This is a genomic window from Undibacterium sp. FW305-107 (assembly GCF_058788535.1).
Genome location: NZ_JBYTAV010000008.1, coordinates 169161 through 226831, shown reverse-complemented (window position 1 = coordinate 226831; position 57671 = coordinate 169161). Strand labels below are relative to the sequence as shown.

43 protein-coding genes and 1 tRNA gene (1 of these 44 only partly in view) are annotated in these 57671 nt (G+C 50.0%); 15 read left to right on the top strand and 29 right to left on the bottom strand.

Annotated features, from left to right (window positions below):
* The first annotated feature begins 357 nt into the window (after positions 1–357).
* On the top strand, positions 358–816 hold the full coding sequence (locus tag AC3WQT_RS18960) for an integrase core domain-containing protein (protein WP_492706026.1): 459 nt from the start codon (positions 358–360) through the stop codon (positions 814–816).
* A gap of 291 nt (positions 817–1107) precedes the next feature.
* Here the strand turns inward: AC3WQT_RS18960 and AC3WQT_RS18955 are convergent, their stop codons facing one another.
* From AC3WQT_RS18955 to AC3WQT_RS18875, 17 genes are all read right to left on the bottom strand, one after another.
* Positions 1108–1908 carry a hypothetical protein gene (locus tag AC3WQT_RS18955; protein ID WP_492706024.1) on the bottom strand — a complete coding sequence of 267 codons (801 nt, stop codon included), beginning with the start codon at positions 1906–1908 and terminating at the stop codon, positions 1108–1110.
* Positions 1905–10289 (bottom strand): RHS repeat-associated core domain-containing protein, encoded by an 8385-nt coding sequence (locus AC3WQT_RS18950; RefSeq protein WP_492706023.1) that lies wholly within the window; start codon positions 10287–10289, stop codon positions 1905–1907. The genes AC3WQT_RS18955 and AC3WQT_RS18950 overlap by 4 nt, the downstream gene beginning before the upstream one ends.
* Positions 10290–10370: 81 nt before the next feature.
* Positions 10371–11261: a choice-of-anchor A family protein gene (locus AC3WQT_RS18945; RefSeq protein WP_492706021.1), complete on the bottom strand. Its 891-nt coding sequence runs from the start codon at positions 11259–11261 to the stop codon at positions 10371–10373.
* 35 nt (positions 11262–11296) lie between these two features.
* The gene (locus AC3WQT_RS18940; RefSeq protein ID WP_492706019.1) at positions 11297–15232 is read right to left on the bottom strand and encodes a beta strand repeat-containing protein; all 3936 of its coding nucleotides are present in this window, start codon (positions 15230–15232) and stop codon (positions 11297–11299) included.
* A 50-nt stretch (positions 15233–15282) separates the two neighbouring features.
* Complete coding sequence (locus AC3WQT_RS18935) at positions 15283–17871, bottom strand: carboxypeptidase regulatory-like domain-containing protein (protein ID WP_492706018.1); 2589 nt, start codon at positions 17869–17871, stop codon at positions 15283–15285.
* A 406-nt stretch (positions 17872–18277) separates the two neighbouring features.
* Positions 18278–18772 carry a type II secretion system protein gene (locus AC3WQT_RS18930; protein ID WP_492706016.1) on the bottom strand — a complete coding sequence of 165 codons (495 nt, stop codon included), beginning with the start codon at positions 18770–18772 and terminating at the stop codon, positions 18278–18280.
* 8 nt (positions 18773–18780) lie between these two features.
* Positions 18781–19185: a type II secretion system protein gene (locus AC3WQT_RS18925; RefSeq protein ID WP_492706014.1), complete on the bottom strand. Its 405-nt coding sequence runs from the start codon at positions 19183–19185 to the stop codon at positions 18781–18783.
* A 4-nt stretch (positions 19186–19189) separates the two neighbouring features.
* The gene (locus AC3WQT_RS18920) at positions 19190–19669 is read right to left on the bottom strand and encodes a type II secretion system protein (RefSeq protein ID WP_492706012.1); all 480 of its coding nucleotides are present in this window, start codon (positions 19667–19669) and stop codon (positions 19190–19192) included.
* 41 nt (positions 19670–19710) lie between these two features.
* On the bottom strand, positions 19711–22086 hold the full coding sequence (locus AC3WQT_RS18915; protein WP_492706010.1) for a secretin GspD/PilQ domain-containing protein: 2376 nt from the start codon (positions 22084–22086) through the stop codon (positions 19711–19713).
* A gap of 14 nt (positions 22087–22100) precedes the next feature.
* Positions 22101–22646, bottom strand: a complete 546-nt coding sequence (locus AC3WQT_RS18910) for a hypothetical protein (protein WP_492706008.1) — start codon at positions 22644–22646, stop codon at positions 22101–22103.
* The gene (locus tag AC3WQT_RS18905) at positions 22643–23257 is read right to left on the bottom strand and encodes a hypothetical protein (RefSeq protein WP_492706006.1); all 615 of its coding nucleotides are present in this window, start codon (positions 23255–23257) and stop codon (positions 22643–22645) included. The genes AC3WQT_RS18910 and AC3WQT_RS18905 overlap by 4 nt, the downstream gene beginning before the upstream one ends.
* A complete protein-coding gene (locus AC3WQT_RS18900; protein WP_492706004.1) occupies positions 23254–23808 on the bottom strand; it encodes a PilN domain-containing protein in 555 nt (184 codons plus the stop codon). Before AC3WQT_RS18900 ends, AC3WQT_RS18905 begins: the two co-directional genes overlap by 4 nt.
* Entirely contained in the window at positions 23805–24629 is an 825-nt protein-coding gene (locus AC3WQT_RS18895) for a hypothetical protein (protein WP_492706002.1), read from the bottom strand. Before AC3WQT_RS18895 ends, AC3WQT_RS18900 begins: the two co-directional genes overlap by 4 nt.
* Positions 24622–26325 (bottom strand): GspE/PulE family protein, encoded by a 1704-nt coding sequence (locus AC3WQT_RS18890; protein ID WP_492706001.1) that lies wholly within the window; start codon positions 26323–26325, stop codon positions 24622–24624. The genes AC3WQT_RS18895 and AC3WQT_RS18890 overlap by 8 nt, the downstream gene beginning before the upstream one ends.
* Positions 26322–27524: a type II secretion system F family protein gene (locus AC3WQT_RS18885; protein ID WP_492705999.1), complete on the bottom strand. Its 1203-nt coding sequence runs from the start codon at positions 27522–27524 to the stop codon at positions 26322–26324. The genes AC3WQT_RS18890 and AC3WQT_RS18885 overlap by 4 nt, the downstream gene beginning before the upstream one ends.
* Positions 27525–27563: 39 nt before the next feature.
* The gene (gspG, locus tag AC3WQT_RS18880; protein WP_492705997.1) at positions 27564–27971 is read right to left on the bottom strand and encodes a type II secretion system major pseudopilin GspG; all 408 of its coding nucleotides are present in this window, start codon (positions 27969–27971) and stop codon (positions 27564–27566) included.
* A gap of 307 nt (positions 27972–28278) precedes the next feature.
* Positions 28279–28368, bottom strand: a tRNA-Ser gene (locus tag AC3WQT_RS18875).
* A 317-nt stretch (positions 28369–28685) separates the two neighbouring features.
* On the opposite strand from AC3WQT_RS18875, the gene AC3WQT_RS18870 reads away from it, so the two are divergent.
* Positions 28686–30455: a GGDEF domain-containing protein gene (locus AC3WQT_RS18870; RefSeq protein ID WP_492706277.1), complete on the top strand. Its 1770-nt coding sequence runs from the start codon at positions 28686–28688 to the stop codon at positions 30453–30455.
* Between the two features lie 72 nt (positions 30456–30527).
* Here the strand turns inward: AC3WQT_RS18870 and serS are convergent, their stop codons facing one another.
* The 5 genes from serS to AC3WQT_RS18845 all read right to left on the bottom strand — a co-directional run bounded on the left by serS (position 30528) and on the right by AC3WQT_RS18845 (position 37849).
* Positions 30528–31823, bottom strand: coding sequence for a serine--tRNA ligase (gene serS / locus AC3WQT_RS18865; protein WP_492705995.1), 1296 nt, complete (start codon positions 31821–31823; stop codon positions 30528–30530).
* Between the two features lie 93 nt (positions 31824–31916).
* Positions 31917–33365, bottom strand: a complete 1449-nt coding sequence (locus AC3WQT_RS18860; protein ID WP_492705994.1) for a DUF4139 domain-containing protein — start codon at positions 33363–33365, stop codon at positions 31917–31919.
* 113 nt (positions 33366–33478) lie between these two features.
* Entirely contained in the window at positions 33479–34786 is a 1308-nt protein-coding gene (locus AC3WQT_RS18855; RefSeq protein WP_492705993.1) for a replication-associated recombination protein A, read from the bottom strand.
* Between the two features lie 9 nt (positions 34787–34795).
* Positions 34796–35431: an outer membrane lipoprotein chaperone LolA gene (lolA, locus tag AC3WQT_RS18850; protein ID WP_492706276.1), complete on the bottom strand. Its 636-nt coding sequence runs from the start codon at positions 35429–35431 to the stop codon at positions 34796–34798.
* An 81-nt stretch (positions 35432–35512) separates the two neighbouring features.
* Positions 35513–37849 carry a DNA translocase FtsK gene (locus AC3WQT_RS18845; RefSeq protein WP_492705991.1) on the bottom strand — a complete coding sequence of 779 codons (2337 nt, stop codon included), beginning with the start codon at positions 37847–37849 and terminating at the stop codon, positions 35513–35515.
* 271 nt (positions 37850–38120) lie between these two features.
* On the opposite strand from AC3WQT_RS18845, the gene trxB reads away from it, so the two are divergent.
* Positions 38121–39065: a thioredoxin-disulfide reductase gene (gene trxB / locus AC3WQT_RS18840; RefSeq protein ID WP_492705989.1), complete on the top strand. Its 945-nt coding sequence runs from the start codon at positions 38121–38123 to the stop codon at positions 39063–39065.
* Between the two features lie 13 nt (positions 39066–39078).
* Complete coding sequence (locus tag AC3WQT_RS18835; RefSeq protein ID WP_492705987.1) at positions 39079–39723, top strand: Smr/MutS family protein; 645 nt, start codon at positions 39079–39081, stop codon at positions 39721–39723.
* 133 nt (positions 39724–39856) lie between these two features.
* Here AC3WQT_RS18835 and AC3WQT_RS18830 read toward each other — a convergent pair whose 3' ends face one another.
* Entirely contained in the window at positions 39857–40195 is a 339-nt protein-coding gene (locus AC3WQT_RS18830) for a P-II family nitrogen regulator (protein WP_492705985.1), read from the bottom strand.
* A gap of 73 nt (positions 40196–40268) precedes the next feature.
* The gene (locus AC3WQT_RS18825) at positions 40269–41882 is read right to left on the bottom strand and encodes an NAD+ synthase (RefSeq protein WP_492705983.1); all 1614 of its coding nucleotides are present in this window, start codon (positions 41880–41882) and stop codon (positions 40269–40271) included.
* 26 nt (positions 41883–41908) lie between these two features.
* Here AC3WQT_RS18825 and AC3WQT_RS18820 point away from each other — a divergent pair, with 26 nt between their 5' ends.
* Both AC3WQT_RS18820 and AC3WQT_RS18815 read left to right on the top strand, forming a co-directional pair.
* Complete coding sequence (locus AC3WQT_RS18820; protein WP_492705981.1) at positions 41909–43090, top strand: GNAT family N-acetyltransferase; 1182 nt, start codon at positions 41909–41911, stop codon at positions 43088–43090.
* Positions 43091–43121: 31 nt separating this feature from the next.
* The gene (locus tag AC3WQT_RS18815; protein ID WP_492705979.1) at positions 43122–44159 is read left to right on the top strand and encodes a serine/threonine protein kinase; all 1038 of its coding nucleotides are present in this window, start codon (positions 43122–43124) and stop codon (positions 44157–44159) included.
* Positions 44160–44249: 90 nt separating this feature from the next.
* On the opposite strand, the gene ppa is transcribed toward AC3WQT_RS18815, so the two are convergent.
* From ppa to hemC, 5 genes are all read right to left on the bottom strand, one after another.
* Entirely contained in the window at positions 44250–44786 is a 537-nt protein-coding gene (gene ppa, locus AC3WQT_RS18810; RefSeq protein ID WP_492705978.1) for an inorganic diphosphatase, read from the bottom strand.
* A 134-nt stretch (positions 44787–44920) separates the two neighbouring features.
* On the bottom strand, positions 44921–46117 hold the full coding sequence (locus tag AC3WQT_RS18805) for a heme biosynthesis protein HemY (protein ID WP_492705976.1): 1197 nt from the start codon (positions 46115–46117) through the stop codon (positions 44921–44923).
* Between the two features lie 3 nt (positions 46118–46120).
* Complete coding sequence (locus tag AC3WQT_RS18800) at positions 46121–47281, bottom strand: uroporphyrinogen-III C-methyltransferase (protein ID WP_492705974.1); 1161 nt, start codon at positions 47279–47281, stop codon at positions 46121–46123.
* Positions 47278–48063, bottom strand: coding sequence for a uroporphyrinogen-III synthase (locus AC3WQT_RS18795; protein ID WP_492705972.1), 786 nt, complete (start codon positions 48061–48063; stop codon positions 47278–47280). Before AC3WQT_RS18795 ends, AC3WQT_RS18800 begins: the two co-directional genes overlap by 4 nt.
* Positions 48064–48075: 12 nt before the next feature.
* Positions 48076–49023, bottom strand: coding sequence for a hydroxymethylbilane synthase (gene hemC / locus AC3WQT_RS18790; protein WP_492705970.1), 948 nt, complete (start codon positions 49021–49023; stop codon positions 48076–48078).
* Between the two features lie 300 nt (positions 49024–49323).
* Between hemC and trpS the strand changes: the two genes are divergently transcribed.
* The 9 genes from trpS to AC3WQT_RS18745 form a co-directional block, all read left to right on the top strand.
* Complete coding sequence (gene trpS, locus AC3WQT_RS18785; RefSeq protein ID WP_492705968.1) at positions 49324–50343, top strand: tryptophan--tRNA ligase; 1020 nt, start codon at positions 49324–49326, stop codon at positions 50341–50343.
* 54 nt (positions 50344–50397) lie between these two features.
* Entirely contained in the window at positions 50398–51624 is a 1227-nt protein-coding gene (locus AC3WQT_RS18780) for a winged helix-turn-helix domain-containing protein (protein ID WP_492705966.1), read from the top strand.
* A gap of 48 nt (positions 51625–51672) precedes the next feature.
* Positions 51673–52509, top strand: a complete 837-nt coding sequence (locus AC3WQT_RS18775) for a dienelactone hydrolase family protein (RefSeq protein ID WP_492705964.1) — start codon at positions 51673–51675, stop codon at positions 52507–52509.
* Between the two features lie 128 nt (positions 52510–52637).
* A complete protein-coding gene (locus tag AC3WQT_RS18770; protein ID WP_492705962.1) occupies positions 52638–53093 on the top strand; it encodes a universal stress protein in 456 nt (151 codons plus the stop codon).
* Positions 53094–53213: 120 nt separating this feature from the next.
* Positions 53214–53855: a response regulator gene (locus AC3WQT_RS18765; RefSeq protein WP_492705960.1), complete on the top strand. Its 642-nt coding sequence runs from the start codon at positions 53214–53216 to the stop codon at positions 53853–53855.
* Between the two features lie 216 nt (positions 53856–54071).
* Complete coding sequence (locus tag AC3WQT_RS18760) at positions 54072–54455, top strand: response regulator (protein ID WP_492705958.1); 384 nt, start codon at positions 54072–54074, stop codon at positions 54453–54455.
* Positions 54456–54494: 39 nt separating this feature from the next.
* Positions 54495–55382 (top strand): helix-turn-helix domain-containing protein, encoded by an 888-nt coding sequence (locus AC3WQT_RS18755; RefSeq protein ID WP_492705956.1) that lies wholly within the window; start codon positions 54495–54497, stop codon positions 55380–55382.
* A gap of 101 nt (positions 55383–55483) precedes the next feature.
* Entirely contained in the window at positions 55484–56323 is an 840-nt protein-coding gene (locus AC3WQT_RS18750; protein ID WP_492705954.1) for a universal stress protein, read from the top strand.
* Positions 56324–56462: 139 nt separating this feature from the next.
* Positions 56463–57671 carry the 5' portion of an MASE3 domain-containing protein gene (locus tag AC3WQT_RS18745; RefSeq protein ID WP_492705952.1) on the top strand. The gene runs 720 nt beyond the window's last position, so the window shows 1209 of its 1929 coding nt (coding positions 1–1209); its start codon is at positions 56463–56465; its stop codon lies beyond the right edge, outside the window.

The following is a 57671-nucleotide window of genomic DNA, read 5'->3' as shown; positions in this document are numbered from 1 at the left end:
ACAAGTTGAGGTAATTAATTTTCGCAGCACAAATACATGTACTGCTCCCCTGCCCGGCGACCAGAGGCCAGACTCATGCATAAGAACTCGTACAAGTTCACATCATGCAAACGCTGATCTATTGCGCATCAGGGACATGCAACTGACAAACACTGTTTCAGATGGGGATTATAGGGAGAGGTGATAAAGAGTATTTCTAACAAGTGTCGTGCAATTGTATGCAATTTGTACACATGTAGAACGATTGGATTTTTTTGATATGCGAATATTGCGATTTGAGTCTATAAAGAAAAATCACGCAGAATTTCGCATGCGCTGAAGCCTGGAAACTTCCGAAATGACTGCGTTGGGACGCGCTTGAATTTGCTACTGACTCGACTTGAAGCAGCGACTTCGGAAGCGATACTTGAGCAGCTTGCGGCAGCGGTCAGGTTGTTCGGCAAGCCTAAAATGGTTCGTACAGACAATGCTTCTGTGTTTCGCAGTGCAGAGTTCAAAAGAGGAATGAACAAGCTTGGCATCCGCCATGAATTCAGCCAACCTGGCAAGCCTTGGCAGAATGGGCGAATCGAACGTTTCTTTTTAACGCTCAAGCAGAAGTTGAATTTGATTGTGCCTAAGGATGGCTCTGCACTGGATAGCCTGCTGGCGGAATTTGCGACCCGGTACAACGCGATAAGACCGCATCAGCATTTGCATGGCATGACGCCTACTGAAGCATGGCGGGGGATTGATCCATACAAAATTGCACCGACATCGGTGCAACACATTGAGGCTTGGAATGGTTTGTTGCGTGGGTATTATTTGCGGCATTAGCGGCAAATATCTCCGAATCAAAATGAGCATCGAGAGCGGGCAGCAATGCTGTTCGGGAGGGTGTTCGTCTTTAACAAACGATTTGCGCAAAGTTTAAGCAAACGAGCCAATGGATTTGACTTTATTGATTAAAAATTAAACAGCTCAGCGTTCAACTGAGCCAAAACATCTATCGATTTCTGCAAAAAATGCAGATCGGATTGAATGTTTCTGGTCAATCGAACGCCAAACAGGGCAAGGAATTTGGTTTAACTGAACACTGAACAGGGCAGCAGCAGCAACACTCAAAACTCAATCCGATAATGCAGATGTCTGAAGAAGTGATGCGCAAGATGTTTTTAAATCAGTTGAGCTATAAGGAGGCGCTTTGTTATTCTTTTTTAATTTCGAATGTGCAATATTCTGAAATAGCTCAGCAAATGAACGAAATCGCTTTACTCCAACAGCTCTCCAATCCAGATACCAAGCTTCCCATTCACCGTCCTTACTAATCTCGGCCGGATTTAATGCGATAAAACCATCGCCATCAATATATCCAACAGAAATCAAATTTGCAACTTGACTTCCGACATATCTTAAAGGATCGGCTTTCATATGACCATCTGCTCCCACCCCATAGACATAATATTCTTGATCATTACCAATTCTGTTTGCATCGCTCCAATATTCGATATCCCCTTTAAGATCTTCATGAAAAGTCATGATAGAAGTTAAGGGCATGAAATTCGAATTTGGTAACGGACCTTCAAAAGATAATTTATATATTCCTTCAGTGACCACCAAGAAGTGAAGATAAGATTTAGGAAGGGGTTTTCCTATTTTTGACTCAATCGATGAAGAAATTTTTCTAACTTCAGATTCTATAGATAGCCAATACTTTTCGTCTTTTATTTCAAATAAATTATTTCCCGTGCCATATTCATTTTTCTTTGAAACACAATTGAGAAAGTTAACCCATTCGTTAGGCTTAGACTGATAACCAGAATCAATTGTCGAAAAATAAGTCATTTTTATTTTCTCCTGTTTGCGAGAGCAAGCACTAGTGAACAACGCCAAAAGTATCAATGCCACTACTAAATATAATCTTATCATTTTCTACACCTGTATGTTGATCTTGGCAACCATGGCACAGGAATTACAAAAAATCCCCCCCCGTTAGATACTCCACAATTTGTCAGCATATGCTTGAACACCGCGCCAGCGCCCCGATTATGACCCACCAATGTTCGCCGTATTGTAAAATCTCCTTCTGGACCACCTTCAACTGTTTTGGAATAAGGATATTCATCGCAATCGTACCCAGATGTTTTTGTTGTGTTTTGGCATGGTTGACCGGGTCCTCGATATGCGTTCAACCAGTCTCGGTTGTGCCCATCCTTAGAATAGTGAAGATGCGTTTGAATTGGATGCAATGATAGATTTTCAATTACCAAGTCAGCATGTTCCGAATGATTAGCCCCAATAAAAAGTATTGGTGTCCCAAATGAATCACATCCATCCCCTCCTGAACTTGAGAGGCATTTCTCTGTTTGCTTGGCAAGGTGACTAGAATGGTTCACTGCGCCAAGGGGATTCGTTACAAGCTGTACATAAGTAGCTAAATTTTTAGCCGTGGTTAATGTAGCACTTGTATAAGCACGCACTAACGCTAACTGCACGCCTATGCTAGCCTGAGACTGCGCGATACTAAAATTGCCAAGAGGATCTACTCGGTTTACCGGGTCGTCATCAGCATAGACATACTTGTTTAATGTTTGTGGACGAGATATCGCACCACTGAAATCATCTTGTCCAACAAACCTGCCTACGCTCGCGTCATACCATCTAGCCCTGTTATATTGCATATTGATACTGTCATCAAAGTACTCTCCGGTATAACGGTAATTGCTCGCAGTCGTTCCCGTCTTATTGACCACTGACCCAAACGCATCATACTGATAAGCATCCGTCACAATCCCTGCGGAGTCAGTAAGTGCTTTGACACTACCCAGCGCGTCAGCATGATAGAAACTCTGCTGCCCTGCCCTATTCTGCGCGATTAACCCCAAACCCCATAAATAGTTTGTAGTTTGACTTCCCGCTCCCTGAGTTACTGACTCTTGTATCGTCTGCGCATATGGGAAGCTTTCGTCCACCAGATAGTTAGTAACTTTATCTGGACTGGTGTTTTGCCCGGGTTCAATCTTCTGTACACGACTACCGTAAGCATCATAACTATATCTGGCAATAGTGATGGCGCTTACCAGGCTTGCCCCCTGCTTGATTTCTACCAGACGATTACCCGCATTCCAGCCATAAATCGTAACTTGCCCACCCGTGGTCTTTGTACTCAGATTACCCTTGTCATCCCACGTGTAGCTGGTGACAATGCTAGTTGCCCCTGCCGTTTTTGTTTCCTGTGTCAGCCTGTCGTTGGCATCATAAGTGTAGGTCGTCGTCGTTGTACCGCTTGCCGTAGCCTCAGTCTTCTGACTGTGGTTACCTACTTTATCGTACTGATAGTCGGTGGTGCGAACAGTTGCGCTGCTTCTGTCCTTGACCAGTTCCTGCGTGAGTCGGTTCACGCCATCATACTGATAACTTGTCGTGCGGACAGGGTTAGCTGCAAGCAGATTTGCTTGCGTGCTTTGTGTATCGAACTCCTCAACTTTTGTCCGCTGACCGTTGACAGCCAATGTATAGCGACTGCCAGCAACAACACTGCTACCTTTAACATGCAACAATTGCAGCAAGCGTCCGTTTGGATCATAGCTGTAGTTGGCTGTCACACCATCCGGTGTTGTAGCCGCTGCCAGTCGTCCTGCATCATCCCAGGTATAGCTAGTGCTGCTGTTGGTGGCACTATTTGTTACATCGATGAGTCTTTGATTCTTGTCATAGCCATAGCTGATTGTGCCTGCTGCTGTACTACGTTGACTGATATTGCCGTTGGCGTCATACGCATAAGCCAAGTAGCTGCCATCCGGTTTGACCTGTTTCGTGACCCTGTCGCTAGCATCATAAGTAAAGATCGTCTGACCGTTCTGGCGACCATTACTGTTGTTGCCACCAGCAATGGTTGAGCTAGCGACTTGCCCGTTGGCTGTGTAAGTAATGCTGACACTGCTGCCATCAGGGTAACTGGTCAGCGTGATTTGCCCAAGTGCATCATAGACGTAGCTTGTTACCTTGCCAGCAAAGTCGGTCTTCTGGACTAGGTTGCCTGCTACATCATAGCTAAAGCTCTCTGACTGCCCGACAGGTAAAGTACGGCTGGTCAGGCGGTTGTTGGCGTCATAAGCCCAAGTTGTGACGTGTCCTTGTGCATCGGTCTGACTGGTCTTGTTACCATTACTATCATAACCATAAATGGTCTGCTGTTGCGTCGTTGCATTGGTCTGCGTGACCTGATTCAAGCGACCAACAGGGTCATAACCATAAGTTGTGGTATTACTAGCCGGGTCCGTCTCCGACTGTTTAGTGCCATTGATATTCCAGACGATGCTGCTGGTGCTGTTATCTGGATACGTCGTTTTGACCAGACGATTGAGTACATCATATTCAAACTGGGTAACTTTGTTGGTCGCATCAGTTACCTTGGTCCGATTACCAACACTGTCATATTCAAATTTGGTTTGCTTGCCTTTAGCATCGGTCTGACTAATCAAGCGACCAATAGCATCGTAGCCATGAGTGGTCGTGTTGTTTTTTGCGTCGCTAGTGCTGGCAATACGGCCAGCGTCATCATAGGTAGTAATGGTGCTGCTACCGTCCGGTGCTGTCGTCTTAGTCAGGCGATTAAGAGCATCGTACTCGTAACGTGTACTTCTGCCCTGGCGATCAGTCTCACTGTGTACGTTGCCACCGGCATCGTAAACAGTCGTCGTGGAATTGCCGTCAGGGTAGGTGGTGGTAGTCAAACGCCCCGTGTCGTCATAATTGAACGTGGTACGTCGTCCTTGCGGGTCTGTCGTTGCACTTACCTGCCCACCCGCTGTGTATTCCGTCTTACTGATGGCACCTAATGCGTCCGTTTCACTGATGACACGTCCTTCTGAATCCAGAGTTCTGGAGACGCTAACATTTTTTTGCGTCGGCACACCATTGACCATGACAGTAGCAATCCAGCTACGGCTTAATTCTTTACCGTTGCTATCGTAAGCGTAAGTCGTCACTTTACCTGCCGCATCCGTCTCGCTGATTTTATTGCCCTTGGCATCATTTTGAAAACGTGTCAGTTGGTCGCTGAGTGTAAATGATGTGATGTTACCTGCATCGTCATTACCAATGTGAGCATAGCGCCCTAAAGCTTCATCAACGCGGATGCCACGATTAAAATAGCTATAGTAAGTCTTAGTACCTTTGGCATCAAGACTCGACTTGAGCTGAGTTTTGGTTTCAGGATCATATTCCCAGCCTGTTGTGTTCCCCAGCGGATCAGTCTCACTCAACTGCTTGTAAGTCTGCGGATCATAAGTACTTTTCGTAGTATTTCCTAAGGGATCAGTCACCGTCGCTTGATTCCCATTAGCATCATAGGTATAAGTCGTTGTTTGGTTCAGAGCGTTGACTACCTTCGTCACATTTCCGTTATTGTCATACGTATAGGTAGTTTTATTGCCCCTGCGGTCAGTGACGGTCTGCTGATTGTTGTCGATGTCATGCTGCATCTGGACAGCTTTACCATTGGCGTCATAACTCGCAATCAGTCTGCCACTCTGGTCATACTCAAACCTCGCCGCCAGCTTGCCATTCGGATCGGTATAGCTAATAAGACTGTGGTTAGCGTCATACGTCATCTTCGACACCGCACCATTGCGGTCGGTGACGCTGATGAGGTCGCCGGTGGCGTTGTAGGCGTAGCGGATCTGTTTGCCTGCAGGATCAGTGACGGCAGTGATGCGGTGGCTGGCGTCTCTTGTAAAAGTGGCTGCCGTGCCATTTGAATGGGAGACACCACTGTCGCTGTAGGTCAGGACGTTGCCGTTCGGGTCTTTGATGCTGGTGATGCCTATACCATCGGTCAGATAGTAGACGTAGTTGTCTTCTGTCGTGAGTTTGTAGTATTTGGGATTCCAGGCGGTGGTCTGGCTTTCATCGACGGTTCTGAGGTCGATCAGCATGCCGCCCTGTGGCTGGATCTGCCTGAGTTCGTCTCCGAGTTCGAGTTTGGCAGTGGTGCCGGGCAAGGCGGTAAAGAGTATCTTCACTGGTGGCGCGGTGACGCCACACTCTTGTTCGTTGCGGGCTTCAAAGCGGGCGACATCGCCGGTTGGCAGGGTGACGTCAATCTTGCGCTTGCCTCTTGGACGCAGGCAGGTGGTGAACTGGCTGGGGATGGTGATGAGATCCCATTCGAGTCCGAGGATGATGTTTTTGCGGATCTGGACGTTCTGGTAATCCACACTCCAGCCTTGCCCGAAGTCGAGCGCCTGGCCCTTGCGACGAGTGTCGTAGGTGCGGGTGATCCTGATGGGGATGCCGGAGGCCTGGACGTTGAGGTCTTCAAAGCTGATGCTGAACTGGCCTATCTTGAGGTTACGGGTGACGTCCAGGGTGATCATGTGGCTGGCCTGGACACCATTGGTATTGACGGTGATAAGGCTGAGTTCGTAGATGCCGTTTTGCAGTTGCGTCGGGTCAAACTTGCCGAGGGTGCCGTTGCTGATGTTTTGGTAACCACGGGCGAGTTCTTGCCATTTGTCGGTGCCAGCCGCGCGCATGAGCAACTGGTAGTAGGCGAGGTTTTGTGCGGTGGCAGTGCCGATAATGGTGGTTGGTGCGGTGATTTCTACGTCATCTGTCGGGGTGCTGATCTGGGCCGTGGGTAAGCTGGTGTCTGCGGGGTTGGCGACACTATAGAGGCTGGTTTTTGTGACGGTGCTCAGGTCATCTTTGGCGGTAGCGACGACCTGGTGCGCGCCTGTGGCAGTGGCGGTGATGGTGACTATGCCTTGGGCATCAAGTGTTTGTGCGATGCCATCGACAGTAACGCTGGTGCTGATGTTGCCGGTACCGCCGTTGGTGAGGACAGTGACGGTGACTTTGTCGCCTATGTTGACCAGGGCGGGTGCCACGGCCATGCTGATACTGAGTGCCAGGGCATGGTCGCTCACGGTGAGCAAGTAGCGTTGTTCTGCATAGGCTTTGCCATTGTCTGCGCGCAGGGTGACGTTGAAGCTGCCCAGTACCGGGCTGGCCCAGCTGATGACGCCGGTGCTGCTGATGCTCATGCCACTGGGTGCGTCGGTGAGGCTGTAGCTGAGGCTGGCGCCTTTGGGGTCTTGGGCTGCGACGGGATAGCGGTAGGCCAGGCCAGCAACAGCGGCGGTGACAGGCGCGCTGGTGATGACGGGGACGCTGGCGATATCACCGGGGTCACCATCAAAGGCGGTGGTGGTGCCGAGGTTGGCGGCGATGATGGCGCTGAGGTTGTCGCAGGTGCTATTGCTTTGTGCACCAGCCAGACGGGCGAGGAAGAGACCACTGGCGACGTCGGCCTGGCCGCTGAAATAGGACCAGCGTACGCTGTCGGTATTGTCAGTGCCGCCACCAGGCATCATGCTGGCGAGGACGGTGTCGTAGGCTTTGGCGGCATTGACTGCGGGGGTGATGCTGCCCGCAGCCAGTGCTGGTTCTGCCATGGCGAGCCAGCCCATTCCTTGTGTAGCGAGGATGGCGGCGGTGGTGTTGCCGTTATTGCCGGACAGGCGGTAGGCACCGGCACCGGTCTGGATGTCTTCGATCTGCATGGCCTGCCCTGTCCAGCCGCTCATGGTTTGCGGACTTTGCGGGACGAGGACACGGTAACCGGCACCGACGGCATTTTGTACATCGATGGACTGGCTGTTGCTGAGGTTGAGCTTTAACAGAGCAGCAGCAAGGTTGCTGCTGGTGACTGCATAGACGCTTTGTTGTTGTGCCTGTGGCAGCGCGGCGGCTTTGGCAAGCACACGAATCGGTGAGGCAGCAGCGGTGGGGTTTTGTGACTGGCTGTAGTGCTTTTCTAAAACCATGTGGGCGTAAGCCACATTGCGCTGGTTGCTCTGGCGGGTGTAGGCAGCAGGACTCAGACCATCCGTTTGATTTGCTACCGCTGTCTGGAGGCGGTCAATATCAAGTGCGACACCGGGGAAGGAGACGCTGTTGACGAGGCCGAGGGCCATGTCGGGTATGGCTTGTGCCACTGCCCTGCCTAATGATGGCAGGCGTTGTTCAACCACGCCTGCGGCACGCTGGAAGATGGCGCTGTTGGCGTCTGCGGTGGCGAAATAAGCGAGTATGGTCTGGTGCAGTAAATCACCTGTGAGGTCGTCGCGGCTCACGCTACCGGGCTGGCTGGTCAGTTTAGCCTGGGTAGCGGTGAGTCTTTGCTGGACGGCGTTCAGTTGGGCGGGGTTGATGCCCTGGGTGTCGGCAACGATGGCGTGATAGTCACCGGCATGGACGCTGAAGTTGTTGTCGTTCCAGCCACCACTGGCGGGCTCGAAGCTGCCTATGGAAGCGTTGAGTTCGCTGCCGAGCGTGAAGCTGCCACCGCTGGCGACGAGCTGGCCATCCAGACGGAGTTCTGCCTTGACCTGTATCAGGTAGCCGGGGACGCTGAGCGGAAATTCGCTGGCAGTCACCGGGCTGTTGTCGGCATGGGCTTTGGGCAGGTAGGCGGCGAGTACGTCGGCATCGGACTGGGTGGCGGGACTAAAACTCAGGGTCAGGCGTTTGCCTGCCAGGGCGGCGTAGCTGCTGTTGATGCTGACAGTGGCTGTGCCCTGAGCTTGTGCTGCGCTGTTGGCAAATACTTGCAGGCGCACTGCTCCCTTCAAGTTAACAGGCATGGCCTGGAAGGCGGCGCTTTTAACGATGGTTTTATAGGGCAAGCTGCCCATGAGGATGGCGTAGTTCTCTGCGCTGATGACATTGCTGCCTAATACCGTGCCTATGGTGAGGTCAGTGCCTTGCTGATTCAGGACTTGGTTGAGCTGGTTCTGGTAGCTGGTGAAGCTGGTCTGGATATTGGCCTGGTTGAGACTTTGTCCGTAATCAGGGGTGCAGTTGGCACCTTGTTTGGCGATGTCAAATACACCGGCTTCATTGAGGCTGACGCTGCTGCGCAGGTTCAAGGCTGACTGGGATGTGAGTTGTTTGAAGCTGGGGTCGAGCGGCAGCCAGGTGCTGGCGGTGTTGTTGCGGGCACCACGGCTGGGGCTGGCATCGACATAGGCTTCTACCCAGACGTGTTCTACCTGGATGGCGGTAATCTGTGCGCCCTGGATGATGGCTTTGTTGGGTACGCCTGCCTGACTTAACAATGATTGCGCTGCGCTAACGTTGTCGACGTGCAGCCAATTCAATAAGCGTTGTGTCGGAACTTCGACTGTGCCGTAGACGTAACGGGATGGGATGCCTGCTGCACGGTTAAGCGCAATCAGTAAACTGGCGGTATCGATGTCGTTGCCGCTCTTGGCTTGCAAAGTCTGGGCTGCGCCTTGCAGGCTGCCATAACCGACTTTGTATTTGATGTTGTTGCGTACGTAGTTGTAGATGGCAACTGGGTTGTTCTGCAAAGAGGCGGCCAGGGACTGTATGTCTGAAGTCAGCTGGATTTCTTCAGCGGCTGCGAGGTCTGCAGCGACTGGTGTATCGGTCAGGATGGTGTCAGGCAAAGTCAGCCCGGACAGGCTACCTGCTGCCACGGCTGCACTTGGCGCTGGTGCAAATGCAGGCGGTGGTGACTGGCGATTTGTGCTTGTGACAGAAGCTAACTGATTCGATTGTGCTGATGCTGTAGTTGTTTTACGCGCCTGATCGCTATTGTTACCCCATGGCAGTTTGGTGCCGTTGAGTGCACTGCCCTGGCTGCCGTATTGCTTGATCGCTTGTTGCCATTGTTTGAGTGCGGCAACTACATCACCTTTGCCTGCTGCGGCACTGTCAAGTGGAGCGTAGGCATCTTGCAGCAGTTTGGCGCGGGCAGTAAATTCACTGACCATGCTTTGATGGCGCTGGAGGACGGTGCCGGTTAATTTGTTTTGGGTGAGGAAGCTTTCTGTTGCGGTAAAAGCTTTGCTCATGAATTGCTGTTGTTGCTGCAGTATCTGGTATTGACTGCGTATGCTGGTGATGACGCTCAGGGCTGAGGCGTTATTGGCAAGACTTTGCGGACTGGCTTGCGTACTGAGGTCGATCAGTTTATTCAATGCGCGGGCATAGTCGGCACTGGCAGTGCTGGCGGTATTGCTGGCCGCTGGTGCTGGGGCCAGCAGGGATACTTTAGTGTTCGCTGTTGTGGCCGTTGGCATGGTGACGGCCATACCTTTGCTTGTCGGCAGTTTGCGTGGTCCCAGCGGTAGCAGAACGCTGTTGTTACTGTCCGCAACACGGGGGGCAGCTGTCACTGTACCTTGCGCCATCGCCAAGGGGGACAGCAGGCTGCTGACGAAACTCGCCAGGACGATACTGGCTACGCTGCGTTGTAATGGAATGTTGCGGAACATAAGTTTTACTCTTGGTAATAAGTATTTCTGACGGCATCAAGCCGGGTTTATTCTTTCGATGCGGTTATTGCTACCGCATCTTTAATTGGTTGGGACAAACAGGGTCGTGCCTACTTCCATATTCGAATCCCAACTGGCGGCAATGACGATGCCTTCCAGATGCCCACCTGAATTCTTGACGCATGCATAAGGCGCAAGGACGCTGCCATATACGCCCACATTGGTGAAGTTCAACAGCTCGGTATCGTACATATTGACCAGCACTTTGCTATGGCGGTTGATGAAGGCAGACATGCTGATCCCAAATTTCACTGTACGCTGCGAATTACTTGCGACATTCAAGATCAGGTATGCATCCTGTTTAACATTTGCCAATGCAAAATCATGAGTACTAATGACGTGATCCGCAGTCAGGTTAAAGACTTCGATATCCCTGTTGCTACCGGTGAGTGTTACCTGGGCATACACTTGATTCACAGTTCCCGTTGCTGGTACCGCGCGTAATTGTTGCGACAGGACTGAAAGATAGGTGCGCTCTGCTTCAAAATCGATAGGCCCAACTTCCTGCTTGCGAAAATCCAGATAGCTTGCGACTTTAGGTGAAGAGCCTTTAGTACCTGAGTAGATCGCAAAACCATTATTGGCGCTTGACCCCAGACTACCGGCGTAGGCAACCAGGTTCCCACCAACGACAAGTGCCGGGCGGGCATCATTGGCATTCATCTTGTTACCTATGCTGCCGCCGGGCGTATTAAGGGCACCCCCCAAGGCAAGCCGCCCTTCAACGTCAGTAACATTGCTGACATTGCCAAAGATGAAGGCTGAATATTGTCCAGCTACTCCCAAATCAATTTGCTGCGCCTGACATACGGCGGCAGAGAATATCAATCCCAGTGCAAGACACAAGCGAGGTGCACTGTGCATCAGCAAACCAACACTGGTGTTGAGAGAATGTTTTAAGTTTAATTTCATGATCATTCAACTATTCTGTTTTTATAGCATCGCGCTTAACGCGCACCTTGCCGTTCAACCACCGCAATCAGGTTGGCCAGCGATTTGCTGACCGGGCCGACACCGGCTTCTATGTTCTTCAACTTCGCCTGTACCGTAATCAGCAAACGCAGGGCTTTGTCCATGCTGTTATTGCCCATTGCGGTATTGACCTGATTGAGCAAGTCTACGATGGCAGTACGTTGTGCAAGCTGTGCTGGCGTTGACAGGCTCAAACCTTGTATCAAAGTGATGGTTTGCGCATTGATCTGGCTGGCGCTTTGTACTTTGATGGCCTGGTCTTGCGACTTGTAAGGCGTAGCATTACCGCCACTGACCATGCTGACTGCCAGGTTGGCGTTGTAGGTACCAGCAGATACCGGAGCCTGCCAGCGTACCGACACCACGGTGTCGGCAGCAGAAGCAGCTGTCAGGTTCCAGGTGGCCGTCACGTCACCACTGCCATTGTTGCCTATGGTGGCTACTGGCGTAGTGGACTTGATCACCGATCCGGCAGGCAGACTTTGCACGATACGCACAGGCTGGCTGGCACCGGCATTGGTAATAGTGCTGGACAGGTTACTGATATCGCCCGGCAACAGCGCATTCAAATCTGCGGCTGCCGGGGTCAGGTAATCCAGACCTTGTTTGATCATGAGCGGCCAGCGGCTTTCGCTGCCTTGCGCCTTCAATGTGTCATTCCAGTCAAAACCGAATGCCAGGGTTTTGCCGTTGCCATAATTGGCGCTGACGATACCTGGGCTGGTGGCCGTGCCTTTCAGCGTTGCCTCGACAGTACCACCAGCAGTTGCCAGTTTGGTCTGGGTAGCGGGCCCGGCCAGGTCAGCACCACTAAATACGCCGCCAGACAGGCTCAGCTGTTGTAGGGCTGTTGCATAAGCACCGTTATTGGTGACGCCCGAACATTGCACCAACTGGGTATTGGTTGCCGTCACCAGACTATCAAGCATGAAACCCTGCCCGCGCTTGATGGCTGCCAGCAGTTCAGATGCTGCCGGTTCTGGCAAGGCACTGGCACCATTGCTGATCCAGTAAGTGCTGTAATTGCCACTACGCAGTTGTGTCAGGAAAGTTGCTGCATCAGTACTGATGGTGTGGCTGACACCCTGATTAGCCAGGACAGTGTCGAATACGCTTGCCCTGCCCGCATCACACTGTGCCAGGGTCGCGGCGTTTTCTGCCGGGAACTTGGTGGCAGCACATTTACCCAGCAATTCATCGGCAGCGCGTTTGCAGGCACTGTAGACGAGCACGTTTTGCCATGGCGTTGCTGCCTGCTTGATGGTCAGGCTGACGGCGGATGAAGTCAACGTAAAGCTGACCTGGCCCAGCGTCAGGGTATTGCTGCCGACTTTTGCGCTTAACACGGCATTGTATTGCGCGCCTGCTGTACCTGCACTGGTCCAGTCAGTATTACCCACAAACACGCCCGTCATTGGCAACGTGGTTTTGTAGGGGAAGCTGGCGATGACTTTTTGTGTGGCGTCAATGATGCTGACGGTCAGCGGCAAATCTGTCAAAGCGGCATTACCTTCATTAGTGACACTGAAAGGGAAACTGATGAGGTTGCCAACTGGCACTTGCGGTGCAGAGGCAGTGATGCTGCCTTTCAAGCCACTGCCTGTGCTGGCGGTGGAAGCTACGGTAAATACACCATTCGCTTGCGAGATGACGGTGCCACCAGTAAGGCTGACCACGACAGAAGTCGTGTATTGACCTGCCGGAGCGGCACTGAGACTAATACTGTAGTTATAGTCTTGCACGGCATTGATTGCCAGGCTCGCCAAGGTTTCAGTTTTAGTGAAACGCGTGCTGCCATCCGGGTTCTTGACTGTGACCACAACCTGCAGATTGTTGGCGGCCTGGTTGGCTGTGATGTTGGTCAGGCGGTCATGCAGTTTGACAATATCGGTCGGTGCATAGCTCGCTTTGTCAGTATCGATGATGGTATTAAGCTTGATTTCTGGTGCGGTCAGAGTGAAGCTAGCTTGTGCCAGGGTCACTGTGTTGGCACCAAAAGCTGCAGTCAAAGTCGCCACATAGCTTGCACCAGTGCTACCAGCGGCTGTCCATGACGTGCTACCACTGTATGTACCACCTATAACTATGGTGCTGGTATACGGGAACTGGGCGACGACTTTTTGACCAACAGGGTCAATAATGTTAACGCTCAGCGCCTGGTTTGTCAGCGCGCTGTTGCCCTGGTTGTTGGCGCTGAAGTTAAGTCCCAATGCACTGCCCACGGCTACCTGTGTAGGATTAACGGTAAGCGTACCAACCAGACCACTGCCATTACTGGAAGAAGCTGTCACCATGAAGACAGAACTGGCTTGCACCGTAGTAGTACCAGAAGTTGCCGTGACCTTGACTGCATATTGCCCCGGCGCTGCACCAGTCAATGGCAGACTATAGGTGTAGTTTTTAGCATTTGCCGCTGACAGTTGTGCCAGGGTTTCGGTTTTGCTGAAGCGCACTGAGCCATCCGGGTTGGTCACTGTAGTGACAACCTGGATATTATCGATCGCCGCATTGCTTTGCGTATTGCTTAGCTGCGGACTAATGCGCACCGTCTCGGAAGGAGTGTATTGTTGCTTGTCCGTCGACGTTGACAACTTAAGTCCAGTTCCGGCGGCTGCAGTAATAGTGAACGGAGTCGATGCACTGGCGATGACCTGGCCTGCAGTATTGATCATTTCTGCGACAACCTTGTAATTACCAGCAAAAGTGTTACCGGTTGCGAAATTCACTCCACTAAATACGCCAGTGCCACCAACTACAATGCTCTGTGGCGATGTGCTACCCAATTCGGCAACCAGAACGTTGTTGGCATCCTTGATCGAGACTTTAACCGTGCCCGTTCCAATCGCGCTACTTAGGTTCTTGACGGTGCTGGTGATCTGAACCATTTCATTGGCTGCATACGACGCCTTGTCTGTTGCTGGCACGATCTGGAAAATGGATGAATAAACGGTGACGTATTGCGGGTCCAGTTCTGTACGCACAAGGTTGCCACTGATGTCATCATACGTCAGGGCTGTTTTATAGCTGACCAGGCGCTTTTCATTTGGTACCGGATTCTTAAAGATGATATCAAAACCCAAATCATCGGTTGCGTCCGCACTAAAGGTGTCAAAACGCCATTCGATGATTTTCTGGTTACCCACATCGGTCACGCTGAATGGAGGCTTGGTAAAAGATGATGTATCAACGTCGATATCAACATTCAACAAGGTTTTCACCACGCGCACGTTGCGCAGTAAAGGATGCGTAGGTGCTACCACAAGCGTGATAGTCGCGGAATAATCGTTAAGGCCGTTGCCACTGCTATTCAAAGAGCCGACTAAGTCAGGGTATTCTGGTGCTACTACGGGACTGCGGTAGTCCATGAAACTAAAGGCGGTCATCGTCACCTTTGCATCTTCGGTTACAAAAGACAATGAGTTGGCACCAGGAATGGGATTTTGATCGAATATGCCAAGACCAGGCTTAACCCATGGCGTCAGCGCAGGAGCCGTGACATTAAATGGGACGGATACAGAAATTCCTGGAATTATACTGGTGTTGAAAAACAGATTCAGTCCAGCAAAAGGTGCCGTCCAATTAAAGCCGCTGCCATCGGAACGGACGAGAAACGTGTAAGTGCCTGCAACGGAAAGGTCAATGCTGGGTGAGGTAGCGAGACCATTGCCTGTATTCAGGAATACATGAGACCCCGTTAGAAAGTAGAGATTGTATACCCCATTGGAGCCAACCGTATCCCAGCCATTGCCGGTATACCCGCCATCTTTGTCAACAGCATAAATTGTGGCGCCAGTCAGATTGAGCGTAGCTGCGGATGCTGTGCCAAACGTACTCAGACACAACGCAAACACAACGGCCAATGAACCGATCCAGCCCATCACGCTACGCGCTTGCTTTGTTTTGATGAACATTGCACATGCCGCGAGTATTCCCATACAAACCCATTGGTAGTTTATTTTTTTCATTTTGATTCAACTCCTTTGAGCAGGATATCGGTGCGTATCCTCTTATTCCCATCTGGCGTTACGACTGATGGTGTAAGTTCCTGACTCATTTCAATGCGTATGCCAGGTGCGACGACAATAGTGCCGCCCATGACAGTGGCCGGTGTCGGGCCATTCGATGTCTGCACCAATATAGGATGAGATCCGCTTTGTGCAAATGTGTAAGATGTACCGGTCAGAACTAGCGATTTGCTGGCATCAGAAGGCAACAAATCTATTTTGCTGGTACCGCCGTAAATGATGTTGCCACCAGGAGTTTGCAACTGGAAGGCCACGTCCGTGCTGACTGGAACGTTGGAACGATTGAATACATCGATGCCAAATTGAATCGACTTGGTCTCGCCGACGTTAGCAAAACGTGGTTTCGGCGATACCGTTACGCTGCCGATCTCTGTTGTGGGATCAATCACGATACTTGCCTGTCTGTCGATATTTTCCAGGCCACCGGCTGTGCCTGTAGAAACAGTTCCCAAGATGGAATAGGCACCAGGCGCATTTGCATTAGTACTCCAGGGTATGGTCAAACTGGTGTCGCCGGGCGGAAAATCAAACTGGCGCACCAAACCACCTTGGGCATTGGTCCAGGTTGCATCCACGTTATCAACTATCTGACCTTGTGCATCAACAATAGCCGCCTTGAAGGTGCCCGAACGAGTTTCGGTACTGGTGTTGCGCACATTGATCTGAATCGCGACCGGTTTATAAGCACCGTAATGGGTCTGGCTGGTAATCAGGTCGCCAATGGAAAGCACGCTGGCTGTTTGCGGTGCCAAAGAGAAATTTTGCACGAGGTCAGATGGTGCGGAGACCTGCAAATTGATCGTTTGGGAGTTATATCCGACAGCACTAGTCCGCACCGAGAAACTGGTACCAGAGATATTATTAATGGAGTAGCTACCGTCCGCCGCCGTTGTTGCGGTATTGGACATACCGACGATCTGTACCGATGCCCCTGCGATTACAGCATTGGACGTATTGACGACTTTCCCTTTGATGCTAGTGCTGGTCTTGACTGGCATCAGGGTAACGGTTCCAGCATCAACGACACTACCAGCAGAAGCAGTAAAGATTTGCGTGACCGAAGTATAACCTGACAGTGAGAAAGTGGCAGTATAACTACCGGGATTCAAGGTTTGATCAAACTGCCCATTTGCGGTTGTCACAGCGTTGCTATTTGCCGCGCCACCAATCTGTATGGCTACACCCGCCAACGGCGTATTTTGTCCAGCGGATACGACCTTACCTGTAAACCGGATGGTGCCTGGAGTGGTTTCGTTATTGGCATATAACACTGGCGCAAACAATACAGTTTGCCCTGCCGCGACCGTACCGCTGGATGAGGCAGTTTTATAACCAGTCAGGCTGGCTGAAATCGCAAAGGCGCCGGGCGATGGCACGATGAATTCATAACGTCCATTAGCGTCGGAAGTCGCGTTCAGCGTTGCCGCCCCTGACAAGGATATGGCCACACCGGGCAATGCCGAGCCATTCGTCGCAGTCACTTGACCGCGAATAATACCGGTACCTGCAAGTTGGGCCAGCTTGACTATGCCTGCATCGCTTATCTGACCCGCGACAGCGCTATAACTGGCATTTTTGGAAGTATAGCCAACACGGGAGTACGTTACTGAGTAATTCCCTGACGCCAAGCCATTAAAGGCAAACCGCCCGGACACATCGGTTGTCGCTACTTGATTTGATGTACCGGACAAGGTTACAGCCGCACCAGGCAAAGGTACATTGGTGGCATTATCAACCAGTTGTCCTTGCAAAACGCCAGCGCTGCCCGGTGATCCAGCTTGTCCAGAGAGCACGCGCAATACCAGGGCCGTCAGGAAAGGATCGGCACTCCAGCTGCCATCTGCCCCCTGCTTCGATACCAGAAAATTACGCCCATTAGTGCGTACCGCAGCATCCGTTGTCACCGGCACAATACCGGCCATAACAAGCGCAGTGAGGTAGGTATTGCCTGACCAGCTGCCGTCGGCAGCTTGCTGTTGTTGCAACCAGGACGCCAGCGCCCTGACAATAGCGGTGTTACTACCATCCGACACAGTTTGCAATGCAAGCAAAATAATAGCGCTGCTGTATTTGCGATTCCAGTCATTTGGCCCAGATGCACCACCATCGGATGCGAGCTGGGTGACGAGATAGGCGCGTGCACGATTAGCGGCGTCATTCACCCCACCGTTAGTTTGCGCTAATGCCAATACTGCCCATGCTGTATCAACGACATTACTGGAGTAATACGATGCACCGCCAAAGCCGCCCTCCACGCCTTGACGTGTGAGCAGCAGATCCAGTAAATTCGCCGGATCCTGGCCATTGGCCCTCAATGAAATAATCTTGCGTGCGAGGTATTCGGTATTGTTTTCGGTGTCTGCGGCAATACTTGATACCAAGCTAGTCGGCAACGTCGCCAACAGTTTCAATGTTTGCGCGGCTTCTGAGCGCGCCTGCAAGGGAGTTGCAATGGATTGCGCCTCACCACTGAGTTTGCCGTCGGCTTGTACCTGCGCATTGAGCCATTGCAGGCCATTGGCCATTTGTGCTGTAGTTTGCGCATGAGCCCTATTTACCAATAAGGCCAACAAAAAAAGAACGCCAACCAACAAGTTTCGCGCAAAAGTACCAACATTTTGAAGCACAGCAGACCCCTGAAATAAACGCACTGAGCCGAACCTCAGTAGTAAATTTGAGAGATCGCAGATAGACGTTAAAAATTTGAACCCGGATAGTAACTATTGTTACAATTTGTGGCAAGTACTAAATTCCCCATAACTGGTATCACTACTAGTGATATCTGAAGAATACTCAGGAAGATGCACAAAAAATAATTTTTCTATAGCAATATTAATTAAAAGCAGCATTTTAAATTTCTGCTTTTTTTATAAAGTGGTATTACTGCTACTTAAACAACAATGGTGCCACACCACGCATTTTCAGTTACATTTAAAGTACTTTAAATACCCATTCCTGGTAGCTTTTTTTATTTTCGAAACCCCTCAATGAGGCCGGAAACTGGGCGATCTTGATCGGCGCACGTTCTGATTTACTGTGGATACCGATAATGCCTTTTCCATCAGGCGACAACAGCAAACCCCAATCCGCCTGCAAAGTGACTGGATCAAGATAAAGCTGGCGTACATGGTGGCGTGGCATGGGATAACGCGGGTCGCGCAGCAAGTCATTGAGTGATGCAGGAGCCCTCAGCCCGCCAGGTGGCGTGGCATTGGCGTAACTCAGCAAGGCTTGCTGGAATTGTTGTCCGATGAAAAGCAAGTCTTCTTCTGCTGCCCGCCTTTGCATCAGGCTATGAACTTGCATGGTGGCCAATGCGGCAATCGATAACAAGGCCAGGCTCAATAGCAGACCAAGATAAGCCATGCCGCCTTGATGGAATGCTGACTTGCTCCGCCGGAGCTTGACTTTGGTATTTTTCTGCATGCGCTCATTCAAAGGGAACGATAAGCCGTACCGTCAGCACGCTGGCCTTGCGCGCCACTTTGTATGTTGTAGACCTGCCCTTGAGCACCATCCACCGGCGCAATAATTTGCCAGCTCGTCGTGCTTTCTGTGATGGGGTCTATGGGTAAATCTTTCAGGTACTTACGCTCAACAAGTTCCTCCAGGTTTTCTGGATAGCGGCCAGTGTCTGCGTAAAATTTATCAATGCTTTCCCTCGTTGTGCGCAGATTTTCTACCAGCACGGCTTCTTTGCCTTTATCCAGACTCTGATAATAACGGGGCAATGTCAAAGTGCTTAGCAAGGCGACAATCGCGAGCACGACCAGCAGTTCTATCAATGTAAAACCACTGCTTCGCTTATATTGCACAGATAAATTCATTTGTGTTCGCATGTCTTCACCATTGCCTGTAGGCGATGCCGTTCAAGCCTTGTTGTGAGTTGGTTGAATAAACGTCATACACATCGTCACCCTCTTGTGGATCATTCGCCTCACTGGCATAACTGCGCTTGCCCCAACTGGCAGCGGCATCCAGATTAAGATTAGCTTGCAAAGGGTCGCGCGGCAAACGGCGCAGGAAATATATTTTCCTGTGACCGGGATCGCGCTGATCAACAACACCTTCTACCAGCATATCCAGATTTGCCGGGTAGCCAGTTGAATTGAAATTTTTGAGAATGCGCCCTTCATCACTCAGGCGTTTGTACTGGTCTATTGCTGTACGTATTTCACGCAGAGCCAGCTTCAATTCTTTCTCTTTGCCACGCTGTACAGCTATCTGCGCAACGGGCATGGCAATGCTTGCCAGCAGGCCTAAAATTGCCAGGGTAATCAGCAATTCTATTAAAGTGAAGCCATTTGCGGTTGCACGTTTCATGTCGTTTGTACTTATTTATGCTCTTTTTATGCCTTTAACTGTCAGGGCAGAATTTCAACATTAAAAGGCAGCAAGGCCTGGGCCTGCAAATTACGCCCCGCCACACCAACTGGCGTAACAGACAGTATTTTGAGTGGCGTTGATTCTGCCGCCGCCATGGCGCGGAAGTTGATGGTCATCAGACTACCCGGGCTGCTGGCACCGCCAGAAGTGCGTGTGTTACTGACAGTCACTTGCCCTTTGGGATCTATCGAAGCATTAAAATTGGTGGGTGCCCCGCCCTGTTTCAGGAAGATGCCTTCGTTCACATTCACCACTTGCAAGACATTGGGATCAAAACCCAGAATGAGCGGCACGCTGGTAACGAGCTGATCTGATTGCATGATCAACTGCAATGAAAATACATCGCCAATTTTTACGCTACGCGGCCCCTGCCATTCCATTTGCGGCATACCTACATTGGCAATGCCACCTGTGCCCGCTATACCACCATTGATGCCACCCACGCCACCATTGATACTACCAGCACCGTTTGCATTGTTATTGCCCCCACCAAGGCCATTAGCCGGATTGGCATCAGTTTTTACAGTGCTCTTTGCTGCGTCATATGAAGTGCTGCCAGGAACCGCGTTTGATGCGGGCGTAGTGTCGGACATTTCTGGCCTGATCCTGAAGCTGCTATCGGTACCTGACTGGAATTCGGCATTGCGCAATTCTGGTTGTTGAATGTTGCGTATCAGATGCGGTGTAATCGAGAGTACGATTTCAGTTTTCTGACTATCATCAAGCTGACTGCCAAACAAGCGGCCAACAACTGGCATTTCACCAAGGCCTGGCACTTTGGTGCCTGAATTGCGTTCTTCATCATTGATCAGGCCTGCCAATATTTGTGTCTCACCATTCTTCAGGCGCAGGACTGTGCTGGCTGTCCTGGTGCCTATTTGATAGGCGACCGAGCCAGATTGTGTCTTTAACTGATTAGTCAGGCTGCTCACTTCGAGCGCTATCTTGATGCCAACGTCATTATCGAGATAAATGGTTGGTTCGACTTCAAGCTTCAAGCCCACTTCAATGTAGTTGATATTTTCAGAAACAAAACCAGTGGACGTGGCAGTGGTGGTGATATTAGGTACACGCTCACCTATCAGTATTTTGGCTTTTTCACGGTTTTTGGCACGTATGCGCGGGTTGGCCAAAAGATTGGCATCACCCACTTCACGCCTGGCCTTGACGGACACTGGCCCAAGAGTAGCACTGATGGTGGACGGATTGAGATTGGTTTTCAAATCACGCAAGGTCAATGCACCGCCAGCTGCCGATGATATAGGCGCAAGGCTGAGTGAACTTGGCCATTGCATGCCCAGTTCCAGCAGGCGGGTGCGTTTTATTTCCAGTATTTCAACCTCAAGCATCACTTCTGGTTCAGGCAAGTCTTGCAGGGCGATGATTTTTTCCGCCAATTTGATGGCATCAGGGCTATCCCTGAGGATGAGCATATTGAGTTTTTCATCGACAACGATGTCACGTGTCTTGACCAGTGTTTTGAGTGAGTTCGATACGTTTTTGGCTTCTGCATTAGTCAGGTAGAAACTTTTGACGACCATCTCCTGATATTCTTTTTGTTTGGCTGCAGTATTGGGATAGATCAGGATAGTGTTTCCATCCAAAACCTGCTTCTCCAGTTGATTGGTCAGCAATGTGAAATGGATGGCTGATTCTATCGTGCTGTTCTTCAAGAACAATGAAGTACGCTGATCAGTTTTGACATCACGGTCAAATAAAAAGTTAATGCCCGACGTGCGGGAAATCACTTCAAAAACTTGCTTGACCGGCGCGTCACGGAATTCAATATTGATGGTTTTTCTGTAAGCTGCGTTTAACCTTGTTTCTTGCGGTGCCTGCACGACAGACTCGGCGACCATCCTGGCCAATTTATTGGCTGCTACACTACCAGGGTTTTCTGCCAGCACTTTTTTAGTCAGGGCTTGAGTACGGCTGTATTCTTTCTTATCAAACGAAGCCTGCGCCTCGGCGATCAATACCGCATGTTGATCAAGTTGCTCCAGCTTGAATAGCCCCGCCCTAGCCTGTTCATTTGCCGGATCGATATTCAAAATTCTTTGAAAATGAGTTCTTGCGGCAGCCAACTTTTCCAGCTTGACTGACTGGTCTGCCTGCTCTTGCAAACTATAGATGATTTGTTCACGCGTTTTCAGGTAAGCCTTGCGATATTCAAGCTGGCCCGGTGCCTCTGCCATGGCGAACTTGAATTTCTCCAGACCGTCTTCAAGCTTGTCCTGTGCGATGAGGTCTTTGCCGTCACGATAGGCCATCTGTGCAGCACAGCCAAACAGCGAGATGCACACAGCCACCAGGGTAAGCAGTCGACGACACGGCAAGTGTTGAAATGATTTCATAAGTACTCAATTAGTTAATCTGCACTACCGATTTGCAAAGTCTGTACCTGATTCAAGGGCAGGTAGGTGATGCTCATCATGGTGGGTTTGATGGCATCAACACGGTAGATATTTTCGATAATAGTTTTTTCCTGGACGATAAAAGTCCGGTCACCACTGGACAGGTAAACTTCCATCTGGCCATCATCTGTCTTTTTACCCAGATAGCGAAATGGTAAAGGCGGTGCAGTTGGAGGCGGTGGCGGCGGTGGTTTCGCTGCAGGTGGCGGTGGCGGCGTCCAGTTTTGCGTACCAAAGAAGCTTTCATTACCCTTGTAGTCACCAGCGATTAATTGCTTTCTGTCGACAATAGTAGCAATTTCCTGCACCTGATTCGCGCTTGGCATCTTTGCTTTGGCATCCACTACTTTTGTAGCAGTAGGGCTTGTCTGTACCACCTGCCCCCTCTTTGCAGGTGTTACGGCTTCAACAATGTCGCTGTCAGGTGTTTTGTCTGCATAAAAGGCTACCCATACAGCCACGAGCAAGCCGCCGCCCAGTAAAATTTTGCGCAGGTTCATTCAAAACCCCTGCCAGGCAATGTCGTGTTTGTACCAACATATAAGGTGAACACCATTTTCGATTCGATCACAGGGCCATTGATGGCTTCACGCTTGAATGAAGTTTCATCCAGCGATGCAAATGGGATGGTCAGCAAAACCTGCTCTGCAAATTTGCGGATTTGCAAATAACTCCCCTTCACGGGCAATTGCACTTTGTAGGTGAAAAATCTGCCTGCACTGTTTTCTGCCAGCTGATACTCACCAGCTTTCAGGCTGACGCCTGCTTCATTGGCTAAATACAGTATGGTTTTCACTTGCTGTTCTACGTGTTTCTTTTCACCCAGCAATTCATAAAATGCATTCAGACGCTGCAAATTATCGTCCAGTACTGGCGTTTGTTTGGCCATGCTCAATTGCTGGCGTTTTATCTGCAGATCAGCTTGCTGTTCTTCCATCCTGTAAATCTGCTTTTGCATATAGGGCACGCCGCGCCACCAAGCCGTGCCAACTGCAAGCAGCAAGCACAGCAACAGTAATTTGAACCAGCCAAATGTGTGCCCTGACAACGCAATGGCGAGCCGGATTTGCCTTGGCAAGTTTGAAGCATTTCTTGCTTGGGACGTTGTCATTGCCTGACTCCGTCGCGCCATTGCACGTCAAATTGAAACCTGTATGGCTTATTCGGGTCTTGCTCATTGATTTCGTGTTTTTCAAGAATCACGGTGGTAAACAATTTTTGCTGTTTCAAGGTTTCGATATAAGCAATCATGTCGTCGCTGTTCTTTGTCTCTGCCACTGCTTTAAGACTGGCCTTTTGACTGTTCGGCGTTACCTGCAATAGGGCTACTTTGTCAGAACTGGCTTTTTCCAGGGCATCAAGCAAGTCTGTCCATGGCAGATTGAGTTTGGCAATTGCCTGATTGACCGCAATCACTTGTTCTTGCGGTAGCTTGAGTGGCGGCGTCTTCAATTGCTTCTTTTCAATTTTCTCTATGTCAGCCTGCAAGCTCTGCATTTTTTCTGCAGCATGCATACGATCTTGAAACAATTGATTACCACGCCAGACCAAACCACCCAGCAAAACCAGAACGAGCACAGTCAGCAACAGTACCGGGAATGAGGTGTAATGCAAACGTTTCGCGATTGAATCCGGGGCGAACTCTATCCGTATCGATGTCATGAAACTGCTCCCGCTCTGTTCTTCGGCAAAACCCTGACATCAGCACTACTGTCTGCTAGATCTTTTTTTGCGAGCTGATACTGGTCAGTCTGGCGCAACACGCTATATTGCCAGGTAGTTGGAATACGACCTGCAAGCAACAATTGTGCAGGTGGATTCAATTGATGCAGCATTGCTTCTCTTTGCAATTGGGTACGCAACCATGCATCGTCGCTGGCATCATGCAACAATATGGTTTTGACCATGCGCAAAGATCCGTCCTGAAATGCGGCCAGCGTCATCGCATGCTTTTCAACAGATACAAACCAGGTGTCGGTTGAAAATCTTTGCTTGCATTGGTTCCACATCCATACAAAGCGAGGTTGCAAGCTCAATATCCGCTGAGCCGATTTTTCACTCGCACCACTGATTTTTGCCAAAAGCGTCTTGGGAATGGCACAGACCAATGACGGTTTATTGCTTTGCCAGTCAGCACTGATGAGCCAGTCATCGCTGGTCACATTAAACAAAGTTTCCAGCCGCATCCGGGCTGCAGCGTGCAAATCCTTTACAGACTGCGCATGTGCGGGTGGCGCCAGCACAAAAAATTTGACCAGCACGTTGTCAAGTATTATTTCCAGTAAACCTTTTCTGTCTAGGTAATTGGCGAATGCCGACTCCCATTGCAGGCCAAAATCACTGACATCCTGCTCTATATCCAGCGGAAACGAGAGTGCAGCTTCAAGTTCCGGCGAGCGACGCAATTTTGCAGCTTGTCGGCTGATATGAATCTGCCCGACTTTGATATCGACCAATAAGGAAGAACAAAAGAATTTAAGCATGGAGCGTAATCCTTTTAATTTCTTCCAGCGTCGTATCGCCGCGCTTGACCATTGCCAACGCTGCTTCACGCAAGGTAGTAGTACCGTTGCGACGCGCAGCGTCCTTGATTTGCCTGATAGGACGTTTTTCGATAATCATTTCACGAATTTCATCCGTTAAAGTGAGTATCTCGGCAATGGCACGCCTGCCTTTATAGCCGGTTCCACGGCAATCGCCACAGCCCCGCCCTTGCCGGAAGTGGAAATCATGAACGTCTTCCGCAGTCAGGTTGACCCGCTTCAACATATGCTCATCAACACTGATTTCAGTCGAACAGTGCGGGCAATTGATGCGTACCAGACGCTGCGCCCAGATGCCATTCAATGCAGAGACAAAAGCATAAGGATCGATACCCATATGAGCAAAGCGGCCAAATACATCGAATACATTATTGGCATGCACGGTGGTAAGCACCAGATGGCCCGTCAATGCTGACTGCACGGCTATTTCTGCTGTTTCCTGATCACGGATTTCACCCACCATAATCTTGTCGGGATCATGACGCAAGATGGAACGCAAACCCTTGGCAAAGGTAAGCCCTTTTTTCTCATTGACAGGGATTTGCAATATGCCGGGCAATTGATATTCAACCGGATCTTCAATGGTAATGATCTTTTCGCGTCCGCTATTGATTTCTGACAGAGCCGCATACAGCGTGGTTGTTTTGCCTGAACCAGTCGGTCCTGTTACCAGTAGCATGCCATACGGCTCTTCTGTCAACATGCGCAGGGTAACCAGCGACGCCTCATCAAAACCCAATGCCTCAAGACTGAGTGCACCATAAGCCTCCACCATTGCACGCTTGTCGAGGATACGGATAACCGCATCTTCACCATGTATGCTGGGCATGATGGAGAGTCGCAAATCGATTTCCCTGTCATTAACCTCAATGCAGAAACTGCCATCTTGCGGCACGCGACGCTCTGAAATATCAAGTTCAGCCAATACCTTAAGGCGGGAAATTACCTGTTCCGCATCGGCAATACCGGTTGTCGAAGTGATGTGATCGAGTACACCATCAATGCGATACTTGACGCTCAAACCCTGTGCCGTGCTTTCCAGATGGATATCTGAAGCGCCAGCCTTTAAAGCATCATACAAGGTGGTATTGACCAGCTTGACTGCGGGACTGGCTGCTTCTGAAACAGATTCAAATGACAGCCTGGTGGCAGCCTTGCTCTCGCGTTTACTCGCTGCATCAAGAGAACCTGTATTTGCCAGGCTATCAGTTGTTCGTGCTGACTCTTCATGACGTGACAAATATGCCTGTATGTCGGTATTCAATGCCAGCCGGAACTGTATGGGAGATTTGGCGATAGAGCCAAGCCAGATCTGGACGTCGGGATCGAAAGGATCAGATATGACTGCAAACAAACAGTTTTGCGCGTCACGCAGTATCAGGCTTTGTTTTTGCATGGCACGGTTCAGTGGCAGCAAATCAAAAGCCGGTACGTGCGCCTGCAATTCCATCGTTTCCATCACGGGCATGTCGCAATAGTGACCCAGCGTCTGCAGTAACTTCCTGGCTTCAACTTGCGTCAGGTTCTGCAGGGCAAGCCACATACTGACGTGATGTTGATTGGCATAGTCCCTGGCTTGTTGGAGCAATTCTGGTGTAACCAGTACGCTAGTCATATTATCGAAAGCACTATTCATGAAAGACCGTCCGCCAAATCAAATATAGGCATATACAAAAGCACCACGATAGTGCCAACAATCAGGCCAATGACTGCCATCAGAATTGGTTCAAAACTACGAATGAAACGGTCTATCCAGCGCGTGATTTCGCCTTCATAAAAATTTGCCGATTGCGTCAGCATCTTCCCTAATTCACCAGTGCGTTCGCCCACTCTTAACAGCCGCTGCGAAATTGGTGTAGTCAGTTCATAACGTTCAAAAGCTTCAGACAACATGACACCAGATTCAATCGAAGTGGTCGCCTGATGTAGAGCCATCTGCATATTTGCGCCGACCATACTGGCAGCTGTATTCAAGGCAGCAACGATGGGAATACCACCATCCAATAACATACCCAGGGTCATATACAGCCGGGATAAAGAATAAATACGAATAGATTCACTAAACCCCGGGAATTTGGCGACCAGACCCAAAGCACCGTTTTTTTGCCACACGCCTTTGATGAAGATACCTAGTGACAAAATGCCTGCCAGACAAACCAGAGTAAATACAGAACCGTGTTCTGTCACAAAAGCCCCCCAATTCAGCAACAGTTGGGACGACCATGGCAGTGAACGCCCGGTACCTCGATAGACTTCAGCAAAACGCGGCACGACATACACCAGCAAAAAGAAGGTAACGGCGCCACCAACCAAAAACAGGATGGCAGGATAAATGAGAGAACTGATAATTTTATTGCGGACAACATCAATGCGCTGCTGATACTCAACAAATCGCGCCAATGAGGGGGACAGGCTGCTGGTACTTTCTGACGCTTGCACAATACCGACAAATAAACTTGGGAAATATTCTTCTTGCTCAGCCAATACCCGGGAAAAGCGCTTCCCTTCCTGCAAACCAGTCAGGACGGTAGACAATACAGCACGAATTTCCTGACTTTGTTCTTTTTCGAGCAAGGCTTCCAGTGCTTCGACTATAGTCAGGCCCGCATTGAGCAAAGCCAGCAATTCCTGGCTAAACAGGAGCAGAGAAAATTTACCAGGACTTACCCCGGAGCGACCAGATTTCAATATTGAAAGGGAACCGGTTTGCTGCAATGACGAGATCACCCAGCCACGGCCCTTTATCACCAGACGTACGTCGGCTTCAGTGCGCGCCTCAACGATTTCCTCAACGATTTGCTGATCAGGTGTCAGTGCCCTTATTTTGAAGCGCATAGTTTAATTTAAAAAGTTTGCGCCAAAAGCACCTAGTTACTAATTACTAATATCGGCGTCATCACCTGTGCCGCCTGCCTGACCATCTTTGCCGTAAGAGACAATTTCAAAATCCTTGTCTTTTGCTGGCGACAGATAGCGATAAGGACGTCCCCAGGGGTCAAGTGGAATGGATTTTTTCAAATAAGGTCCATTCCATTTTGTATTTGCAGATGGATTTTCCAGCAAACCAGTCAACCCCTCTTCGCTCGTTGGAAAACGCCCCACATCGATACGATAAGTATCCAGTGCTTTTTCAAACGCAGTAATTTGAGCCTTTGCAACCGCCGCCTCAGACTTGCCAATTTGTGCGAAATACTTTGGCCCTACATACGAAGCCAGCAAACCTATGATGACCACCACAACCAGCAATTCCAGCAGAGTGAAACCGGCGTTTCTTCGCAGCACGTTCCTGCCCGGGTTTGCTTTTGCTTGCGTTTTTGTTTGCGCCTTTGCTTGATCTATTGCGTTCACTTGATACCTGATCGTCTAGCCTGAGAGATGTGCTTCTGCAAAAATTTTCACTGAACTCACACGACGATCAGCATCAGAGCAACAATTCGGGAAATAAAAGAATGTGCCTAAATTTTAGACAGTCGGGGAGCTTAGCATAAATTTAATCGAAAAGGAAGCCCGGATAGTTGGGCCCTACTGGCGCATAAAAATGCCAATCAGATACAAAAAAGCCCTTGGACTCCAAAGGCTTTTCATATTCTGGCGGAGAGGGGGGGATTCGAACCCCCGATAGTATTGCTACTACGCCTGATTTCGAGTCAGGTACATTCAACCACTCTGCCACCTCTCCGGCTTGGTTGTTCGTCATAAACGAAGCCTTCGATTATAGCAAAGAACTTGCTCAAATCAAAATTAGCAATGTGACATAGTCAGGTGAATTAAAAACCTGACTATACATCGCGACATGAAGATGTCATAAAGCAAGACTATATTCTGATGCAATGCGGCAAGCTGTAGCTTGTAACTGTGACTGCATTTGGCATTTCAATATTGGGATTAGCTTCAATGGAAAGTTGTATAGCGGGAGATACTGTGGATTATCTGTCTCAGCAAAACCTGGTATCAGAGCAAGACATCGGCCAGATCGGCGTACAGTCTGCCGCGCTGATGCTGACGCATTTGCAACGCATCATTGAGCAGCGCCTATTGACTGCACGCTTCCAGCCCATCGTGCAGATGCAGAATGGCGACATACTGGGTTATGAGGGCCTGATACGCGGCCCATCTGACAGCCCCTTGCACTCCCCTGTCAATTTGTTTAAAGCAGCATGGGACAATAATCTGACGGTGACGGTAGAACACCTGTGCCGCCGTATCGTGCTGGAACAATTCGCTGCACAGAAATTGCCTGGCAAGTTGTTTTTGAATGTCAGCCCCGAATGTCTGCTGCAGAGAGATGTGCGCTATGGTGAGACGCTGGATTATATCCATGAACTGGGCATCAACCCTGAGCGCGTCATCATAGAACTGACGGAGTATCAACCCACGCATGACTATGCCTTGCTGTGTGAGGCAGTCATCCATTATCGCGAGATGGGTTTTGAGATTGCGATTGATGATCTGGGTGAAGGTTTTTCCAGTTTGCGTTTGTGGTCAGAACTAAAGCCTGACTATGTCAAGATCGACATGCATTTTATCCAGGGCATAGATCATGATCCGGTCAAGGCGCAGTTTGTACGCTCGATACAAAGCATCGCCGAGAAATCTGGCACGCGCGTCGTTGCGGAGGGTATAGAAACCCAGGCCGAGTTACTGGCTGTGCGGGACCTTGGTGTGGCCTGTGGCCAGGGTTACCATATCGCCCGCCCCCACCCTACCCCTGCGCGTGCGGTATCAGCTGAAGTGGCGCGGATTTTAACCCCAAATCAGTATCAGGCAGCACGACGTACATCAGGCAGTTTTGAACAGGCTGTCACGGTAGAAAAGATTTTAAAGACGCCACCGACCATTTCTTCGCGTATGCTGAATAACCAGGTCGATGACATCTTCTTGCAACATCCAAAATTGCAAATCATCCCAGTGGTGGATGATGGCATGCCTGTAGGCCTGATCAACCGTTACCACATGATAGATCGCTTCGCCCGCCCTTATCAGCGCGAATTGTATGGCAAAAAACCTTGCACGGTCTTCATGGAAGCGCATCCTGTCATCGTCGATAAAAATACCAGCATGCAGGATGTCAGCCACATCATTGTGGAAGCCAATCCCGAGCAATTAATCAATGGCATTATCATCACCGATCAGGGGTATTACATCGGTCTGGGTAGCGGGCCGGATTTGATGCGCGAGATCACGCAAATGCAAATCAATGCGGCGCGTTATGCCAATCCACTGACACAATTGCCAGGCAATGTTCCTATCAATGAACATATTGATGTATTGCTGCAGAAAGAGCAGTCTTTTTGCGCCTGCTATTGCGACCTTGACCATTTCAAACCCTTTAACGATGTCTATGGCTACCGCCGTGGCGACGACATCATTCAAATGACCAGCGATGTATTGAAACAGCACTGCGATCCGCAACTGGATTTCATTGGCCACATCGGTGGCGATGATTTCATTATCCTGTTCCGCAGCGAGGATTGGGAAGTACGCTGTCAGGCCATACTTGCGAGTTTTTCTGCTGCCATTCATGACTTTTACAGTAATGAAGACCGTGAAAGAGGTGGTTACCTCAGTGAAGACAGGCAGGGTAAGAAAGTCTTTTACCCACTCGTGAGCTTGTCTCTTGGTGTGGTTAAGTCAAGGGCGAACCGCTATTACTCACATCATCAGATATCCATCGCTGCATCCGATGCGAAGAAGCAGGCCAAGAAAATTCATGGCAATAGTCTGTTTGTAGATCGACGTTCTGAAATGGATTTACTCGTAGGCTAAGCCGTAATCTGTCAACAAAAAACGCGCTTCACTTTATGTCGTGAAGCGCGTTTTTTATAGAGCCAGGCCTAATTAAGCTGTTGGCGCCAGTTTTTCCAGACCACCCATGTATGGGCGTAAAGCTGTAGGGATGACGACAGAGCCATCAGCCTGCTGATAATTTTCCAGCACGGCGACCAGAGTGCGGCCAACTGCCAATGCAGAGCCGTTCAGGGTATGTACCAGTTCTGGCTTGCCTTGCGCATTGCGGAAGCGGGCTTGCATACGGCGCGCCTGGAAGTCGAACATATTCGAGATTGAAGAAATCTCACGGTAAGTGTTTTGTGCTGGCAGCCACACTTCCAGATCGAAAGTCTTGCAGGCACCAAAGCCCATATCGCCAGTGCACAAACTCATGACGCGATAAGGCAACTCCAGCTTGGCCAGAACAGCTTCAGCATGACCTACCATTTCGTCCAGGGCTTCCATGGACTTTTCTGGATGAACGATTTGTACCATTTCGACTTTGTCGAATTGATGCTGACGTATCATGCCGCGCGTATCACGGCCCGCACTGCCCGCTTCAGAACGGAAGCATGGTGTGTGTGCCGTCATTTTGATAGGCAATGCATCGGCAGCCAGTATCTCGTCGCGCACGGTGTTGGTCAGTGTGACTTCTGAAGTCGGGATCAGATAAAACGTTTCGCCTGCGCCCTCTTGCCCACCTTTTTTCACTGCGAACAAGTCTTCTTCAAATTTGGGCAACTGACCTGTGCCACGCATGGAATCTGCATTGACCATGTATGGCGTATACATTTCGGTATAGCCATGTTCCAGTGTTTGCATGTCGAGCATTAACTGGGCCAGTGCACGATGCAGGCGAGCCATGCCACCCTTCATGACGGAGAAACGGGAGCCTGTCAGTTTGACTGCAGTTTCAAAATCCAGACCCAGGGCAGAACCAATGTCTACATGATCCTTGACTTCAAAATCAAAGGCACGTGGTGCGCCGACTTTGCGCACTTCCACATTACCGGTTTCGTCCTCACCGACAGCAACAGATTCATGTGGCAGGTTCGGAATGGTTTGCAGGAATGCACTCATCCGCACTTGCACATCGCTCAAATGCGCTTCGGATGCTCTCAACTCTTCTGGAATACTGGCCGCTTCAGTCATCAATGCGGAAGTATCTTCACCTTTGCTTCTGAGATTACCGATCTGTTTGGAGATGGTATTTTTCTTGCCTTGCAATTCTTCAGTGCGGGACTGGATTTGTTTGCGTTCGGCTTCGAGGGCATTAAAGGTTTCTACATCCAGCTGGAACTTGCGGGTAGCCAGGCGCGCTGCCACATTGGCAATATCTTTGCGCAAAAGTTGAATATCTATCATGATTTTAAGTGCAGTAAACTAAGCTAATTGACTATTGTATCAAGGGATGGGCATTTCCCCTATTTTCAGGTAGAAGGAAATGCCGTTTTTATATCAATACCTGACCAGGCTACGATAAGTCAGCTTGGTATTACCTTCGGCAGGTACGCTGATTTTCCACACTGCGGTATTGCTGGCGCCCTTGGTATAAGGATGACTGCTGTTCAAGACTTGCCAGTCACCTGGCATGGGTTCTTGCACGGTAACGACAACAGCTTCTTTCTTTGCATTCTTCAATACCAGCTCGTAGGCGCTCTCAAATACATAATTGTATTTGCCTGTTCCTGCGAGTTTTTTAAAGTCTGTCTGCTTTTTGTCTGCGGTCACATCAAAGGCTTCGCCCAGTTTAAGGCGGACTTTTTCATTCTTTGGTGTGTGATCCACGTTATCTTCACCGATGAATTGCGCATTGCCTGCACCATCTTTTTTGTAAACGCGCACGACACCTTTTGGTAAAGGCATGCCCAGATGCGAGGCTTCTTTATTATCGAATTCGACAAAGACGCCTATCTTCATTTTTTGACCAAGATCACCGTAACTGCTTTGGTAGTAATAATCACTGCCTGTCAGCAGCAACTCTTTACGGGCGGGAACTCCGGAAGCAGTCAACAAAGCTACTTGCTTGGTCTGATTTTCTGCAATGGTGGTTGGCCTGTCCAGTGTGTAGAGGTGATATTCAAACAGAGATTCTTCCGCCATGGCTTTTTTGGCCATCATGGCTTGCGGGGCATCCAGTCTTTTAACTGCACTACCGCTAACCTCTATCCTTTGCAGTACCTGATGCACATCACCTGCCACCAGTTGCAGCTTGGCATTGCGGTAGGTCGTGCCACTGGTATTGCCCAGCGTGACCCAGCCTGAAATATCAAGCTTGTCATCAGCAGCATTCAGTTCAACGACATAATCTGCCTTCCAGGACAAGCCACCAGTCAGATAACTGAGCTCCACATCCTGTTGTTGTGCGCCATTGTTATCGAGTGCCATCACCAGGGTAGGACGATCACGCAAATTTGCTGGTACATCGGGATAAACAATACGGCCTGGCATACCGGTTTCTATGCGATCACCTATCTTCAACACGACGCCATTGTTGGCAGACAAGACTTCTGCCGATTCTTTGGTCTCGATGCCAGTTGCCGGGTTCATGCGGACAATGCTGACTTGACGCCCTACATATTTTTCCAGCAGTTTTTGCGGCGTCAGCAAATCGAAATTAAAATTTTGTTCGACAACAGACAAGCTGCCTGGCGCTGACAAGCTGCGCAGCAAGGCAGTTTCAGCGCGCATCTTGGCACTGACATCGCGGAAAGCCAGTGCGCTTGCACCGCGTTTCAAAGGCAGCTTACGCTGATCCTTGATCAGGGCCAGATTTTCATTGTAGATAGTGACAGCAACTTCTTTCTGGTCGGCCAGGGTACTGCGTTGCTCTTCTGTCTGGGCATAGACAGAACCTGCCAGTGACAATAACAATAGGCCTGCACTTGCGGTAAATGTTTTATTCATGAAAGTCCTTGTTATGATTATTGGTTTGCAATGAGATATAAAAGAATGAAACTCAGACGATTGAAATCTAAACGAATGAAGCTTAAACAATTGAAATTCAGACGAAACTGAAATTACTTGGCCTGATCATCCAGGCTGCGCAAATATGCGAGTTTTTCTGCTATCTTGATTTCCAGCCCACGCGGCACAGGGTGATACCAGGATTCATTCTCCAAACCTTCAGGCAGATAGGTTTCACCTGCGGCGTAGGCATCTGGCTCATCATGGGCATAGCGATACAATTTACCATAGCCCAGTTCTTTCATGAGCTTGGTTGGTGCGTTGCGTAAATGCTCTGGTACGACACGGGACTTGTCTTTGGCGATCATGGCGCGCACGGCGTTATATGCTTTGTAGACTGCATTTGATTTGGCAGCACAAGCCAGATAGATTACTGCTTCTGCCAAGGCCAGTTCACCCTCAGGTGAACCCAGTCTTTCATAGGTTTCTGCCGCGTCGAGGCAAATGCGCAAGGCGCGCGGGTCAGCCAGGCCTATATCTTCTGAGGCCATGCGTAATATGCGCCTGGCCATGTAGCGCGGGTCGGCACCGCCGTCAAGCATGCGTACCAACCAGTACAAGGCCGCATCAGGGTTGGAGCCACGCACCGATTTATGCAAGGCAGAAATCTGGTCATAAAAAGCATCACCACCTTTATCAAAGCGGCGCAAGGCATCACCCAGGCATTCGCCCAGCAAACCCTGGTCTACAGTATCGAGATGCTTGGCCAGCGCTGCATGGGCAACGATGTCGAGATTATTCAGTAATTTACGGCCATCACCATCAGCGCTGGAAACCAGGCTGGCCATGGCTTCTGGCGTCAGCGTCAAGCCATCCAGCTCACGCTCACAGGCGCGCACTACCATGGCTTCGAGGTCTTCGTCTGTCAGTGATTTAAGTACATACACTGAGGCACGTGACAACAAGGCGCTATTGACTTCAAATGAAGGATTTTCCGTGGTCGCACCGATGAAAGTAAACAAGCCACTTTCCACATGCGGCAAAAAAGCATCTTGCTGGCTCTTGTTGAAGCGATGGACTTCATCGACAAACAGTATGGTCCTGCGATGGGAGGCTGCCTGCAATATCTGGGCACGTTCTACCGCTTCGCGTATGTCCTTGATGCCTGACAAGACTGCCGACAAGGCAATGAATTCACATAGAAAAGCATCTGCCATGAGACGCGCCAGCGTGGTCTTGCCTACGCCTGGCGGGCCCCACAAGATCATCGAATGTGGTTCACCTGATTGGAAAGCAACGCGCAAAGGCTTGCCTTCGCCCAGGATATGCTGCTGGCCAATGACATCATCCAGCGTAGCCGGGCGCATGCGCTCAGCCAGTGGGGCAGGCTTTTTGCGCGGGTTATTGTGCAACATATTCATTAAATGCTATTACTGGCGAAATACATCCGCACCGGCAGGCACGACAAACTTGAATTGCTCAGGCTTCAGCACAGGATTTTTTTCCAGATTCTTGAGGGTCAGGGTAGAAAACTGACCGAAATTGTCGTGCAGTTCCAAAGCAACAGGAACGCCATCTTTCATACCTATGCCTATGGTCTCAAACTGTGAATCCTTGGCTTTGGGCGTGGCTTCCAGCCACTCCAGGCCTTGCTTCGCACCGACCTCCTTGAAATTGAAATTCTTGTCCAGATCAGCCGCGCCAGCACTGCCAAACAAAATGGCTGCGGGACTGGAACCCAGGGAATTGCCTAGCGGTCGAATCGTGACCTGATTCAAGTCTTTATCGTAGATGTACAGCTTTTCACCATCTGCCTGCAAAAGTTGTTCATACGGCTTCACATATGACCAGATAAACTTGCCCGGGCGGGCGAACACAAAATTGCCTGTCGCCGTCTTGCTGATCTTGGGATTGCCATCAACCATTTTGATTTGCTGTTGCGTAAATTCACCCTTGGCGCTTTTATTGTTGGTAACGAAGGATTTGAATTGTTCAACTGCAGCAGCGGACGCCCATGCCGGTATCATGGCAAGTGCAAACGCACCTGCTGCCAGTTTTGCCATCATGTTTGCTTGTTTCTTCACTGATTTATCCTATTCTGTCGCTGCTATTTTGCGGCAATTATTCTGTCGCTTTATTCTGCCGCTTTATTCTGTATTCCCGGCGGGAACCAGGATTTCACGGTTGCCGTTAGACTGCATGGTAGATACGACACCACTTTGTTCCATTTGTTCCAGCAAACGGGCGGCGCGGTTGTAACCTATGCGTAAATGCCTTTGCACCAGCGAGATCGAGGCGCGGCGGTTCTTGAGTACGATGGCAACCGCCTGGTCATACAAAGCATCGGCTTCACCACCACCTGCGCCAGCACTCTCGCCACCTGCTTCGCCTCCCTCTTCCAGCGTACCGCCTTCGAGTATACCTTCTATGTAATTTGGCTCACCCTGTGATTTTAAGTATTCAACAACACGATGTACTTCTTCATCGGACACAAAAGCGCCGTGAACGCGGATAGGCAAACCTGTGCCAGGTGGCATATAAAGCATGTCACCCATACCCAGCAGAGCCTCGGCGCCCATCTGGTCAAGAATTGTGCGCGAATCTATCTTGCTGCTGACCTGAAAAGCAATACGGGTAGGGATATTCGCCTTGATCAGGCCAGTGATCACATCTACCGATGGTCTTTGTGTCGCCAGTATCAGATGCAAGCCTGCAGCACGGGCTTTTTGCGCAATACGGGCAATCAATTCCTCTACCTTTTTACCGACCACCATCATCAAATCAGCCAGTTCATCAATAATAATGACGATGGTTGGCAGTTTTTCAAGGGGCTCTGGCGCATCTGGCGTCAGGCTGAAGGGATTGGGGATATGCACTTCCTTGCGTGTTGCCTCGGCAATCTTGGTGTTATAGCCAGCCAGATTACGCACACCAAGTTTGGACATCAGCTTGTAACGGCGCTCCATCTCTGCCACAGCCCAGTTCAGGGCATGGCCTGCCTGGCGCATGTCGGTGACCACCGGTGCCAGCAAATGCGGTATGCCTTCATACACTGACATCTCCAGCATTTTTGGATCAATCAGTATCATGCGCACATCGTTAGGGTCTGACTTGTACAGCAGTGAAAGGATAGTGGCATTGATACCCACAGACTTACCAGAACCTGTAGTACCCGCTACCAGCAAATGTGGCATCTTGGCCAAATCTGCACAGATAGGAAGACCGCCAATATCTTTGCCCAATGCCACAGTCAGACTCGATGAGCTGTCGTTATAGACCTTGGAACCCAAAATCTCGGTCAGGCGCACAATCTGACGTTTGGGATTAGGCAATTCCAGACCCATGTAATTTTTACCTGGTATGGTTTCAACCACGCGTATGGATGTCAACGACAATGAGCGCGCCAGATCACGTGCCAGGTTAACGATCTGACTACCCTTGACGCCGGTAGCTGGTTCAATTTCATAGCGGGTAACCACAGGGCCGGGATAAGCAGCCACGACCTTGGCATCGACACCAAAGTCTGAGAGTTTTTTCTCTATCAGGCGACTGGTGAATTCCAGAGTTTGCACACTGACAGTTTCCTGCACTGGTGGCGGTTCATCCAGCAAAGACAAAGGTGGCAGATTCGTGTCCGGTAGTTCATTGAACAGCGACACCTGCTTTTCTTTTTCTACGCGTTCTGAGCGCTGCACGGCAACTACTTGCGGCTCTATGCGTATTGGTGTCGCCTCGACGATTTTGGCTCTTTCCTGCACTACGACTTCTTCACGCTTGACGGCGGCAGTCTGACCAACGCGCCGGTCTTCTGCATCAGCATGTTTGCTTTGCACGAAAACAAAAGCCCATTCTATGCCCCCACCTATACGCTCTGCTATCGTCAGCCAGGATACGTGAAAGTAGAGGCTGATACCCAAGGCAATCATCAGCAACAAGGCCAGTGTCGCGCCAGTGAAGCCCAGCGCTGCAAAGCCGGCATTGCCTATCAATTCACCCAGCACCCCACCCGGCCCTAATGGCAAAGCCACTTTGAGACTGTGCATGCGCAAGTATTCCAGGCCCATGCTGCCAGCCAATAGCAAGCCAAACCCGACATTACGCACCAGAATTTCAGGAAAACCAACATCAGGCTCAGGTTCAGGATTCAGCTTTACCCTTTGCGACAAACTGCTATAAGAAATCCAAACCTGGCGGCAGGCAAATACACACCACCACCACGCTGACATGCCGAATACATAAAACAGCACGTCAGATAGCCAGGCCCCAAATTTGCCAGCAATGTTGTGTATGCGTGGGATATCTACCGACCTTGACCAGCCCGGGTCTTGTGTGGAGTAGCTTGCCATGATCAGTATCAGGCAAATGCAAAATGCCGCCAGGGCTATCCATTTCGCTTCCATCAACAGAACCAGAAAGCGGTTTGGTGGCGCTGCAGGTGCTGCAGTTTTCTTGCTTCGAGTATAAGCTTCGTTACCAGTAGTCATAAAACAGAGAGCAACCTCATTCGGACAGCTATCAAAAGCTGACAAGATAGCATGAAGCCGTGTATGCGCCAAACAAGTGCACTGTAACAGTTGAAACAGATACCCTGGCCCGGCACCCTACGGCGGGAAGACGACCACTATGAGGATAGTCTATAATTCATGCTTATCTCAGGATAGCGATGCAAAATCAGCAAAAAACTTGAAATTTGCATGAAAAACGCCATCTATTATCTGCAATTCAGCTAATCATCCACTTTTTATCAGGTCTGCTATGTCCACACCCAAACATGCCCGCGTATTAATTCTTGGCTCTGGCCCCGCAGGTTATTCCGCAGCTGTGTACGCTGCCCGCGCCAATCTGAAACCTGTACTGATCACCGGTGTAGAACAAGGCGGCCAGTTGATGACCACAACAGATGTAGAAAACTGGCCAGCTGACCCTATGGGCGTACAAGGCCCGGAACTGATGCAACGCTTTTTGCAGCATGCAGAACGCTTTAATACAGAAATCATTTTTGATTACATTCACACTGCCAAGCTGGACGAAAAACCGATACGCCTGATCGGCGACCAGGCGCAATACACTTGTGATTCCCTGATTATCGCTACTGGTGCATCTGCACAATACCTGGGCCTGCCGTCTGAGCAAGCCTTCATGGGCAAAGGGGTCTCTGCCTGCGCCACTTGCGATGGATTCTTTTACCGTGGCAAGGAAGTGGCTGTGGTTGGTGGTGGCAACACCGCTGTGGAAGAAGCCCTGTACCTGTCAAATATCGCCAGCAAGGTCACGGTCATCCACCGTCGTGACAAGTTCCGCGCAGAGGCAATCTTGATAGACCGCCTGATGGCCAAGGTTGCTGAAGGCAAGATCGAAGTCAAATGGAACCATACGCTCGACGAAGTCATCGGTGATGAATCTGGTGTAACCGGCATCAATGTCAAAGCGGCTGATGGAACAATTACCCCTATTACGCTGCATGGCGTATTCATTGCGATTGGTCACAAACCGAATACCAGCATTTTTGATGGTCAACTGGACATGAAAAACGGTTATATCAAAACCCGTACCGGTACTGAAGGCATGGCAACAGCCACCAATGTACCGGGCGTGTTTGCTGCTGGCGACGTACAGGATCATATCTATCGCCAGGCCATCACCAGCGCAGGTACAGGTTGTATGGCAGCACTGGATGCACAACGCTTCCTGGAAGAATAAGTTTTAATCAAGGATGCAAAGCATGTCGTCTTTTAAAAACCTTGCTGACCTGAAGTCACTGAGTCAGCAATTAAAGCAGCAGGAAGAAAGCCGACTACGTGCCGAAGCAGAACGCCTGGAGCGGGAAAAGAAAGCCAGGGAGGAGGCGAATATTTTTCGTTCCAGCGTAGGCAAGGTGGAAGTGTTGAAGGCCGCAGTAAAACACCAGCCTGTACCTGCACGCCTGGAACCCCTGCCCTTTCAGCACATTGCAGATGAGCAGGCGGCATTGCAGGAATCTTTATCAGACGAGTTCGATGCCGACTCACTGCTGGAAACTGATGAAAACCTGAGCTACACCAGATCAGGTGTTGGGCAGGATGTCGTCAGGAAGCTCAGGAAAGGCCATTGGGTCATACAGGCGCAACTTGACCTGCATGGCTTGCGCCGCGATGAAGCCAGGGACAGTCTGGGAGAATTCCTGCGCAAATGCATGCGCAATGGCACGCGTTGCGTACGCATCATCCATGGTAAAGGACTGGGATCCATCAACAAGGAACCGGTACTGAAGCAAAAAGTCAGGAACTGGTTGATACAGAAAGATGAAGTATTGGCCTTTAGCCAGGCGACCGCTGCCGATGGTGGTGCTGGTGCCTTGATCGTGCTGCTAAAAGCCTGACAGCGGGCTTTAATGTTGCAGGCTTTGCATTCCTGCATTTACACTTCGTACTGCGCAATATAAGCATGGAGCATGACTAGCGACGCACTCTGCATCGCGTCGCTTAGTTTAGCTTAACTTAGGCAGTACTTAATTAAACCGCGTCTGGGCCAGTCTCCCCTGTCCTTATGCGTATTACCTGCTCCACATTCTGCACGAATATCTTGCCGTCACCTATCTTGCCTGTATGGGCAGCCTTGATGATGGCATCCACGACGTTATCGGTAATTTTGTCGTCTACCACGACTTCCACCTTGATCTTGGGCAAAAAATCGACGACATATTCTGCGCCACGATATAGCTCAGTGTGTCCTTTTTGACGGCCAAAGCCTTTGACCTCAACCACGGTAAGACCGGTAACGCCAACGTCAGCCAGAGCTTCACGTACTTCGTCAAGTTTGAATGGCTTGATAATAGCGGTAATTTGTTTCATTTCCCTCTCCTTAATATTACAAATTGAGTACACATTGAGCACGAATATTTGCGGATTAGTGCGAATTAATTTACTAGTCTCTGAATTTCGAAGTAATAGGATAACGCCAGTCGCGCCCGAATGCGCGATGTGTAATCCTGATACCTATAGGCGCCTGACGCCGTTTGTATTCATTGATTTTAATCAGGCGCGTGATACGCTCCACATCTTCTGTCTTATAGCCAGCCGCAACGATATCAGCGCGCGCCTTGTTTTCTTCCATGTACATGGACATGATGCCATCCAGAATGTCATAGGGCGGCAAAGAGTCCTGATCTTTTTGATCAGGCCGCAATTCAGCAGATGGTGCCCTGGTCAGTATCCGCTCGGGTATCACGGCTGACAGGGTATTGCGATAAGCACATAGGCGATATACCAGGGTTTTGGCAATATCCTTGATGACAGCAAAACCGCCTGCCATATCACCATATAGAGTACAGTAACCGACTGCCATTTCACTCTTGTTACCCGTCGTCAAAACAATGGAGCCATATTTGTTCGACAGGGCCATCAACAGTGTGCCACGTATGCGTGCCTGTATATTTTCTTCGGTAGTATCTTCCTTCAATCCGGCGAATTCCTCGCTCAGGGTGGAACGGAATGCGCTGAAGCAATCGCTGATGGATATCTCATCATAGCGCACACCTATGCGTGCCACCATATCACGCGAATCCAGCCAGGATATATCTGCCGTATAAGGTGAAGGCATCATGATGGCCCTGACCTTGTCGGCGCCCAGGGCATCCACAGCTATAGCCAGGACCAGGGCAGAATCAACACCGCCAGACAGACCGAGCAAGACACTGGGGAAACCGTTCTTGCCTACATAATCACGCACACCCATGACGAGCGCCTGATAGACCTCAGCCTCCAGCGACAAAGCTGCTTCCACGCGACCACTCAAAGGCTGAGCACCGTTAAATTCCACCAATTGCAAATCAGCTTCGCAGTGCTTCAGTTGGGCGCAAACCTGGCCTTGAGCATCCATGACAAAAGAATTGCCATCAAAAATCAATTCATCCTGACCGCCAACAAGATTGGCATACACCAGTGACAGACCTTGTGAAATAACATTGGCACGCATCACGTCGTAGCGCTGATGCTGCTTGCCCATATGGTAGGGCGAACCGTTTGGCACCAGCAGCACTTCTGCGCCCGCCTGTCTGGCCTGGGCAGGTGCATCTGGTTGCCAGGTATCCTCACAGATATTGACACCAAAATTCACACCCTTGATAGTGAATACACAAGCCTGGTTACCAGATGAAAAATAGCGTTTTTCATCAAACACCATATCATTTGGCAGGTCTCGCTTAAAATAACTGGCTAGTATTGCGCCATCCTGCAAAACAGAAACAGCGTTATAGCGCTTGCCATCCACCTCACTCGGGTGACCGACCAAAACCGCAAGACCAGGAAATAGCGTAAGCTGTTTCTTTAAGGTATCGAGTGCAATAGCAGTTTCAAGATAAAACGCCTGACGCAGCAATAAGTCTTCTGGCGGGTAACCCACCAGTGACAATTCTGGCGTGACGAGTATGTCTGCCCCCTGTTCAGCAGCGCGACGGGCATATTCTGTAATCTGTGCAGCATTACCGGCAAGATCACCGACAACACTATTCATCTGGGCAATGGCAACTTTGACTGTCATATTGGCAAATCTGTATTAAATCGAAAATGAAATCTGAATCTCCAGCCCCACATTATCGCATGCGCATCGTGACTTCACTGAGCGAGATAGCGCAATCATCATGGGATAGCCTGATTACGGATCAGACGCATGCCAATCCTTTTTTGTCTTATGCCTTTTTGAGCGCAATGGAGGAGTCAGGCTCAGCTACTGAAGAAACCGGCTGGCAAAGTTGTTTCATCACTATCTGGGATGGTGAACAATTGGAAGCCGCCCTGCCACTATATGAAAAAACACATTCTTATGGTGAATATGTCTTTGACTGGGCATGGGCCAGGGCTTTCGAGCGACATGGTCATGATTACTATCCCAAACTGCTGTCTGCCATCCCATTTACCCCGGTCACGGGCAGCCGTCTGCTGGCGCGTAATGAAGCAGCGCAACGTGCCCTGATCGCTGCCCTGCAAGAATTACAGCAAGTGGGCGAATACTCTTCCAGTCATTTACTTTTCCTGCCTGAAAACCAGGCTCGCCTGTTAAGTGAAGAAGGCTATCTGTTACGCAAAGCAGTGCAGTTTCATTGGGAAAATAAAGACTATCAATGCTTCGATGATTTTCTGGATACCCTGGATAAAAAGAAACGTAAAAATATCCGTGCCGAGCGCAGGAAAGTACATGATGCTGGCATACAGTTCCAGCACTTTTGCGGCAAGGAATTACAGGAAGAGGACTGGCGCTTCTTCAAGAGCTGCTACGACCAGACTTATGAAGAGCACCATTCAACGCCATATCTGAATCTGGATTTTTTCTTGCGCATAGGCAATACCATGCCTGAAAATATCCACCTTATTGTTGCATTGCGCAATGGCAATAAAATTGCTGCTTCCCTGCTTATCCATGATGAACAACGTGTTTATGGCAGATATTGGGGCTGCCTGGAAACACATCCCTGCCTGCACTTCGAAACAGCCTATTACCAATCCATAGACTTTTGCATAAAGGAAAGAATCGCTATTTTCGAAGGTGGTGCGCAAGGTGAACACAAAATGGCGCGTGGCTTTCTGCCAACGACGACCTGGTCAGCCCATCATTTGAGTCACCCAGAATTTGCTGATGCCGTTTCCAATTTTCTTGAGCGTGAATCCGGCGATATTGAACTATATTTAAATGACTTACTCGAACACTCACCTTACAAATTGTTGAAACACAATGAAGTAAGCGCTACTTGAAATTTTGCTTCGTTCAAGGCATCCTGTCGCCATGCAAAATAACTTTCTCTCGACACCAAATGCACCACCTGCTGCATTACCAAGCAAACGCGTAGGACGCTTTTATCTGAGCGAACGTCTGGGCATGGGCTCAAATGGTGCCGTGTATCTGGGGCACGACCCTGTCATAGACCGCGATGTCGCCATCAAAATATTTAGTGCGGGCAACAATGCTGCCGACAAAAAACAACGCGAACAGCAATTTATTAATGAAGCGCGTGCAGCTGGCAGATTATCCCATCCAAATATTGTGACAATATTTGACGCTTCCAGTGAAGGTGGTACGACATTTATCGCCATGGAATTTCTGCAGGGCAAGGATTTGCGGCACTTATTGGCCGAGGGCAAGCAATTCGACATTATTGAGACGGCCAATATCATACAAAAGATAGCTGATGCGCTCGCCTATGCCCATACCAATGGCGTGATACACCGCGACATCAAGCCTGCCAATATCTTTGTTTTACCTAACCAGCAACCCAAGGTTGTGGATTTTGGTATCGCCCGTGCACCTAATCGTGTGCTCGATGAAACCAGGGAACAGGCACACACTCTGTTCAACAATAATATTCTGGGCACACCCAATTACATGTCGCCTGAACAGGCCAACGGCAAACCAGTCAATGCATTAACAGATGTGTATTCACTTGGGACTGTCATGTATGAAATGCTGACGGGCCAAAAGCCATTTCAGTCGCAAGATGTAGACAAATTATTGCAACAGATTGTAAATAAAGTAGCGAAATATCCTTCAGAAATTCGCCCTAGCATACCGGACTCCCTCTCCAAAATTGTCATGAAGGCGATGCAAAAAGACGCGGCAGCACGTTATGAAAGTGCGGCTGAAATGTCCCTGGCATTGGAAAAATTCCTGGAACGCGACAGGAAACTCAAGCGCAAACGTCAAAAGCAAGGCAGCGATACGAGTGACTACAAGAGTGATGACACGCACAAAGTATCATGGTTGAGCTGGGCGGCATTTATCGCCGCGATCGTTGGCGTAGCTGCATATCTGATGCACAGGATATAGGTCAGGCAGCCAGATGCTGCTCATCAGTCTGCAAAAACAAAAAAGGTGCGATGTAATCGCACCTTTTTTGTTTTAAAAACCGTTCAGTTTTTATGCTTCAGCTTTTTTGAAATTCTCTACGCCAGACAGAATTTCTGCTCTTGCATCATCAGGACCGCCCCAACCTTCGATCTTGACCCATTTACCTTGCTCCAGATCTTTATAGTGCTCAAAAAAATGCTGGATCTGGCGCAGACGCAATTCGTTCAAATCTTCTGGTTTTTGCCAGTGTGTGTAGATAGGCAAAATCTTGTCTACAGGTACCGCCAATACTTTGGCATCAACACCGGCTTCGTCAGTCATCTTCAGGATACCGATAGGACGGCAGCGCACGACCACGCCCGGGATCAGCGGGAAAGGCGTGATAACCAAAACGTCAACCGGGTCACCATCACCAGCCAATGTCTGTGGAACATAGCCATAGTTGCAAGGATAATGCATTGCAGTACCCATGAAACGATCAACAAAAATAGCACCACTGTCTTTGTCAACTTCGTATTTGATCGGGTCCCCGTTCATAGGGATTTCGATAATAACGTTGAAATCATTTGGCAGATCACGACCTGCTGGTACTTTATTCAAGCTCATCTTGCACTTTCTGTATAAGTATCAATAGAAGAAATGGTTTGAGCGGGATTATATAGTTTTTCAAGGCAAAATTGTGCGACGCAACAGGCATCAACACAATTTAACCTGCACCTATCACTATACAAGCCACTACTTCATAACATGGTTGCCATGGCACATTGACGATAATGGCTGGCAGCTTCCTCTGCCTGCCCCAATGCCTCATGCAATTGAGCCAGCTTGAGGTTGCCTTCGCGCACTGTGCGCGGATCAACTGCGTCTGACAAGGCTTGCTCCATATGTCTTTGTGCCTTACCCCATAATTTCTGGCGCAGGCATAGTGTACCAAGCGTCAGCGCCAGTTCAGGGTCTGTAGGATGCTGCTCTGACCATTTTTCACAATGTTCAATTTGCGACAACAAGGCAGCCGAACCTTCAGAGGCAGCTGCATCGCGATAGGCGCGCATGAGACGCTCGTCCCACTCTTCTGACAATGCCTTTTCGACTACGCCACGGGCATCATCAAATAAGCCGTGCGAATTGAAAGCTGTCGCGGCAGTGAAGGCAATAAAGGCAGATTTGCGGTCAGCCTGAGGAATTTCATACCAGACCCGACGTATGGATTCGGCATCATGTCCCTGATTCTTCAGCAAATCCTCATATGCCAGTTCACGCAAGCGCTGTGACAGTGCAGGATGCAGCGCACGATGCTTGTCCAGCGTGCGCACGAGTTTCAGCACTTCCTGCCATTTCTGTGCCTGCTGATTGGCTTTCAGAGCCCAGCGCAAGACCTGAATATGACGAGTACCATTGGCATTCAATTCACGCACAGCCTCAAGAGCCTTACCAGCCTGATGCTGATCGACCAGCAATTCAGTCATACTGACCAGTCGCGCTACCTTATACACATTGTCTTGCTCAAGGCCAGCAAACCAGGAATCGCGACGTTCATACTGACTCATATGATGAGCAGCACGCGCCCCTATGAGAGAGGCAACACCGGCATTGTCCGGCAAATCGGTAGCACGCATGGCGGCTTTTTCGGCATGGCCAAAGCGACCTTCAAACAAGGCTTTCAAAGCTTCGCGCAATGCTTTGTTACTGTCTTTTTCACGTTTGTTCTGACGATACATGGCCACTTTGCGTGGCATTTTTCTGGTGGTGACGATGGCACGTATCACCAGATAAATCACGACAAAAACGACCAATAGCAGGAACAGGAAGAAATTCAGTGACAAATCTATCCGGTACGGCGGAAAGAACAGAACCACATTTCCAGGGTTATAACGAGCGCCTACGGCAAGACCAACAGCAAGCGCAAACAGAATCAGAAGCCGGATAAAGATACGCATACTTTATGGCTTCACTTTATAGTTACGCACCGCATTCAGGCTTTCACCCAAAGTCGGCATTTCTATCGACAAATTACTCCCCTGCACCTGGCGCAACAGAGCCTGCACGGTCTGCGTCTGCTTGGCACGGGTATCAAAATACTTGCCTATGGCATCTTGCGCAGCAATCATATCGCTTCTGAAGATGCTTTCATTTCTGGACAACAGCGCCAGTCTGGCATTCAACAAGCGCAATTTCAGATTTTCACGGGCGAAATAAGATTGTGAGGGTGTCAGCAACAGCACATCCGGTGTTTCGACATTGCGCACCCGTATTAACTGCTTGACCTCATTCCACATCTCACTGGAAAAACTCTGCCAGCCATCTTGCAGGCGCATGCTCCAGGTAATTTCTTCGACATCTTCCACGGTTTTCTTGTCTGCTTTCGCAGTAACTGAAGATTTTGGCAAAACGCGCAACGGTGCCTTTGGCGGCGTGGCGGATACCACAGATTTTTCATCTGACCACAATGGGATATGGTCAATCTGGGCAATCACGCTATCCAGACGCAGAGCCACGCCGGGCAAATCGAGGGCAGGCAAAGACTTCAATCTTTCTATGTCTTTGGCAATGGCGCGGCGTATGGAAATAAATTGTGGCTTGTCCGATTTCGCCAGGCGGCCGTCGGCATTTTGCAAAGCAATCAGGGCACCTTGCACATTACCTGCCAATTGCAATTGCTGGCTGGCGGTTGCCAGTACCTGTTCAATCTCGGCCAGTGCCCAGTCGTCACGGTTCTTGGATAGGTCCTGATACAGCTGCTCCAAAGCCAGTTGCTGACTTTGTGCTTCAGATTGCTTGCCCTCCAACAGAATGACCTTGGACTGGATTTCCTTGGCAGTCTCTTGCACATTGCGCGCCAACACCTTGGTTTCACTGCTATTGGTGTCGGCTGACAAAAGGCGCTTGGCAACTTCTTCACGCAAACCACTAATCTGGTTTTGTGAAGACCACCAGTTAGCTGCCAATAAAACTGCCAGCACGCCGGATACCAGATAGGCAGGATTGGCCCAACCTGGTTCCTTTGCAGCTTCTGCAGGTAAAGTTGGGGCTGGCTGTCGTACCTGGGCATCGACAGGATTTGCCGTCACGACGGCATCGGGATTTGATTGCTGTTCACTCATAGACGAGATTGTAACGCGACAAGCAGTTGTTCGTCGCCAGAAGCTGTTAAGGTTATGTGCAGAAACCCCAGAGATTGTGCGGTTTCTTCAATACGGCTGTGTGGCACCAGCAAATGTTGTCGTTGCATTTTTGCCACGCCACTATTTAAATTCAGAGTCTCTACATAATCACACAAATTGCGCAAGGCCTCAGAACTGGTAATGACCCAGTCATTATCGTCTTCAAGCAGTTGTGCTAAATGCTTTTCATTTTCATCATTCAAGGCAGGTTTAACCCTGCGATAAGCCGCCACCTGCACCACTTCCACATCCTGTGCGCGCAATGCTTCGGCCAATAATTCCCGGCCTGATTCACCACGCACTATCAATACTTTCTGGCCACGCAGCGCATCCAGGTCAAGTTCGGCAAGCAGGGTTTCAGAATCTGTCTTGAGCAGATTACGCGGACGTAAAATCGTCGCTGTCTGATCATTCACGCCATATTCAGCCAGTTTTGCCCGGCTGCCTTCCCCCATGACAGCAAAAGTCAGATTTTCGGGCAAGCTTGTCAAATGCCGGAAAAAAGCTTCTATCGCATTCGGGCTGACGAAGGCTATCAGGGCATAGTCTTGCAACTGCCCTAATTGCTTGATCAGGGCAGTATTGTCTTCCAGTGCCACTATCTCCAGCAACGGGAAATACACCACCTCACGCCCCATGGCCCTTACTTGCCTGGCAAAATCTTGCGCCTGGGCGACAGGCCGGGTGAGTATCACCCTATTGGCGAGCTTATTTGTTTGCATGCCGGGGCTATGTCACTCAGTGATCTCTGCTTTACACACCGCCAAAATGGCTTCCGCATCCTGCGCTGACAGGGCCTGTGCCAGTTTTAGTCCCAGCTCTTGTGGCTTATCAGCATCACCAACAGCTTCTGCCCTGGCGATGCGCGTGCCATCAGGGGTCGCCACCATGGCCCTGATCTGCATTTGCCCCTGGCTGACTGTGGCAAATGCTGCCAGCGGGATTTGGCAACTGCCGCCAAAGGCTTTGGACACTGTACGCTCCGCCATTACAGCTTGCGCCGTCTCGGTATGATTCAAGGCCGCCAGCATAGCTTGCAACTCTGGCCTGTTATCCGGTATTTCTATTGCCATCGCCCCCTGCCCTGCGGCTGGCAAGCTTTCTTCAGGATCCAGGCAGGCACGTATGCGCTCAGGTACACCGAGGCGTTTGAGACCAGCCGCAGCCAGGATGATGGCTGCATATTCGCCATTATCAAGCTTGCGCAAACGGGTATCCAGATTACCGCGCAGCGGACGTATCACCAGCTGCGGGTAACGTGCGGAAATCAGGGCCTGACGGCGCAAGCTGCTGGTACCCACCACGGCACCAGCAGGCAAGCTATCCAGACCTGCGTAGTCGTTGGAAACAAAGGCATCACGCGGATCTTCACGCTCCAGAATAGCCGCCAGGGTGAAGCCCTCCGGCAAATCCATAGGCACGTCCTTGAGAGAATGCACGGCCAGGTCAGCGCGGCCTTCTGCCATGGCGACCTCGAGTTCCTTGACGAACAAGCCTTTGCCGCCGACTTTGGAGAGCGCGCGGTCAAGTATCTGGTCACCACGGGTAGTCATACCCAAAATCTCTATCTGCCAATCAGGGTACAGCGCTGCCAGACGGTCACGCACATGTTCTGCCTGCCACATTGCCAGACGGCTTTCGCGTGAGGCAATAATCAATTTTTTAGAACTTGAAGATGTCAAAATAAGGCTACTTTCAACTGTAAAAGCTGGATACAAAAACCAGACACGATTTTATCATTGCAGGAAATGACTTTATAAGTAATTCAGATGACAAGATGATAGTTTTGCGTGAATTAAATTAAATGCAGGGACAGAATGGGGATAGAAGCACATCAAATCTGGTCAAACTTGACATAGTCAGCCTGAAAACGGCATCATAGCCTCAGAACACGCCTTGATATACGTCATGCCGCTCATGATTCAGCGGCTTTTTTTACGTATACTAGCTATTTTTCACCGCATCACCCAACTGGATTTAGCATGCTCCCTGGTACCGAAAATAAAAAACACCTGATACTGACGGGCGACCGCCCTACCGGCCCTCTGCACCTTGGCCATTTTGTAGGCAGCCTGCGCAACCGCGTCAAATTCCAGAACCAGTATGAGCAATACATCATGCTGGCTGATGCCCAGGCCCTGACTGACAATATGGAAAACCCTGCCAAGGTACATGACAATGTCATGGAAGTGGCGCTTGATTACCTGGCCGTTGGCATAGACCCGGCCAAATCAACTATCCTTATCCAGTCACAAATCCCTGAACTGACAGAATTAACTTTCTACTACCTCAATCTGGTCACGGTAGCGCGACTGGAACGCAATCCGACGATCAAACAAGAGATCGCACTGCGCAATTTTGAGCGCGACATCCCTGCCGGCTTCCTGACGTACCCGGTCAGCCAGGCGGCAGACATCAGCGCCTTCAAGGCCAGCCTGGTACCGGTCGGCGAAGACCAGATACCAATGATAGAACAGACCAATGAAATCGTCCGTCGTTTCAACCGCCTGGCAAATAAAGAGATTTTGGTGGAATGCCAGGCACTAGTACCTGAAATTGGCCGCCTGCCAGGTGTGGATGGTAAAGCCAAGATGAGTAAATCTTTGGGCAATGTCATCAACCTTGGCTTTACACCTGCCGAGATCAAGGCAGCGGTGCGCAATGTCTATACAGACCCGCTGCATCTGCGCGTGGCTGACCCTGGTCATCTGGAAGGCAATGTCGCCTTTATCTACCTTGATGCCTTTGATGAAGACAAAGTCGGCTTACAAGAAATGAAAGATCATTATGTCCGTGGTGGCCTGGGCGACAGTATCGTCAAGGCGCGACTGGAAGGCATCTTGCAGGATTTATTGAAACCGATACGCGAACGCCGTGAAGAATTTGCCAAAGACCGCGGTCAGGTTTTGCAAATACTGAAAGAAGGTACACGTAAGGCACGTGAAATCGCTGCGCAGACTACCGATGAAGTCAGGGCAGCAATCGGCTTAAAACACTTCTGATCTGCGGGGGGATTAGAACCCCCGGTTCTCTCCGTTATCCTGGGCGAAAATTTTATGAGCGCAACTGATTTCCATCTGACACTCAGTTCAGCTCGCGCCCTGCATCTGGCCGCACAAGGTTTATTAAATCCTTCGCCACGCAAAGCTGGCAAACAAGATGTGCTAGCCTGCATACGCAATATGTCGGCACTGCAGATTGACACCATCAGCGTGGTTGCGCGCAGCCCTTATCTGGTGCTATGGAGCCGCCTTGGTAATTATCCGCATGCGTGGCTGCATGAATTGCTGGAGGAAGGACATCTGTTTGAATACTGGTCGCATGAAGCCTGCTTCTTGCCGATAGAAGACTATGGTCTGTACCGGCATCAAATGGTGTCGCCACAGGGGCTGGGCTGGAAATACAACCACAAATGGCTCAAGGAAAATGCAGCCCAGGTAGAAACCGTCCGTCAACATATCCATGCAAATGGTGCCAGCCGTTCGGCAGACTTTGAACGCACCGATGGCAAAAGTGGTGGCTGGTGGGAATGGAAGCCAGAAAAACGTTCACTTGAAGTCTTGTTTACGACCGGCGAACTGATGGTTGCCAAACGCCATAATTTCCAGCGCATTTACGACTTGCGCGAGCGTGTGCATCCCAAGTGGAATGACAAAAAACACCTGAAACCCATCCTGCATTGCGAGCGCGCACAGATATTGCAATCCGTCCGCGCATTGGGTATTTGCAAGGCAAACTGGATCAGTGATTATTTCCGCATGGGGAAACCCGATATCAGTAACCAGGCAGCGCAGCTGGTCAAAGAGGGTTTGTTGATACCCGTCACGGTCGATCAGCACGACGCCCTGTTTTATGTGCATCCAGATCGGATCGATTTGCTGGAACAGGCAAGCGAGAACAAACTGAAAGCTACGGCAACCCGCATCCTGTCTCCTTTCGACCCGGTGGTATGGGACAGAAAACGCGCCATAGAATTATTTGATTTTGATTACAAACTGGAATGCTATACGCCCGCTCCGAAACGGCGTTATGGCTATTTCACCCTGCCTGTCTTGCGCAAGGGTGCCCTGATTGGACGCATGGATGCCAAAGCCCATCGCAAGGAAGGCATACTGAAAATCAAGGCCCTGCATCTGGAACCAGGCATACGCGTTTCTCAAGCCCTGGCGGTGGACCTGGCAAAAACCTTGCGTGAATTCGCCCTCTGGCACGAATGCCAGGATCTCCAACTGACATGGAGCAATTCACCAGAGTTGACTCCCTTATTACAGGCACTGATTTAAATGTACCCACGGGTCGTATTTTTAATTGGCCTGCTGCTGACGTACAGCATGGCAATGGCCGTGGATGCACCAGAAATAGTCAGCTTCCCCAGTTTGGACCTGCAAAATGGGCAGGCAGTCCAGCTTGACGCCTTCTGGTTCCGTGCCGGCGGCAATGCCGCCACAGCACCAACCGTCATTGCCCTGCATGGCTGTGGTGGCCTTTACAGTACCCGTAAGGGACATGAACAGGACCTTAATGCCAGGCATCATAATATGGCCAGGCTATTGCAGGAAAATGGCTACCATGTGTTGATGCCAGACAGTTTTCGCCCGCGTGGTGTGAACAGCATCTGCAGCAGTGCCTACAAAAATCGTGACATCAGCACCAACAACCGCCGTCTGGATGTACAGGCCGCTTTGCAATGGCTGGGCAGGCAAGCTACCGTTGATGCAAAAAACATTGCTCTTCTGGGCTGGTCGAATGGTGGCTCTACCACACTGAATGCCTTGAATACTGCCCATAAAGCGGCAGGCAAGAATGATCTTTACCCCAAGGCAGCCGTTGCTTTTTATCCTGGCTGCCAAGCTTACCTGAAAGCTCGTCCCACTTATCGTCTCGCCTCACCCTTGTTGATATTGATCGGTGCAGAAGATGACTGGACACCTGCTGCCCCTTGTGTGAGCTTTGAAAAAATGCTCGCCCCCTCTCCAGCCAAGGTCAGCGTCTTTGCCGATAGTTATCATGATTTTGATGCCCCGGACCTGCCAGTGCGCAAACGCATGGATGTGCCGAATGGCGTGCATCCGGGACAAGGCGTAACGACAGGCAGTAACCCTGCCGCCAAGGAACTTGCCTACAAGGAAATGCTGCTATTTCTTCAGCAGCAACTGCGTATGCAATAGTGATGCGCCGCCAAAAATTGCTGAATAATTCATCAAATCCCTTGTTTGAAATCAAAGCCGGTGCAACAATCAGAATACATACTAGAGGACTGCAACTGTTTCAAGTTCAATGATGAAAGGCTCAGGATATGTACTCCAGAATCTTGTTACCCACCGACGGCTCTGAACTGTCACATGCCTGTGTTGCAGCAGGACTGGAATTTGCCCAACAATTGCAGGCAGAAGTTGTCGCCGTTTTTGTTGCTGGCAATTATCAATATCCACTGTATGTGGACATTCTGCCCCCAAATGGACCGACTGAAGAAGAATATCAGGCAGCCATGCAAACCCTGGCGGAAAGCTATCTGCAGCCAGTCAGGGAAGCGGCAGCGGCAGCTGGCCTGGCCTATCAGGAAGTCATACAATTCAATGACTCCACTGCCAAAGAAATCGTCCACACTGCACAGGAATATGCCTGCGACCTGATCTTCATGGGTTCTCACGGCAGAAGTGGCCTGGGGCAATTCATACTTGGCAGTGTCACGACCAAGGTATTGTCACTGTGCCTGATACCTGTACTGGTGCACAGGATCAAGCATCACTGAGTCAATCATAAGTCAGACACAGGCCACATCCCGCGTCAGGCTACAGTACAATGATGAAAATCCTTGCCCTGACACAAGCATGTGTCAGATGCATCAACTGAACATGTACTGCAGCCTCCTATGACCCGTATCTTGATCGCCGACGACCATACCATCATGCGTGAAGGACTAAAACGCATACTTGAAGGTATAGAAGATATACAAGTAGTTGGCGAGGCGGTAGATGGTTTCGATACTCTCGAAAAAGTACGCAATACCGAATTTGATGTCTTGCTGATGGACTTGTCCATGCCTGGCCGTAGCGGTGTAGACCTGATACGCCAGATCAAAGATGAATTCCCTAAGCTGCCGATCCTGATACTCACCATGCATGAAGAGGAACAGTATGCGGTACGTGCCATACGCGCCGGTGCACGTGGCTATCTGACCAAGGAAAGTGCTGGCACGCAACTGGTCACCGCCCTGCGCAAGGTAGCCTCTGGTCGCCCCTATATCAGCATAGAAGTGGCAGAGCAACTGGCCATGAGTGCCATGCCTGCGGATGACAGCCAACCGCATACCAGCTTGTCTGACCGTGAATTTGAAGTGTTTACACACTTGGTGAAAGGCAGATCCATCACTGAAATCGGCGAACTGTTGCATTTGAGCGTGAAAACGGTCAGCACGCACAAGACCCGCATCATGCAAAAGATGAATATGACAACCCTGTCTGATCTGGTGCAGTACGCCGTTGCCCACCACCTCTTGCAGCCTCAGGCCTGAGCCCCTCCTCTTCCGTACTCCTCAATAAAATATCTGATACAGCGCAGCCAGTCCATGCAGGATGGCTTGCGCAAGCTCGCCTCATACATTGCCCTCTAGGAATATTCCTACAAGCGCAGCGTCAAATCTGACACTTCAAATCAGCATCCCCTGATTTAAATCAACGCCCGTGCTCACGATAATAGAGCCTAAGCAAACACGCACAGCAAGCACAACATGAACCTGTACATCGTCGAAGATTCACTCCTGATCCAGAACCGCCTGATACGGTTCATTGAAGAAGTGCCTGGCATGCATGTGCTGGGAGTGGCAAGTGATATGGGCAGTGCCTATCAAGCCCTGCTTGCCAATGATGCCGATGCATTGATACTGGACATCCAGCTTGCAGACGGCAATGGCTTGCAACTGCTGAAAAACATAAAGCAAAGCAGACCAGGAATCAAAGTGGTGGTACTGACAAATCATGCAACTGAAGGCAACCGCATCCATGCCTTGCGCGCAGGTGCAGATGGATTCCTCGACAAATCCACTGATTTTGGCCTGCTACAAGATTACCTGCTGCGTTGGCAGCAACCAGATTCGAATCATCAAATCAATTAATAAATTAACTAACGTCGCTTACCTTTCAAGGGAAATATCATGACTACAATAGCCTTCACAACCAGCACCGGCAATCAGTCTTCCATTGCCAGCAAAAGTGTCTTCCCAGTCATTTCCAATGAAGCGGGCTGGCGTTGTCATGGCAATCTCTGGTCGAATCTGCGGGAAGTCTGTGAACTCTTGCGCATTCCTACACCTGCCGCTTCCGCTGATGAAGAAGCTCTGTTTCAGCATGTACGTTTTAAAGCTGGTCAAAGGGTGCATACCATAGGCCAGGATTTTGACACTCTGTATATCGTCAATTCCGGTTTTTTAAAAACCGTACTGCTTGATGAATATGGCAATGAACAGGTATTAAGTTTCCCCATGAAAGGTGATTTGCTTGGTATAGACGGCATACATAACCAGCATCATGCGTCTGAAGCCGTCGCCTTGTCTGATTGCGACATCATCCTGCTGCCTTACAAAACCTTTTCCGCATTGGGGCGCGTTTATGCCGAACTGGAACAGGCCATGTTCTGTGTCATGAGCCGCGAGCTGGTGCGTGAACAAATCATGATAGGCATGCTCAGTGCCCTGAGTGCTGAGGCCAAGGTCGCCCGCTTCCTGACCACCCTGGGTGAACGTTTCAGTCAACTCGGTTACTCTGGCAAAACCTTTAATCTGCGCATGACCCGCCATGAGATAGGCAGCTATCTGGGACTGACCCTGGAAACAGTCAGCCGTACCCTGTCTGCCTTCAATGAAATGGGCTTGATCAGTGTTGACCAACGCCAGATTGCCCTCAATGACGTGCCTGCGCTGAAGACCCTGCGTCGCCTGCCACCAGCCAAGGCACGCATCAAGGTCAGTGAAAAGGTATCTGCTTTAGTTGGTAAGAATTTATTGCCACAATGGGGCAAAGAAGTTGCCGTTGCCTTAAATTAGTGTAAGCTTTAGCAAGTAGTCATCAATTTTTGCCAGGTTCCCCTGGCAAAAATTCGGCCAAACTTGTTTTTTTTCCACGATTTCACATCAAGGAGCAAAACATGCCTTACAAAACCATACTGGTTCATGTTGATGAATCTGAGCGCTCAAATTTTCGCGTTCGCGTCGCAGCAGAAATCGCCAAAAGCGACGAAGCCCACCTGATAGGAACTGCCGTTACTGGTGTCTCGCGTTTTATCTATCAGGATGGCAATATCAGTGCGAATGACCCCAACCTGACCATACATCTGAATTATTTGCGTGAACGCGCAGAAAAAGCTGCCAGCAACTTCAATGAACAAGCCAAGTCACTGGGAGTCAATTCCTACGACAGCATGATTGCCAATGATGAAGCTGGCGGCGGCATAGGCCTGCAAGCCAGGTATAGCGATCTGGTAGTCATAGGGCAGACCAATCGCGATGAACCTTCACCGTCAGTGTTGCCTGACTTCCCTGAATACCTGATCATGAATTCAGGCCGGCCGATAATGATCATCCCTTATGTCGGCGACGTCATTACAGTGGCAAAGCGGCCATTGATCGCCTGGGATACCAGTCGCGAATCGACCCGCGCCATTACGGATGCCATCCCTCTGTTGCGCCGCGCAGAACTGGTACATGTGGCTATTTTCAATCCCAAAGCTGTACCCGACAGCCACGGTGAACAACCAGGTGCCGATATCGCCCTGTACCTGGCACGGCACGGCATCAAGGTAGAAGTTGGCGTGCATAAGACATCGACTGATATCGGCAATGCCCTGCTGTCGCTGGCACATGATCTGGACAATGATTTGCTGGTCATGGGTGGTTACGGCCACTCACGTTTCCGTGAAATGATCATGGGTGGCGTTACCAGAACTATTTTACAGAGCATGACCCTCCCCGTACTAATGTCGCATTAAACTGCGTATTTTTACGCTATAGCAAATGACACTCCTTTTACAGGAGTGTCATTTTCATTTGTAGTGACCAGAATAGCGAACTGCAATCTGACATTTCCGAATTAAAATAACTACCTCTTCATAGAACAACAAGAAATACATGGCACATGATTATCCAAGACTGGTAAAAGCACGCTGGATAGCAGGTCTGCTTGCGCTGCTGTCCAGCATTTTATGGTTGAATCACGCCTCCCTGTCGGCAATCCAGATGCCTGCTCCTTTGCCCGTACATACAGTGCTTGAAACCATCACCATCGTGATATTTACTTCGGTATTCATCGTCTGCTGGAATGCCTTTGGTGGTGCGCGAAAGAAGAGTAGTGTCATTCTGGCAGTCGCGTTTCTGTGTACCGCCATCCTGGGCTTCATGCATGCGATAAGCTTTCAGGGCATGCCCGGTTTTCCAGATACCGAAGACATGCATAAATCTTTGTTGTTCTGGCTGCTGTCGCGCTCATTCATCGCCACTACCCTGCTGGGTCTGGCGCTGGCACCGGAGGATTCTGAGGTCAGCCCGGCACAAGCCTATTTTGTGCTGATTGCGGGCCTGATAGCGACAGCTGGATGGATGATGATGGTATTTGCGCTGCCACATCTGTTACCACTGACCTATATCCAGGGCGAAGGGCAAACTTCCTTCAAAATGGCTTGCGAAGTCGGTCTGATTGCTATCAACCTGTTTACTGCCTATCAATTGAACAAGCGGAACGAAGCCATCTCCGAACCGGGCGAGCAAGGCGAACGCCTGCAGATAGAGCGAGCCCCGCTGTTTCTTGCTGCCATCCTGTTGGCCATCTCTGAAGTGTATTTCGCCATTTATGTCGATGGCAATGATGTCTTTGTCGCTGTCGGTCATGTGTTCCAGTTGCTGGCCGCAATCGCGATTTATCGCGGCATGGTGGCTGTGAATATCCATACACCCTACGCCAGTCTGGCGGAAACCAGTCAAAATCTGGCTAACTCAGCCCACGAACTGAGTATAGAGCGTGAACGCCTGAGCCGCATGATAGATACGGCGATAGACGGCATCATCACCATCGATGAAACGCAATCCATCATCCTCGTCAATCCTGCAGCCGCGACCGCTTTCGGCTACGAGGTGCAGGACCTGATGGGCGCATCGCTTGATCTTGTATTACCGGAGCGTCATCGTAAGGTGCACGGCAAACATGTGCAGCAATTCGGTGAGACTGGTGAGACCCGCAGGAAGATGGGTGGAAATTTTGATGACTTTTACGTCACTGGTGTCAAAGCCGATGGTGAAGAGTTCCCGATTGAAGCCTCAATTTCGAGCCAGATTGAAAACGGC

Coding starts and splice junctions, on each gene's coding strand:
- AC3WQT_RS18955 (WP_492706024.1), bottom strand. CDS start 1,908: ATGATAAGATTATATTTAGTAGTGGCATTGATACTTTTGGCGTTGTTC.
- AC3WQT_RS18950 (WP_492706023.1), bottom strand. CDS start 10,289: ATGTTCCGCAACATTCCATTACAACGCAGCGTAGCCAGTATCGTCCTG.
- AC3WQT_RS18945 (WP_492706021.1), bottom strand. CDS start 11,261: ATGAAATTAAACTTAAAACATTCTCTCAACACCAGTGTTGGTTTGCTG.
- AC3WQT_RS18940 (WP_492706019.1), bottom strand. CDS start 15,232: ATGTTCATCAAAACAAAGCAAGCGCGTAGCGTGATGGGCTGGATCGGT.
- AC3WQT_RS18935 (WP_492706018.1), bottom strand. CDS start 17,871: ATGGCCAATGGCCTGCAATGGCTCAATGCGCAGGTACAAGCCGACGGC.
- AC3WQT_RS18930 (WP_492706016.1), bottom strand. CDS start 18,772: ATGCAGAAAAATACCAAAGTCAAGCTCCGGCGGAGCAAGTCAGCATTC.
- AC3WQT_RS18925 (WP_492706014.1), bottom strand. CDS start 19,185: ATGCGAACACAAATGAATTTATCTGTGCAATATAAGCGAAGCAGTGGT.
- AC3WQT_RS18920 (WP_492706012.1), bottom strand. CDS start 19,669: ATGAAACGTGCAACCGCAAATGGCTTCACTTTAATAGAATTGCTGATT.
- AC3WQT_RS18915 (WP_492706010.1), bottom strand. CDS start 22,086: ATGAAATCATTTCAACACTTGCCGTGTCGTCGACTGCTTACCCTGGTG.
- AC3WQT_RS18910 (WP_492706008.1), bottom strand. CDS start 22,646: ATGAACCTGCGCAAAATTTTACTGGGCGGCGGCTTGCTCGTGGCTGTA.
- AC3WQT_RS18905 (WP_492706006.1), bottom strand. CDS start 23,257: ATGACAACGTCCCAAGCAAGAAATGCTTCAAACTTGCCAAGGCAAATC.
- AC3WQT_RS18900 (WP_492706004.1), bottom strand. CDS start 23,808: ATGACATCGATACGGATAGAGTTCGCCCCGGATTCAATCGCGAAACGT.
- AC3WQT_RS18895 (WP_492706002.1), bottom strand. CDS start 24,629: ATGCTTAAATTCTTTTGTTCTTCCTTATTGGTCGATATCAAAGTCGGG.
- AC3WQT_RS18890 (WP_492706001.1), bottom strand. CDS start 26,325: ATGAATAGTGCTTTCGATAATATGACTAGCGTACTGGTTACACCAGAA.
- AC3WQT_RS18885 (WP_492705999.1), bottom strand. CDS start 27,524: ATGCGCTTCAAAATAAGGGCACTGACACCTGATCAGCAAATCGTTGAG.
- AC3WQT_RS18870 (WP_492706277.1), top strand. CDS start 28,686: ATGCTGACGCATTTGCAACGCATCATTGAGCAGCGCCTATTGACTGCA.
- serS (WP_492705995.1), bottom strand. CDS start 31,823: ATGATAGATATTCAACTTTTGCGCAAAGATATTGCCAATGTGGCAGCG.
- AC3WQT_RS18860 (WP_492705994.1), bottom strand. CDS start 33,365: ATGAATAAAACATTTACCGCAAGTGCAGGCCTATTGTTATTGTCACTG.
- AC3WQT_RS18855 (WP_492705993.1), bottom strand. CDS start 34,786: ATGAATATGTTGCACAATAACCCGCGCAAAAAGCCTGCCCCACTGGCT.
- lolA (WP_492706276.1), bottom strand. CDS start 35,431: ATGATGGCAAAACTGGCAGCAGGTGCGTTTGCACTTGCCATGATACCG.
- AC3WQT_RS18845 (WP_492705991.1), bottom strand. CDS start 37,849: ATGACTACTGGTAACGAAGCTTATACTCGAAGCAAGAAAACTGCAGCA.
- trxB (WP_492705989.1), top strand. CDS start 38,121: ATGTCCACACCCAAACATGCCCGCGTATTAATTCTTGGCTCTGGCCCC.
- AC3WQT_RS18835 (WP_492705987.1), top strand. CDS start 39,079: ATGCAAAGCATGTCGTCTTTTAAAAACCTTGCTGACCTGAAGTCACTG.
- AC3WQT_RS18830 (WP_492705985.1), bottom strand. CDS start 40,195: ATGAAACAAATTACCGCTATTATCAAGCCATTCAAACTTGACGAAGTA.
- AC3WQT_RS18825 (WP_492705983.1), bottom strand. CDS start 41,882: ATGACAGTCAAAGTTGCCATTGCCCAGATGAATAGTGTTGTCGGTGAT.
- AC3WQT_RS18820 (WP_492705981.1), top strand. CDS start 41,909: ATGAAATCTGAATCTCCAGCCCCACATTATCGCATGCGCATCGTGACT.
- AC3WQT_RS18815 (WP_492705979.1), top strand. CDS start 43,122: ATGCAAAATAACTTTCTCTCGACACCAAATGCACCACCTGCTGCATTA.
- ppa (WP_492705978.1), bottom strand. CDS start 44,786: ATGAGCTTGAATAAAGTACCAGCAGGTCGTGATCTGCCAAATGATTTC.
- AC3WQT_RS18805 (WP_492705976.1), bottom strand. CDS start 46,117: ATGCGTATCTTTATCCGGCTTCTGATTCTGTTTGCGCTTGCTGTTGGT.
- AC3WQT_RS18800 (WP_492705974.1), bottom strand. CDS start 47,281: ATGAGTGAACAGCAATCAAATCCCGATGCCGTCGTGACGGCAAATCCT.
- AC3WQT_RS18795 (WP_492705972.1), bottom strand. CDS start 48,063: ATGCAAACAAATAAGCTCGCCAATAGGGTGATACTCACCCGGCCTGTC.
- trpS (WP_492705968.1), top strand. CDS start 49,324: ATGCTCCCTGGTACCGAAAATAAAAAACACCTGATACTGACGGGCGAC.
- AC3WQT_RS18780 (WP_492705966.1), top strand. CDS start 50,398: ATGAGCGCAACTGATTTCCATCTGACACTCAGTTCAGCTCGCGCCCTG.
- AC3WQT_RS18775 (WP_492705964.1), top strand. CDS start 51,673: ATGGCAATGGCCGTGGATGCACCAGAAATAGTCAGCTTCCCCAGTTTG.
- AC3WQT_RS18770 (WP_492705962.1), top strand. CDS start 52,638: ATGTACTCCAGAATCTTGTTACCCACCGACGGCTCTGAACTGTCACAT.
- AC3WQT_RS18765 (WP_492705960.1), top strand. CDS start 53,214: ATGACCCGTATCTTGATCGCCGACGACCATACCATCATGCGTGAAGGA.
- AC3WQT_RS18760 (WP_492705958.1), top strand. CDS start 54,072: ATGAACCTGTACATCGTCGAAGATTCACTCCTGATCCAGAACCGCCTG.
- AC3WQT_RS18755 (WP_492705956.1), top strand. CDS start 54,495: ATGACTACAATAGCCTTCACAACCAGCACCGGCAATCAGTCTTCCATT.
- AC3WQT_RS18750 (WP_492705954.1), top strand. CDS start 55,484: ATGCCTTACAAAACCATACTGGTTCATGTTGATGAATCTGAGCGCTCA.